The following is a 57,671-nucleotide window of genomic DNA, read 5'->3' on the forward strand; positions in this document are numbered from 1 at the left end:
GCGCAGAAGTCGGCACGCCTTTCATCGAGTGAACACCCGCTCTGACGCACCGCAGGGAGTGCTCACTCGACAAAACCTGTGTTCACTCAGCAGCAGTCGCACTCGTCACCGCTCTCGGGCACAGCCACAACCGGGCAGCACGGATCACCCTTCCACGCGTTGATGCCTTCTTTCACCGCGATGACGGCGATGACCAGTGCAGCAATCGGATCCGCCCACGACCAGCCGAGCAGCGAGTTGAGCAGCAAACCGACCAACAAGACAGCAGAGAGGTAAGTGCAGAGCAGCGTCTGCTTCGAATCCGCGACCGCCGACAGCGAACCCAACTCCCGACCGGCTCGGCGTTGCGCATAGGACAGGGCCGGCATGATCGCCAAACTCACCGCAGCCAAGAGTATTCCGACGCTCGTGTGCCAAGCTTCCCCCAGACCGAACAGCGACCGAATCGCGTCGAACGAGACGTACGCAGCGAGCCCGAAGAACGAGAATGCGATCACTCGCAGTGCCGTCTTCTCACGGCTCGTCGGATCCGGCGCCGAGAACTGCCAGGCAACAGCTGCCGCCGAGGACACTTCGATCACCGAATCGAGGCCGAAACCGAACAGTGCTGCGGACGACACTCGTGTGCCCTCCGCCATCGCGATGATCGCTTCGACGACGTTGTAGCTGATCGTGATCGCCACGAAGATGCGAATTCTTCTCGACAAGAGCGCACGCCGGTCAGTCGAGAGCCCGACACCGTCAACGGGCGCAACCATCAGCAGCACCCCTCTGATTCGCTGTCCGGGCAGTACGACGGATCCACCGCGAGTACGACCCCGAGCAGGTCGTCGAGGGCCCGACCGATATGTACATCGGCGAGTTCGTATCTGGTCCGGCGCCCTTCCGGGACGGCCACCACCAAGCCGCAACCGCGCAGGCAAGCCAGATGGTTGGACAGCTTCTGCCTGGTCACAGCCAGTGTTTCAGCGAGGTCGGACGGATACCGCGGGGCGGTCTTCAGTTCGAGCAGTATCCGTGTCCGAGTCTCGTCGGACAGTGCATGCCCGAACCTCGCAAGCACCGCCACGTTGGTCACCACATCTACGCCCTCGATATCCATACGTGCGACAGTACATCGAAAACTGGATTCAGAAAACGATGAACTCCGATGGTTCAAGATCCCACCATCGGGTAACGCAAGCGTGAAGCCACCCAACCAAGCGAACACCGGGAGCCCACATCCGATGAACCGTACAAAAGTCGACGACCACGTAGCGCTGGCCGAACTACCGACAACCGGAAGCATCTTCCAGGCCTCGTGGCCGGTGCGTACGGGTGACATCCACACCGACAAACAACTGCGCCTCGACGCGATCGCGCGCTACCTCCAAGACGCGGGCTTCGATAATCTCGTCGACCGCGGCGCCATGGATACACACCCGCTGTGGATGGTACGAAGAACGGTGATCGATGTACTCGAACCGGTCGTCTGGCCGGATCGAGTTCACCTGCAGCGCTGGTGTTCAGGCCTGTCGAACAAGTGGTGTTCGATGCGAGTTCGCATCAGATCCGATGGCGGCGGGTTGATCGAAACCGAGGCGTTCTGGATCAACATCGACCCGAAGACGGGAATGCCGGCATCCATCAGTGAGAAGTTCACCGCCGCCCTGGCATCGACGGCCGTGGACCAGCATCTTCACTGGCGTCGGTGGATCGACCCGACCCCGGACACGACGCCGTCAGCGGATACGCCGTTCCCGTTGCGCTCGAGCGATTTCGACCCCTTCGATCACGTGAACAACGCAATCTACTGGCAGCCCGTGGAAGATGCGCTGCCCGACAGATTACGAAGCGGGCCCTTTCGCGCGATCCTCGAGTACACCCAGCCCATCAAGAGAGGTGAGCAGGTGAGCGTGCGAACCGGCACGAACACGCTGCACATCGACGCAGGCGACGAGGCACGTGCGTCGGCGCGGTGGTTCGCCTTGTCTCCGAAGAGCAACGATCAGGGGTGAAGTTTTCCGAATCCCACGACGGCAGAGTCGGATTGCCAGTCCAGATCATGAACCCGCACCTTGCCGAACTCGTTGCCGCCAACCGTGACCGCAGAGTTGCCGTCCACTGCCACAACGATGTTGGTGTGCTGACCGACCCATCTCGAACTGTCGTAGATCACCACATCACCCACATTCGGGGTGTACCCGCTGCCGTTCTCGGCGTACGCGCCGATCCCTTGGTAATACTCCTGCAAGGTGTACACCCCCGGGATGCGCCAACTTCCGGAGTTCGGGTTGGACAACGGTCGACCCGCTTCCCTCATGATCCAGCTGACAAAGTCGGCGCACCACTCTTCGTCGATGCCGTCGGAATAGAAGGTGCCCGGACGGTCCTGCTCATGCTCGGATTGCAGTAGCTCGAGCACCCGACCTTGATCAGACGTGAGCGCACTCGCGTCCACCGCCGGGAACTCAGCCGTGTCCCAGGGCAGGTACCGCGATGGTGCGATCGCGACGACCACCACCCCAACCACGATCACGACGCCGAGCACCCCGGCAATCCAGAGCACGATGCGGCGTCGGCGGTTCGATTCGGCAGGACTCACCCTTACGAGTGTGCCAGCCTGCCGCGGACCGAATCGCCAACCACCCCGATGACCTGGCAATTCTCACCAAATTCACACGAATGTGCCACCAAACTATTGCGGTGGCACCAAAGTGGTGCCATAGTGATGCCATGGACTTGACACCGTACGTAGACAACCTTCGCCACGAACTCGCGGTGGCGGCCGAAGCAGGCGGAGAAGACGCAAAGGCACTCGCCGATCGTTTGACCGCACCGCTGGAATCAGCAGTGCGACTCACCCTTCTCGACGCATTGTCTGCGGCAGCCGCCGAGATCACGCGTGACCTCGCCCCGGGTTCGGTGGACCTGCGCCTGCGGGGACGCGAACCCGAATTCGTGGTGGCACCAGCCATCAGTGAACCGGTTCCAGCCCCCGTCGAAGAGGACCCGACTCCGGCACCGCGCCCCGTCACGGAGTCCGACGACGCCTCGATGACTCGAATCAACTTGCGGCTGGGGCAAGACCTCAAAGACCGGATCGAGGCGGCGGCCCGGGAAGCCGGTATCTCCGTCAACGCGTGGCTGGTTCGCTCGGCTGCAACGGCTCTGGAAGGCGGCGCGAACAGAAGCACTCCGAGACAGCGCACGTCCCAAGGTTCCGAAAGCTTCAGCGGCTGGGTGCACTGACACCGGCTTCATCTTTCGCACCACCCTCTTTCATCAACCGAGACAACCTCATCGGGAGTATCACCATGCCTACATTCAGCACACCTGACCCCATCACCTTGAACTTCGACGTGGCAGTCGCACAAATCCGGATCACGGCGAGCAGCCGCAACGACACTGTCGTGGAAGTGTTGCCCAGCAACTCGTCTCGCGAGGTCGACGTTCGAGTCGCCGAACAAACGCGCGTCGAATTCGCAGGTGGCCGGCTGCAGATCAAGACTCCGAAACAGCGCGGCCTCGGCATCTTCGGGAAGACAGGATCTGTGGACATCTCCGTTCAGCTTCCCTCCGGCTCGGAACTCGAAGGCACTGCCGCAGTTGCCAACCTCCGTAGCGAAGGCACTCTCGGACGATCACGGGTGAAGGTTTCCGCGGGCGATTGCACACTGGAAACCACCGGGCCGCTCAACGTCAGCACCGGGGCCGGCGCGATCATCGTCGAGCACGTGGCCGGTGACATCGACACGAGCACCGGGTCCGGAAGCATCCGCATCGGCCGCGTCGACGGCAACGCGGAGGTCAAGAACTCCAACGGCGACATCAACATCGGCACGATCACCGGCGCACTGAAGGCGAAGACCGCCAACGGCAGTGTCGCCGTCGAGCACGCCGAATCCGACGCGAGCGCCGCAACCGCCAACGGCGACATCCGTTTCGAGACCATCGAGAGTGGAGTCGTATCCGCCAAGACGGCCGCCGGGCGAATCCATATCGGCGTTCGATCCGGAACCGCCGCACGATTCGACGCTCATACGTCCTTCGGCCGCGTCGACAACCAGATGAATGCCACGCACGGTCCGGCTTCCACTGAACGCCGGGTAGACGTCCGGGCACAAACCAGTTACGGCGACATCGTCATTCGACGTTCGGAGCCTCGAGAAGAATCCAACAAGAAGATCTAGCGAAAGGAACGCTGATGTCCCGTAAACCAGCCATCACCGCGACGGGCCTGAAGAAGGCCTACGACGACAAGACGGTACTGGACGGAATCGACATCTCCGTCGACCGCGGAACCGTCTTTGCGCTCCTCGGCCCCAACGGCGCCGGCAAGACCACCATCGTGGAAATTCTCTCGACCCTCGTTCCGGCAGACGGCGGCAACATCCGCATCGCCGGGTACAACCCTTCCGACGATCCCGACGCGGTGCGTTCGCGCATCGGCGTCACCGGGCAGTTCTCAGCGGTCGACGACTATCTGTCCGGTGAGGAAAACCTTCTCCTCATGGCCGACCTGCACCATCTCGGCAAGGACGAACGTCGAACGCGCACTGAAGAACTCCTGAAGAAGTTCGATCTGATCGACTCCGCGGACAAGCTGGCGTCGACCTACTCGGGCGGCATGCGTCGACGGCTCGACCTGGCAATGACGTTGATCGGACGACCGGAGATCATCTTCCTGGACGAGCCCACCACCGGCCTCGACCCCCGAAGCCGACGCACCATGTGGCAGATCATCCGGGAGTTGGTCGAGGGCGGTGTCACCATCTTCCTCACGACCCAGTACCTCGAGGAAGCTGATCAACTGGCCGACCACATCGCCGTCCTCGATCAGGGACGGATCGTCGCCCAAGGTACGGCAGCGGAACTCAAACGGCACATCCCCGGCGGCCACATTCGTCTTCACTTCTTCGACCGAGATCAGCTCGATTCTGCTGCAGCTGTTTTCGACGAATCATCACGTGACGATGCCGCCTACGTCCTCCAGGTCCCCAGCGACGGGGGTGTCCGCTCGCTGCGCTCTCTTCTCGACCAACTCGACGCTCACTCGATCGACGTCAAGGAACTCTCCGTGCACACACCCGACCTGGACGACGTGTTCCTGACTCTGACCGCCACCGAAAGGACCGACGCGCGATGACCACCATGACGCTTGCCTATCAGGACTCGAAAACCATGCTGCGTCGCAGCATTCGACACATCCTTCGATATCCGTCGATGACGGTGATGCTCGTCGGAATGCCAGTCGTTTTCCTACTGCTGTTCGTCTACGTGCTCGGCGGAACGCTCGGGAACGGCCTCGGCCCCGGCGGTGGCGGCCGAGCCGAGTATGTCAATTACGTTGCACCGGCGATTATTCTGATGACCGTGGCATCAGCGGCACAAGGTACTGCCATCTCCGTCGCAACCGATATGACCGCCGGGATCATTGCACGATTCCGAACGATGGCGATCACGCGCACGTCCGTCCTGACCGGTCACGTTCTCGGCAGCCTCCTTCAGACGATCGTGAGCCTCGTTGTCGTCATCGCCGTAGCGATAGCCGTCGGCTTCCGGCCCACTGCAGGCTTCGTGGAGTGGGCCGCGACGTTTGCACTCCTCGTCTCGGTCTCCATCGCCATGATCTGGTTGTCGGTCGCCTTCGGCCTCGTCAGCAAGAGTGTCGAGACGGCCAGCAACCTTCCAATGGTGTTGATCCTCTTGCCGTTCCTGGGAAGCGGCTTTGTCCCCACCGACTCGATGCCGACCGTGTTGCGATGGTTCGCCGAGTATCAGCCGTTCACTCCGATCATCGAGACTCTTCGAGGACTTCTTCTCGGCGAAGCCATCGGAAACAACGCGATACTCGCGATCGGATGGTGCGTCGCAATCACCTTCCTCTCCTACCTCTGGGCACGGAGTTTGTTCAACCGACGCCCGGTGCGCTGACCTCGAAACACACGATCTTCGAGAACAGGTACGGTGTCGCTGTCGTCGAGTTCCGAGGCGATGGCGACGTCGTGTGGAAACCCCATGGCGATCAACTCACGTCCTGAGGCACAGTCCCGCAGGCGGTCCTCGTACGAATCCGCCACCGCCGCCCACGCATCCGCCGCCATCCGAGCCTCGGGCGATACGTGGCCGTCCCAACCAGCAGCGGTCAGCGCCGTGACAACCGCACCGGCACCCCACAGATCCTCCACCGCCGGGCGCAACTCTCCACCGGGCCACTTCTCCCCGGATGCGACTATCGCAACCCGCGATCCCGGACCATGTTCGTGCACAATCCAATCCGCGACGGCATAAGCGTTCCTCAAGGAAGCGCCGACACACACCGCAACCTCGGACGCCAACGCAAACGCGATAGTCGACCCGTTCGGAGACGGCAGCACCAGCCGACTTGGCGCCTCGGTATCGCGAATCGTCTTGGGAGACAGACTGATCTGACCCTCTCTGGCCACACTTCGCCGTACAGCCAGAACCGCATCGGCATCACGCGCGTAGTCGACCGCACTCTCGTCATTCCAGGAAAAGGGAAGTACGTCGATTCCCGCGTCGGCGGCAACGCTCAGCGTCGTCGTGAACGAGAGAACGTCTACCACCACTGCCACATCGACGCCGGCAGCAATCGCTTCGGCGCCGCGCAACCCCCAGTCGAATCGAAGTCCGTAATCGAGTTGGCGATGCTCCGGATTCATCGCACCAGCATCTCAGAAACGAATCAGCTTGTCCGGCACGCGCAAGTCATCGTGCTCGTACAGTGCTCGCACGGCAACGGGATCGTCGGCGGCGCACACCGCGGCGACATCGTCCAACAGTAGGTCGTAGTCGGCGCCTGTCTTTCCGTCGTAGGCGTCCGTCATACGACCCCACTCGTCCCACGGCAGAGTTTCGACCTTGTTCATCGCGGCAAGATCCTTCACTGCGTTGCCGCGGATCTCGGCAGGCCCCCAGTTCTCGGTGCCGTACACCCCGAACTGGGACCCGTCGATCACGCCGCGTCGATACGCCAGCCACGCCTCACCACCACTGAGGAATTCTCCCGGCTGCAGGTTATGGGCGTGAGGAAGGACGTTTTGTCCGAGGATCTCCGAATCGATGCGGATCCACCGCTTGCCGGCGTCGTCCCAGTACTCGGTGATCCAGTGGTCCACGCCCTGTCCCGGTTGAAAGTAGGTGGCAAAACCACAGCGGACGCGAGCGGCAATTCCGCGATAGCGCAGAAACGCACAACTCAAAACAGCAAAGTGCCGACAGGTTCCGACGAGCCGCTTGTCGGGTTCTCGGGCGGAGGTCACCGGTGCCGGATCGAGCGCAAGCAGGCGTTGAAGCAGAACGCTTGCCGGCCGGATCTGGTTTTCGTCGAATCGGTCGGTGGGCAGATTCAGCGACCGTGCATCGGTGGGTTGGACCACCAGGTACGGCACTACCCGGCATATTTGCATGGGGTCGGTGGGGAGCGACTCGAGGGCGAGCATGTCCACCCCGTCGATGCGGGTGAACGGTCCTGCTGATGTGTAGTCGAGAACCGCCGTCATGGGCGGAGGTTAACAAACACTGCCGACACAGCAACTCCACTATGGTTAGGGTCCCATAACCATGAAACCCGAGGTTGCCGTGAACCCTATGTTGAGCCGCCGTGCCATGCTGTCCGTCACCTTCGCAACAGCAGCCGGTTTCGCCCTTGCTGCCTGCGGCGACAGTGCGAAAGGCGAATCCACTCCCGGCACCGAAGGTGCTCACGCCGAGGTCAACGCCTTCCCGGTGACGATCGACCACAAGTTCGGCTCCACCACCATCGAGCAGGCACCCAGCCGCATCGCAGCGGTCGGTATCGGCGACGCGGACGTTTTGCTTTCCCTCGGGCTGACGCCCGTCCTGGTCCCGGTGTGGAAGGGATCGACCGACGACGGAATCGGCGTCTGGGCCGACTCCGCAGTCCAGGGCGCCGAGCCGACGCCATTGGCCAACGCCACCACCGATTTCGACATCGAAACGATCGTGGCTGCAGCGCCTGACCTGATCATCGCCGTCAACAACGCGATCGACGAGGATCTGTACAAGCAGCTCAGCGCCATCGCGCCGACGGTGCTGCACGCCGCCGATCAGACGGATTGGGTTCTGCCCTGGCAGGAAGTCACGACCCGCATCGGTACGGCTGTGGGCGTTCCCGCGCAGGCAAAGAAGGAGGTCCAGGAAGTCGAAGACCTCATCGTTCGCACCCGCGCGGAGAACCCCCAGTTCGAAGGCAAGACAGCAGCTCTCGTCATTCGCTGGAGCGACGGAAATCTGCGAGCGTTCAGCCCCGAGGCAGCGCGGGCTCAGCTGCTCACGCAATTGGGATTCACGGCGCCTGCCGCACTGAAGGATCGGTTCGCGGGCAAGCTGAACTACGAGATCTCCGCCGAGAACTACGACCTCCTCGAGTGCGACTACCTGCTCTTCGACAACTACGAGAAGGCTCGCGCCGAGATGGAGTCGCAGCCGGCGTTCACCAATCTGAACGTGGTCGAGACCGGAGGCCTGATCAGCTTGGACCCCATCGTCAGTGACGCGGTGTCCATGCCGAACCCACTCACCATTCCGTTTGTGCTGGAAGATTTCGTCGCAAAGATCAATCAGACGATCGCTGGTCGATAACTTTCGTTCGGCCTGACCACACCCACAACACCACAGCCGACACGGCCACGCAGAGCGCAACGATCACCCATGGTGACGCCGGCGCTGCGTGGCCGTTGTCGACGAGGTCGTACACGAATCCGACTCCCACGGTTCCCAGGAGCGCGAGCAGACCGCCGATCGTGTTGAGCATGCCGAAGTGCGCTCCGAGGTTGCTTTCACGACCGAGGATCGCGATGGTGTCTCGCATCGGCGGCACCATCAACATCTGTCCCAGGTGCAGCAGCCCGATCCACACCGCCAGACCGACTATCTGCGTCGACGCCGAAGCTGCGGAGTCGACGCCGGTGACCAGCGGAACCAGGAACGACACCGAAATGAGCACAAGCCCGAAGGTGATCGCGCGCCGATGCCCGATGCGGTGGGCAACCGCGACCGTCGGTCCCTGCCCGACGATCACCAACACCGCCGCGCCCACGTAGAACCATCCCAGCGCCGACTGCGAACCGATTCCGCGCTCGAGCTGTTCCGGAAGCATCAGGTACAGCTGGCTGTACGCAACCAGCTGAAAACTGCAGAGCGTCGCGAAGAGCAGAAAGTTGTTGTTGGTCAGGACGCTTCGCCAGACGTCGCGCAGCGTATAGGTCGACACCGGGCCGTCGTGGGCATCGCCCGGTCGGGGGAACCAGATGAAGAACCCGACCCACATGATCGCGAAGAGCAACGCGGCGCTCGACGCCGTCCACGAGAACGGAAACATCAGGAGAGCAGCTCCCAGCGCCGGACCGATCACTGTTCCCAGGCGGCTGCACATCTGTTCCACTGCAAACAAATCGGTACGACGCATAACTCCGGCGGACTCGAGTTCGCGTCCGTACTCCGCGTTGGCCGACTCCACTGCGGGCGCGAAGAGCGCGGCAGCAAAGCCGACCAGGAGCACGCCGACGATCACGGCGCTCATGCTTTCTGCCAGACCGAGCATCAGAAAACCGACTACACGAACGGCTATGCCCAGCAGGATGATCGGACGCTTGCCGAACCTGTCGGCGAGGCTTCCACCGATGAAGAACATGCCCTGCTGACTGAACATCCGCAATCCGAGGACGAGGCCGACAATCCAGGCCGCAAATCCGAGGTCCTCCGAAAGGTGCACCGCCAGAAAGGGGACAACCAGATAGAACCCGATGTTGAACAGCACCATCGAGAGGAGGAGCAGCTTCACCACCGGCGGCAGGACACGAACCTTTGCGAAGGTCTTGTTACCGGGGAAACGCTCACTGAGTACCACGATCAGAAGACTATTGCCCGCACGGCGTTCTGTGGAAATCTGCCATTTTACAATTGGTTAACTGTCCGTTTAGGTAGCGATGGTAATCATCTTCCGGGGGTTCGAGCACACGACAACGAGAGCCGGGATTTGATGAATGGATTGACGCGCCGCCAGATGGTCAAGGCGATGGCGGTAGCCGCGGGCACAGTCACCGCGAGCGCATTTACATTGGGTGCCAATACCTCCGTCGCGGGGGCGAGCCCCGCGCAGGAGATCAAAGTGCTCTCCCTCAACACCTGGCACGGCGGAACCAAGATCAACGGTGGCCTGCAGCTGATCGCCGACATGATCATCTCGACACAGGCGTCGATAGTACTCCTGTCGGAAGCCGGCACTGCGACAACTGCATTGGCGGACATGCTGACCAAATCAGGAACCACCTTCTACGGAGCAGCGTCCTCCGACGTGGGGATTCTCTCCAAGTTTCCGATCGAGGAAACAGCCGACCTGAACTCGATGATCAAGGCAGTCGTGACGGTCGACGGCAAACAAATCGCCGCCTACTCGGCACATCTGGCCTACACGTCCTACGCGACGTATCTACCGCGCGGATACGGCGCGGGTGTTCCCAAGCCCGGAGAGTTCTCCGAGTTCGGTTGGAACAAGATGCCGTCCGGTCCGGTCACGGACCCCGAGACGGTTCAGCGTGTGAACATCAATTCGGGACGACCCAAGGCAATTTCGACGTTCGTCGACGATGCGGCAAAAGAACGGGCCAAGGGCAGATCCGTCATCCTCGGTGGCGATTTCAACGAACCGTCGGCCCTGGATTGGACCGACAGCACGCGAAATCTGTTCGACCACAACGGTGTAGTCGTTCCTTGGGAATCCACCCGCCTGCTCGACCAAGCCGGATTCGTCGACGCTTACCGCAGTAAGTACCCGAACCCGGCCACACACCCGGGCTTCACCTGGCCGTCCGACAATCCCGACGTCGACACCTCACAGCTCACCTGGGCACCCGAGGCAGACGAACGCGATCGGATCGACTACATCTTCGCCGACCGCGCTTCCGACCTGAAGCTGGGATCCGTCGGGATCATCGGCCCGCGAAAGACGATCGTGCACAACAAAAGAGTGGAGGAGAACTCCCAGGACAACTTCATCGCTTCACCGACGCCGTGGCCGACCGATCACAAGGCCGTTCTTGCGACGTATCGTTTTGCCAGCTTCGGCGGCGGATCATCGACCGGTTCGTGGAGCGGTTCCTGACAGGGCATCTCGTAGCCACTCGATCATCATCGGCGTCAACTCGGGCAGCTTGGTCACTGCGCAGTGCCCCGCATCCGGGATGACGTGTACCTGCGTGTTCGGGCGCTCCTCGAAGAGAGTGGTGTCGGAGAGCGGGATGTGAACGTCGTCGGCCCCGTTGACCACAAGCATCGGGGTCCGGCCGTCGTCGGCGGTCATCAAGACACTGCGATCGAAAGCACGCAGACCCTGTACCAGCGCCTCTTTGGTTGCCGGTGCATCGAAACCCAGTGCGTTTCCGACGATGTCACCCATGCCGTAGACCAGGCGCTCCGCGTTCGCGGTCTCGAACGCGCCCTTGACCGGGGCGCCGATGTTGATCACCGCATCGACGGCGCCGGTCAACCCCGACCGCACGGCGAAGTTGCCACCGAAGGAGACTCCCAGGTGTGCCACCTGGCCATTGCCGAGGGCGCGAGCCGTCGCCACCAGTCCGTCGATCACCTCGTCACCGAAAGCGTCGAGAGGAACCGGTGATTCACCAGTTCCCGGCTGGTCGAAAGCAACAACAGTCACTCCGGCGTTCTTCGCGAACGCACTGACCAACGGATGCATGTCCATCTTCCAGCCGTCGACGCCGCCGCTGAGCAACAGGGCGGGTGCATCCTCGTACCTTCCGTCCACGGAGAGAATGTGTACCGGTAGCTCGATCTCGCCGGATCGGTAGGGCAGGGACAGGATTCGACGCTCGAACTCGAGCCCGAATCCCGGTGCTGCCTTGACGTATTCGTCCACCTGATTCTGCAGGGCCCGGCGCCGCGAATCGTTGGCCAGGACGGGGAACTTGGCGATTCCGTAGATCATCGCCGCGAGTGAATGATTGCCGTCGGCGGAGTACTTTGCTGCCAACGCCGACCACTCGTACGACCAACCACCCGGCGCGTCGGCCCAGGTCGAGTGGATGGACGCGCGCAGTTCCTCGAGATCCGAGACGGGGAGCCCGAAGCTCAGAAACTGTCCTGCGCGCTCTTCGAAGAGACCTCGGCGATCGACAGGAAATTCGTATGACATGGGAAAACACCCCTCAATTCATCTCTAATGCAACGATCAGTTGCATTAGCTCAGTGAACCACGTGCCTCCAGCTAACACAACACCTTGTTGCGATAAGGTTGGCTTATGACTTCGACACCACAACGGCCCGGAGGGCGTAGTGCCAGGGTGCGCGAGGCCGTCCTGGCAGCCACGGCGGCCGAATTGTCCGAACGCGGATTCGCCGCGATGACCATCGAGGACATAGCCACCCGCTCCGGAGTCCACAAGACCACGATCTACCGGCGATGGAGCACGCTGTCCCAACTGGTGGCCGACGCGGCCGTCGAGGTATCGGCAACCACCGTTCCCATCCCGGATACCGGTTCCATCGAATCCGATCTGCGCGAGATGGCCAGATCGATAGTCGCACTGGTGACCAGCGAGTCAGGCGGCGCGTTGGTGGCTGCACTGTTCTCCGATGCGGTCCGCACGCCCGAGGTCGCGAGACTCAAGCGCGAGTTCTATTCCGCACGTTACGAACTGGCAGACATCGTCGTTCGCCGAGCAGTCGAGCGCGGGGAGATCTCCGAGAAGGTCTCGGCCGCTGATCTTCTGGCGGCCGTCGCCGCACCCATCTACTATCGCCTGCTGGTCGCCGATCTACCGGTCGACCAGTCGGTTGCCGATCGTGCTGCTGCCGGCGCGCTCGCTGCGGCCCGCGCCGGGGCACTCGATCAGGCCGAATGAGCCAGTGAATTCAGCGCTTCCACGATTGCCTCGTTGAATCCGCTGCCGCCATGCCCGGCGCCGTCGAGTACCACCAACTCACTACCCGGCCAACGCCGGTGGATCGCCCAGGCAGTGTCGAGTGGCCCGGAAATGTCATACCGTCCGTGCACGAGAATCGCGGGAATCTCAGCGAGACGGTCCATTCCGTCCAATATCTGATTCGGCGCCAGGAAGCAGTCGTTACCCCAGTAATGCGTGACCAGCCTGGTCATCACCCGGCGGAAGTCCGGATTCTGGTATCGAACACTCGGAGTCCACCCCGGCATCAGCGACACGTGCACGTCTTCCCAACGGCACCACTGCAACGCGGCATTCTCGCGCACAACAGGATCCGGATCGGCAAGCAGTCGCGCGTACGCCGCGGGGAGGTTTCCGTCACGCTCGTCCACCGGCAACGGCGCCACGAACTCCTCCCATTCACGCGGAAATACCCGGCCCATGGCACGGGTGATCCACTCGATTTCGACCCTCGTCCCGCCGGTGATCGCGCCCAGGGCCATCGCTTGCACCCGCGCGGGAAACGCCTGCGCGTACACCAGACCCAAACTCACGCCCCAGGAAAGTCCCGTGACGATCCATCGCTCGATACCGAGATGCTCACGAAGACGCTCGATGTCTTCCACAATGTGCGCCGTGGTGTTCACGGTCAGATCGACGTCCGGACTGCTCGCTAGCGGAAGACTGCGCCCACAGCCTCGCTGATCGAACAGAACTGCGCGAAAGACTTCGGGATCGAAGAAACGCCTGGCGCCGACAGTGCATCCCGAACCAGGACCGCCGTGTAGGTAGAGAACCGGAATGCCCGCCGGATTGCCGACTGTCTCCCAGTAGAGACTCTGACCGTCCGCCACTTCCAACAGCCCCGACTCGTACGGCTCGACGGGCGGGTACAGGACAGCAGTCATAGGCGGTGATTCTTCCATCAAGCTGCCTACTCGAGTAGGCAGCACGCGGCCGAGCAATGGCCTAGCGTGGACAGGACACCACTGCGACGGGAGTACACCAGATGCGTGATGGGTTCAGGTTGCCGGGATACGGCGGCGCCGCAGTCTTCCTTCGCAGTCATGCGGTTCCCGCCACTGTCTTCGAATCCGACGTACCCACACTCGTTTTCGACGTCGGGCTGCTCAGCCCCGACCGCTTCAATCAGTATCTCAGCCGACATACGGACGACGGATTCGTCGAACGGCTGGCGGCGTTCTTCTTTCACGCGGCCGCAGACTTCCATCCCGAGAAATCGCTTCCGGCGTTCACCGACGAACGACTCGGGCTGATGATCTCGGTCTGTTCCAGCACCGATCGAGAGGTGGAACTCGACTTCTCACTCGCCGAAGATCCCGAATCGGAGGACACCGAACGCGACGAGATGACCTTCGAGACAAGCCGAGTCGTCCTCGCGACCTCGGCGCAGACGGTTTCTCGACTGACCGGTGGAGTAACCACCCACTTCGACGGGGAGTTGTAGAGACATGGGTTTTCTCTTCGAGGTTCTCGATTTTCCCGAAGGCAGTCGGATGACCGATCTGTGGAACAACACATGGGCTGAGCCGGCAATGGGCGAGGAAATTGCCTCCGGCCACTTCATTCATCTGGGCGACGATCAACACGTCGACGTGGAGACCGATTTTCTCAGTAGCCACCTACCGTTCAACGTGGCAGGCTTCGGTGGAGTCTTTCCCGACGGCAAACCTTGGATGTTCGTCATGCAGAAGGCGCCGGCGGACCTCGCGACCAGGCTTCGCGGCGAGGACGATCCGCACTCACTTCTGCGCGGATCACTCGACCGCGCCATGTCTTTCAACCCTGATGCACTGGTGGCCGAGGAATTGTCCTGGAGGCACGCCGATCTGGTGAAGGTGTACGAGGAAGAGGGAATCCCTGCGGTATCCGTCGCGGGTTGGTCGGTTGCGGATCTCCTGCGTGGCCTCTTGGCGCAGTGTTGCAACGTCGAACTTGCCGCCGTCGTCGCCGGATACCCAGAGTGCGCCTATCCCGAATCGGCGCATGCGTGCGAAGCGGACGTGTTCTCAGACGTGTTCGCCGGTTGGGTCAGCGGACTGCGGTGATGTGACGGAGGAGACTCCACCCTCCCGATATTTCGGAGTAGACTCATTTATGAGCGTGATCCGAAATGGAACGAGGTGAGCGGGATGACGAAGCCGGACCAAGAGCTGGGCCGTCGCGAACGCAACAAACTCGAGAAGCAGACACGCATCTTCGACGCCGCTGCCGAACTGTTCGCGGAAAAGGGCTACAGCGCAGTCACAACTCAAGAAATTGCCGACCGCGCCGATGTAGCCGGCGGCACTCTCTTTCGTTACGCCGCAAGCAAAGCCGAGTTGCTGCTCATGGTGTACAACGCGGAATACCGCAAGCAGATCGAATTGGGAGAAGAGTGTGAAGCCAAGTCGACCGGCACAGAAGATCGTGTGCTCGAGCTGGTTTCACCCCTGCTGATCGCAAGTCGCCGAAGCGACGAGAACACCGGCATCTACCAACGCGAGGTGTTGTTCGGTGAGCCCAGCGAGTGTTTCCGGGCCGAAGGCCTGGAACTCTCGCAGCGCCTGCAAACGCGGATTGCGCAAATCTTGCACGAGGCACACCCCCACCACACCACCCGAACCACCACTGCAGCGCGAACGATTTCCAACGTGCTGCACTTCGAAATAGCCCGCGCGGCATTGGACCGGATCACGGCTGACGAACTCACGAACATCGTTGCCGCACAGGTCCGATTGACGCTTGCCGGACTACCCACCGAATAGGATTGAGGATCGAAAATGACTGAACTGAAGCAGATCACCGTTCTGGGTACCGGAGTTCTCGGCTCACAGATCGCCTATCAGGCCGCCTATCACGGCTTCGACGTCGTCGCGTACGACATCAACGCCGAGGTCATCGAAAAGGCCAAGGCTCGGTTCGACTCGTTGGCCGCGGCCTACAAGGCCGAGAACGTCGAGGGTGCCAAGGAAGGCAAGGCTGACGAAGCGCTGCAACGTATTACGTACTCGTACGATCTAGGCGAAGCCGTCGCCAAGGCCGACCTGGTCATCGAGGCAATTCCCGAGGACATCGCCATCAAGCGCGACACCTACGAGAAGCTTGCCACGGTTGCTCCTGAGCACACGGTGTTCGCTACCAACTCCTCGACGCTGCTGCCGAGCGATCTCAAGGAGTTCACCGGCCGCCCCGAGAAGTTCCTCGCACTGCACTTCGCAAATCACGTGTGGGTCAACAACACTGCCGAGGTCATGGGCACCGAGTCCACCGACCCCGCCGTGTACCGCGAGGTCGTCGAGTTCGCGAAGAACATCGGCATGGTGCCGATCGAACTCAAGAAGGAGAAGGCGGGCTACGTACTCAACTCGCTCCTGGTCCCGCTCCTCAACGCGGCCTCCGACCTGCTGATCGACGGCATCGCCGATCCCGACATGGTCGACAAGACGTGGCGTATCGGCACCGGAGCCCCGTTCGGCCCCTTCCAGATCATGGACGTCGTCGGGTTGACCACCGTCTACAACATCTCCTCCCAGGGCGGCGAGAAGCAGCGCGAATTCGCCGACTACATCAAGAAGAACTACATCGACGAGGGCAAGCTCGGCGTTGCTGTCGGCGAGGGCTTCTACAACTACAAGGGCTGATCAATTGCAAGGCTGATCAACTGCAGGGCTGATCAACCAACAGGCTCACCGCGCGGTGGTTACGACGTGAATTCACGTGGTAGCCACCGCGCGGACGTCTGTTGTCAGTAAGTCCGAAACCACCCTGAGCGATTGTGACGCAAGCTTCTTCACGTGCGAACCCATCATCAGGAGAGATCCCCACATGCGTCGTTCCGCCATCTCGGCACTCACAACACTGGCACTGCTCGGCGCCGGAACATTGGTCAGCACTCCCGCTGTCGCCGCTCCCCTCGCGTGTGGCGGAATCTCCACCGGTTCGTTCTCAGGCTCCGCCGGCGGATCGGAGTACCTGTGCGCCAAGGAAGGTGATCTCCTGGACGTGCGCATCGGCGACGTTCACGCGACACAACCGTCACTCGGCTACGACGAGGTGTACTACAAGCTCGGGCGATACACGCTCGGAAAAGACACGATCAACAAGAAGTTCGACGACTGGTGTGAGGCGAACGGCCAGATCCAGGCCGCGACCGCTACTGCGGCGTCGACGCTGAAGGACCCGTCGTCCTTCACCTGCCAGATTCCAGTGGGTCAGGAAACCGCCGAGAGCATCGCGCCCATGAAGACCGTGGTCGTCGGACCCCGCGGCGATCTCTACCTGACCGACGGTCACCACACCCTCACGTCCTTCATCGAGACGGCCGACGGAGGCCCCGACCTGCACGTGCGACTGCGGGTTCTCGGCAACCTCAGTGGCCTGAGTGAAGGCGCCTTCTGGACCGAGATGGAAAAGAACAAGTGGGTCTGGTCGCGTGACGTCGACGGAAACCAGGTACCGGTCCAGGCTCTGCCGAAGAGCGTCGGCCTGGCCAACTTCGCCGACGACAAGTACCGCAGCTTGATGTACTTCTCCCGCGACATCGGATTCGCCGCAGGCACGATTCCGTTCCAGGAGTTCTACTGGGGCGCCTGGGTCCGCGACACCGCGCCCGTCGACCTCACCAACTGGAATCGCGATGATCTCTCCAGCTACCTGGGCACCGTGAAGTCGGTGACCAAAGCACAGACAGCGTTGACGGGCGATGCCGTCGTCGACAGCGGATTCACTGCCACCGATCTTGGCGTCCTGTCGGCCTGGAACGACGGCAAAGCCGAGTCCAAGGGCGAGTTCGCAAAGCTGTCCAAGCCGTACACAGACGACAAGCCGGGCAAGATCGCCTACGCACTTGCCTACAAAGCAACCCTCTGACCTGCTCAGATCCAAGTCACACCAAGCAGACTTGACTAAGGTAAGCCTCTACTCAGTAGTCTGAACCCATTCGGGTGCCGCTTCATCGAAGCAGCGACGCCCTGCCCTGACGGAATACATGCCGTCGTATCTGCCCGGTCGAACAATCTCCGGGCAACCAGGACAGGGAGAAGGTTGCTGCAGTGAGCACGTCCATCGTCGGTTTGTACGACCCCGCAGATGACAAGAGCAGTTGCGGGGTCGGGTTCATCACGCGCAAGGACGGCGTGCAGACCCACGATGTCCTGATCAGGGGCCGCGAAGCGCTCTGCTCGGTTCCGCACCGCGGCGGTATGTCCTCCGAGGGCGTCGGCGACGGCGGCGGCGTCTCGGTGGACCTCTCCCTCCGGTTCTTCCGCAAGGTAACCGGGCGCTCCGACCTTCGCGCCGGACGCTTCTGCGTCGGCAACTTCTTCCTTCCGGACGACGACGCCCAGCACGCTCGCGCTGCCGCCCTGGTCGAACGTGAACTTCTCGATCGCGGTTTCACCACTCTCGCAGTGCGCGACGTCCCGGTCGACAACTCGGCGATTCGGCCGGCCGCGATCGCGCATCAACTTCCGGTCAGGCAGTGGATTTTCGAGGTGCCCACTCCTCGCACCGAGCCTGCGGTAGTCGATCGCCTCGTGCACGAAGCTCTGCTCGCCATCGAAGCCATCGCGTACAACACCCCTGCACTGCGCGGGTTGTACCCACTCTCGCTGAGCGCGCGAACTCAGGTTCTCAAGGGTCGCTTGAACTCCGACGAAGTGATCCCGTACTTCCGCGACCTGGTCGACCCCGATCACGCCGTGCACACGATGTACTTCCATACGCGGTTCTCGACCAACACGGACCCGCATCCCACGATGGCGCAGCCGTTCCGGTTCATGGCTCACAACGGAGAACTGAACACGGACAAGAAGAATCGGCTCTCCGAAGCTGCTGTCGCCAGTGCAAAACGACGTGCGATCGTCCGTCCGCCCGGCCAGTCCGACAGTTGCCGACTCGATCAGACCCTGGAAGCACGCGTCATCGAGGACAGTGTCGACCTGGTGACGGCTGTGGTCTCGATGATGCCGCCGGCCTGGGAAAACGACACCACCCTCTCCCCCGCAGTGCGTGCGATGTTCGAGTACTTCTCGCTGTACGAGGAGAAGAACGACGGACCGGCAGCGCTGGTGTTCGGCGACGGCACCATCATCGGTGCGCGCCTGGATCGCCTCGGTCTGCGTCCACTACGCACGATCGAGACACACGACTACGTGTGCGCATTCTCCGAAGCCGGACAGATCGCGTTCGCACCCGAGACGGTGATTCACCGTGGCCGCGTCGAGGCCGGCGGAATGTTGTACTTCGATCATCGCGATCGCCATACCTACACTGCCCGCGAAGCTCTGGAAAAGATTGCCGCTCAGCGCGACTACCAGTCGTTGCTGGAGCAATCGCGAATCCTGATCGAAGACATTCCCGCCGTGCCAGCGGAGAAGGTCAGCTCCCCGACCCGCTACAACGGCACCTTCGAGGTTCATCAGCGCTACATGGCGTACTCCCTGGATCAGGAAAGTTTCAAATTCCTGATGGATCCGATGCTCACGCACGGAGCCGAAAAGGTCTCCGCCATGGGTTACGGCAACGCCATCAACGCATTCAGCGACCGCGAAGGCGGCGTGGCTCGTTACTTTTCGCAGCGATTCGCCCAGGTCACCAACCCTCCGCTCGACAGCATCCGTGAAGCGGACGGTATGACTCTCCGGGTCGCATTGGGTGCGAAGATGTCTCCCGGACAGGGCAAGCAGATCGTCATCGCCTCGCCGATCCTCGGGCACCTGGACATGCTCAAGATCCGCGAACAGAACCACACTCCGCACCGCCGCTTCGAAATGCTCTACCCCGCCGAGGGTGACGCGCAGGCAATGGTCGACGCGATGACCGCGCTCGGCGACGCTGTTGTAGCCTTCGCGGCCGAACAGGGCGGAATCGCAGTCCTGACCGACCGCCACGTATCTCACGAGCGCGCAACACTTCCCGCGATCATGGTCGTCGGAGCATTGAACCAACGCCTCATCGACGCGGGCCTGCGATTGCGCGTCTCTCTCATCGTGGAGAGCGGCCAGATCGAGTCCTCCCACCACGTTGCGGCCGCACTCGGTTTCGGCGCTTCCGCCGTCTACCCGCTGTCCGTTCAGTTGCGAGCCGAGGAGAAGTTCGCCGCTGACCCGGATGCCGCGTTCCGACGCTTCGCGAAGGCCGCCGAGAAGTCCCTGATGAAGACGATGGGACGCGTCGGTCTGTGCACCGTCGAAAGCTACATCGGCGGAGAATTTTTCGAACCCAACTTCCTCGATACGTCCGACCCTGTTCTGCGCCAGTGGCTCCCCAACATGAAGTCACCGGTGGGTGGCGTCGGTTTCGAGACCGTCGCGGTGACCTCGAAGCAGTGGCACGAGCGTGCGAGCGCAGTCGGGGGCGAGAAGGATCTGCCACTGCTCGGCCTGTTCAAGGAGCGTGCAGACGGCGCAGGGCATTCGTTCGGTACCACCGCGGTCCGTAAGTACGTCGAACTCACCGAGGAGAAGATCGCGTTCGACAGTCCCTCCGGAACAGAACAATTCGAGGCTCTACGTCTACTGCCGCTCGGACGGCTCGACGACGCCTTCCGCCTCGACGCCGGGGCATACCGGGCGACGAGCTTCGACCGGTTGACCACCGAGCAGATCGACGACTTCGACATCACCGCCGGGTACCGGGACTTTTCCACTGTCATGGCTGCGGAACGATCGCGTCGTCCCGCCGCGTTGCGCGATGTCATCTCCGTGCCCGGTGATGTCACATTTGCGGTGACGACAGCCGAGTTCACCGACCAGATCAGCCGATTCTCGGTGCGCGGCAATAAGACGATCGTGATGCGTGGAATCCGGTGTGAATCTGCCGCGGACGGCCGGTACACACTTAGCCTGGGCGGTCCACTGGCCGACGACACCGCTCGGGTGGTAGCACTCGGCGATGCTCTTTCCGTCGCCTTTGCCGACGACGTCACCATCGAGGCCACCGACCCGGATCTGGTGCTGAATGCAACCGGTATTGCGGCAGAGTTCCTGTCCAAGCTGAGGGTCGCACCGGCAGGTGTACCTCTCTCCGAGGTACAGAGTGCAAGCGACATCACCCCGAAGTTGGCGTCGGGTGCCATGAGCCATGGCGCACTGAACGCTCCGGCGCACGAAGCCGTCGCGCACGGCACGAACATGGTCGGTGCGATGTCCAACAGCGGCGAAGGCGGCGAACACCTTTCGCGCTACAACACGATTCGTGCATCGCGCATCAAGCAGTTTGCATCCGGACGCTTCGGAATCTGGGCGGGCTACCTCGCCGATCCGATGCTCGAAGAGATCGAGATCAAACTCGGCCAAGGCGCAAAACCCGGTGAGGGCGGGCAGCTTCCGGCCGCCAAGGTCACCGTCGACATCGCTGCCGCCCGCGGCGGAACGCCCGGCGTCGAACTGGTTTCGCCGCCGCCTCACCACGACACGTACTCCATCGAGGACCTCGCTCAGCTCATCCACGACTGCAAGGCAGCTCGCATTCGGGTGATCGTGAAGTTGGTGTCCTCGGAAGGAATCGGCACCATCGCCGTCGGTGTCGCCAAGGCCGGCGCCGACGTCATCAACGTCGCCGGAAATACCGGTGGCACCGGCGCAGCTTCGGTGACCAGCCTCAAATACGCGGGTCGTGCGGCCGAGGTCGGTATCGCGGAGGTCCATCAAGCTCTGTGTGCCAACGGACTTCGCCAGAAAGTCGTTCTGCGATGCTCGGGCGCGCATCAGACCGGCAGCGACATCATCACTTCCGCCCTACTCGGCGCAGACAGCTTCGAGTTCGGTACGTCGGCGCTGATGATGATGGGCTGCGTCATGGCCAAGAACTGCAACATCAAGTGCCCCGCCGGTCTGACCACCAACCCGGAACTGTTCGACGGCGATCCCCGCGCGATGGCGCAGTACCTTCTCAACATCGCTCACGAAACTCGGGAACTGCTCGCGAATCTGGGAATGCGGTCCCTTCAGGAAGCGCGGGGTCGAACGGATCTCCTGCATCTGCTCGATCACCCGTCTATTGTCGGCAATCTGAAGCTGGACGCGATGTTCGAGTCCGCCCCGGACATCACCATCGACAATCCTGTGTACCTCGAACGTGAGTACGCGCTCGACGAGAAGATCATGGACGAGGTTCGTACGGTGTTCTTCAACCGTGGCGAGGCCTCGGTCGCCGTGTCCGGACCTGAATTCGCCGAAGGTGCACTGCACCTGGGTAACCGGAACAAGAGCGTCGGTGGTCAGTTGGCGATCGACCTCGAACGCGAACTCAACTACGGAGCGGCCGGCCTTCTCGCTCCGGGAGTACTGACCGACGAGCGTGGGCGACGCTACCTGGCGCCGGGCAGCGTGCGCGTCCTGACGACCGGATCTGCGGGCCTGTCGTTCGGCGCATTCTGCAACGACGGCATGCACCTGGAACACACCGGGACATGTAACGACGGCGTAGGAAAGAGCATGAGCGGCGGCGTGATTGCCGTGCGCAGCCCAGGCGGCGGCTCCAGTGACGCCGGTGGAAACGTGTTGATCGGCAACTTCGCGCTCTTCGGCGCCACCGGTGGACGAGTGTTCGTCGAAGGTGAAGCAGGCGATCGCTTCGCAGTTCGCAACTCCGGCGCCAGTGCTGTCGTCGAAGGTGTCGGAGACTTCGCCGGCGAGTACATGACTAACGGTGCTGTCGTGAATCTCGGCGAGTTCGGCAAGGGTGTCGGCAACGGCATGAGTGGTGGCTTCTTCTACCAGTACGACCCTCGTGGCGAATTGGCACTGCGAGCAAGTACCGATTCCGTACTGCTGGGTTCGATCACCGCTGCGACCGACCCTCTTGCCGCCGTCCACAACCACGCAGTACAACTCCTGCTCGAACTGCATGTGGAGGCAACGGGATCCGCGCTCGGCACCCGACTGCTCGAGAACTGGGAAGTCGAACAGCACTCGTTCGTCTACGCGATGCCCAAGGCACTGATGCTCTACCAGGACAGTGATGCAATCCTGGCTGCGAAGTCGCACAAAGAGCTCCTCGAAGAATTGGCGTCCGCCATCGCAGCACGTCAGGTCCGCACCTTCAAACTCGCAGTGCGCGACGGGCGCCCCGCACTGAACGGAGCAGTCCCTGCCTACGGCGAGACCGATACGGCGACGATGTATGCGCTGCTCAGTGAGTACACCGTGCTTCACTTCGCGCAACAACTCGCCACCGCCCGCACGCCGGGTGCGTCCGGACCCGACGATCCAGCAGTGCAGAAAGCGGCCCGAAACCTGGTGCTGACCGAGGACTTCGCCCTCGTCCAGCACTTGGTCAAGTACTCGAAAGAGATTCTGGCCGACTACGACGACGAACAGTTGGCTGCGCTGATTGCAGCCAAGCGGGTCGACGACTACAAGCAGGCGCTGAGCCTACGCAACGTGTTGGCCATGGACAGCCCGGCGACGTACGGGTGGATTCTGTTTCAAGACAACAAGAATCGGGACAAGCTCGGATCACTGCCGAACTTCGACGAACTGTTCGCTTCGCGCACGATCCCCGACCTGGTGTCCTGACCTCCTCCCCCGAAAGTAGGTGAGCTTCAAATCATGGAAATCCCGTACATCCCCGAATACGCACCGTTCACCGGCGACCAGCGCGCGTGGCTTTCCGGATTCCTGGCCGGTCTACACTCGCGAACTGTCATGTCCGGTCAAACCGGTACTGCAACAGCGACAGTGGAGAGAGCTGCCGGCGCAGCCGTGCACATCCTTTACGGAAGTCAGACCGGCAACGCGGAGTCCGTGGCTGAAGACGTAGCCGCAGCTGCTCGTGCCCACGGTCTCGAACCACTTGTCGCGAGTCTGGACACCGTGGATATCAATGCACTTTCCGCCATGCGCCGGGTGCTCGTCATCACCTCCACCTACGGCGAGGGCGAGATGCCCGACAACGCGCAGCTGTTCTGGGATGCAGTCGAATCCGAGAGTGCGCCCCGGCTGGAGGGTCTCTACTTCGGAGTACTCGCACTCGGTGACACCAGCTACGACGGGTACTGCCAGTCGGGAAAGAACATCGACGCCCGCTTCGAAGCGCTCGGCGGGACCCGGGTTGTCGACCGCACCGATTGCGACGTCGACTACGAGGATCCGGCGGCCGAGTGGATCGTTCGGGCCGTCGCTGCGGTGGCCGGTGTCGACGGTGATGCGGGGGCCGCTGCCTCGCCGGTTGCGCCCGCTCAGACGAAGACCAAGTCCCAGTGGACTCGCAAGAACCCCTATCCTGCAACCGTCCTCGCCAACCGGCTGTTGTCCGGCGAGGACTCAGCCAAGGAAGTCCGCCACTTCACCTTTGCGCTCGGCGAGGACGGTCTGGACTACGAGGCCGGAGATGGATTGGGCATCCGCCCGATCAACGACCCCGCCCTCGTCGAGGCGATCATCCATCAGCTCGGTGTCAGCGGCGATTACGTGGTTACCGCGAAAGACGGCTCGTCCGCACCGTTGGACCAGGTGTTGACCAGCGACTACGAGATCTCCATTCCCTCGCGCGATTTGATCGAAGACATCGCCCGACGCAGCGGCGACGCCGAACTGCAGCATATTCTCGACACGGAAGATCGGGAAGCGCTCGATGCGTGGCTGTGGGGCAAGGACGTTCTCGATCTCCTCCAGTTGGACAACAGCATTCGCCTGAATCCCGAGGATCTGCTTACACTTCTTCGCCCGCTGCAACATCGGGTCTATTCGATCTCCTCCAGCCCGCTGGCCCACGACGGCACCGTCCATCTGACGGTAGCGAGTGTGCGCTACCGCTCGGGCGAGCGGGACCGCGGCGGCGTCTGCTCGACGTACCTGGCGGACCGCGTCGGCGAGGGAGATCGGGTCGGAGTTTTTGTCTCCAAGAACAATTCGTTCCGCCTACCTGCCGATGACACTACTCCCGTCGTGATGATCGGACCCGGCACCGGTATCGCACCCTTCCGCGCTTTCGTGCACGAGCGTCGCGCGCGCAACGCGTCGGGGCAGAATTGGCTCTTCTTCGGCGATCAGCATCAGTCGAGCGACTTCATCTACGAGGACGAGTTGAACGGGCTGACCCGTGACGGTGTCCTGACTCGCCTCGATCTGGCCTTCTCGCGCGATCAGTCCGAGAAGATCTACGTCCAGACTCGTATGCGCGAGCAGGGCCGAGACTTGTTCGACTGGCTCGAAAACGGTGCGCACGTGTACGTCTGCGGCGACGCCACTCGGATGGCAAAGGACGTCGACGACGCATTGCACGAGGTCGTCGCCGAGCACGGCGGATTGGATGCGGACGCCGCCGAGGATTACGTCAACAACCTCAAACGATCGAAGCGGTACCTAAGGGATGTCTACTGAGATGTGCCCGCACCGTGGCGAATGTCGTTGCGCAGCTTTGGCACGCATGTCGGACCTGGACGCACTGCTTGCGCGTCCGGGGTTCCGTGGTGGACTGATCGACACCGCACCTGACGTAGTCGGCGAAATGTTGCCGCTCTTGGACGACACCGTAGCAATCACCGTCGCAGGCCCGGTGGCTGTCAACGACTCGGGCAAGTACTCCGTTCCGACAGTTCCCGGAGATCCGTTGGTCTGCACGCCCGGGCTCGTCTCTCTGCGTTTGAACGTTGCCTCCCTCGGCTCGGTGGTGACCACGGAAGCAGAGCAGCACATACCGCCGACGCTCCGCATGTTCGACATCCACGGATCAAGTTCACACACCACGTATTTGACCCCGGCCTCGGATCGTCTCGCCTTCGAAGCGATGCGAACTGCGCCGAGCACTGCGAGGGAAACAAGCCCTCCCATCCAGACGTCGAATACGCCCGCATTCTGGGCCGAAGCCGATCAGCTGACACAGCTCGACTTCATCCTCGCGGACGGCGGCAGCGAACGTCGTAGCGGCCTGGTCGCTCTGGGCGCCCTCGGTTACCGGCGAGTCGATCCTCACCTCGTGGCTGCCGGGATGGAGCACCTGTCCTACCACCAACTTCCCGTCACGACCGTCGTCGCCGGGAACGGATGCCTGCAGATCCACCGTGGTGACCTCGACGCCGCAGCCATGTTCGGGGGGACGCTGACTTTGGCGTCCGACACCTGCCGGACGATGATCGACCTGAATGGTGTCTCGGAGTGCTGGCTGACTCGCACCCACGGCGTTCACGGCCTGACCAGCTCGATCGAGATGTACGACTTCCGCCGCAAATGCGTGGCAGTCTTCACCCAAACGGGTCCAACCGAACCCGCAGTCATGGGCGTGTGGGAAGACGTCATGAGTTCCATCTCGGCCGCATCCTGACACCGACAGATGCTGTGCGAGTGTAAGAAATCGGCGTACGGCGATAACCATATGGAGCCATCGACCCCTAACCTTAGGTCTCGGTCATTTGTCGTGCCTGCACCCTGGCGCTGATTCAAGGAGTTATCCATGCCCCGCCCTCTCGTCGAACCGTCGCTGGTCCCGGCCTTGCGCCCGGCGCTGCCTGCATTGGCTGCCGGGGTCGTCGCGGCCGCAGCGTCGGGGGTCGCGATGCTCGGGGCGCTCTGGTGCGTCGTGCAACTCATCGGTGAACCGTCGATGAGCTGGGCCGGGTGGGCATGTGCGCTATGGCTCGTGGGCGTCGCGCTCGCTGCCACATCGTCGTGGCTCTCGCACCACGCGGAATCGCTTTTCGAGGCAAGGGCTCGCCGCCAACTCGCAGCCCACCTCGTTCGCCTACCGGCAAGCACGCTGTCCCGCTACAGCGGAGACGCACTGCGGAGGCTCGTTTCGGACGACATCTCGGCGCTGCACCATATGACTGCGCACCTACCGGCAGAGTTCGCCACACTCATCGTGGTCCCCGCGGTCACGATCGCGGCGTTGGTTGCCTCAGCCGGCCCCGTGGCGCTTCTCGCTCTGGCTCCCGGCATCGTGGCAGCTCTGTTCTACCTGGTCGTGATCCCCCGAATGGCCGCTCGGCACAGCGCTGAAAGCGCGGATGTCATGGGCGACATCGTGACTGCCGTGGACGACTATGCCCGCGGCATCCGCGTCTGCCGGATCTACGGTGCGCAGACCGGCGCTGCCGCCGACTATGCAGAATCGACAGCACGGTTCACCCGGGGAATGCAGGAGCGCGTTCGACTCGTGGCTACCCCTGCGGCCGTCGCCGTTGCCCTCATGCAGGCGACGGCGACGTTCGCGATCGCCTATGCCGTCGGATTTCACTGGGATGCAACGACGTTGGCCGCCACCATTCTCTTCAGCCTCGCAATCGTGACACCGGCCCTGCGGCTCGGGCACGGCCTCGACTACGTCGCTGCTGGACGCTCTGCTGCGGGCCGGCTCGCCGCTGCCCTGGACGAACCCACCCTCCCTGCCGGTGAAGCGCCAACCGTTCCGGCCTCGAGTCCCTCCGATCGACTGGAGATCGTCAACCTGACTGTCACGATCGCGGACCGCAGAGTCGTCGACGACGTCACGCATGCATTCCGCCCAGCCACGATCACTGCGATCACGGGACCGAGTGGAGCAGGCAAGACGACGCTCCTGAAAACATTGGCCGGCTTCGAGATCCCGGAACTGGGTACCGTCCGCTACGCAGGTCGTAGCATCACCGCGATCGACGAGAACCTGCGGCCACAGTCCGTTCTGCTCACACCCCAGGGCGCAGACGTGTTACCTGCCACGGTGCGCGAGAACATCGCGCTGGCCGCCCCCGATGCAACGGACGCGGAATACACCGCCGCACTACGCCGGGCACAGATCGACGTCAGCCTCGACGCCCACGCCACTTCACTCTCCGGAGGAGAACGTCAGCGCGTCGGGCTTGCTCGGGTGTTCCTCTCGCCCGCAGCAGTACTGCTGCTCGACGAGCCGACCAGTGCACTCGACGATCGCACGGCCGCCGAACTGCTGAAGGAATTGCGACACCTCGCACATGACGAAGGAAAGACGATTGTGATCGTCACCCACGACCCCGCTCTTGCAGACGATGCCGACGATCGACTCGACCTCGGCGGTCGAAACGTGAACGACGCTGCCTCGCACAGTGCAGCCCTGACTGGAGCCGAATAATGAACAGCGCCAATGTAGCCCGACGACGCTTGATCACCATCGGACTCGGTTGGGTGTCCGTCGCTGTCCTCGAGGCGATCGCGTACACCACCCTCGCGCTCTCGATCGCTGATCACCGGTCGCCGGTTCTCGTCCTGGCCACGGCCACCATCGCTCTATTCGTGACCGTCCTGGTCTCGCGGGGCGGTTACTTCACCGGGGCTCGACTCGTCGGCGATCTCTACGACGCTCTCGGCGATGCCTTCGCCCGTGCGAAACTGTCCTGGTTCACCGACGACAACCGGGCACTGCTCGCCACCGTCGCCGGGCGCGGAATCCCGTCGCTGATGAGTGTTCCCGCGCACCAACTTCAGACCTTCCTGGTTGCACCGCTGATCCCGCTGCTCCTGCTTCCTGGGATCGCGGTCGTCGCGGGGCCAGGTGTCATGCTGCTCGTCGGTGGACTGCTCGCCGTGTCGCTCGTCGCTCAGACGCTGGCCCAACGTGCGCTCAGCCGAGCGGACGAGCGCCGACACGAAGCCGAGCTCGCAGCAACTCAGTCGACACTCGAGCTCACCGACCACCTCGAATTACTGCGTACGGCAGCCGGTCCCACACGTTCCGTCGAACGAATCGAGCGAAGCTGGCGGAATCAGGAAGCCGCGCTTGCACGGACCAATCTCGCCGCGGCACCAGCGACATTCATCTCGGCGATCGCCACCATTGTGCCGCTGGCAGGCGCAGTGATCTTCCTCGCCGCCACCGGATTCGACGATCCCGCAGCCGCTCTCGCCCTCGTCGTCCTCACCGCTCGCGCCGCTGCGCCGCTCGACGAACTCGCCCTGGCCGGAATCGGAGTCAACGAACTGCGCGCAACGGTTCGCGACTACCGCGCCGCGACTTCGGCTCCCGCACTGCCTGAGCCCGCACCCCAGGACGCCGCGCGCCCTGTTGGAACTGACATCGAGGTCGCCGGGGTAGACCACGCTCCGGTTCTGCGCGGCATCACCGCGAAGATCCCCGCGGGTGAGCGAGTTCTCGTCGCAGGACGCTCGGGTACGGGGAAAAGCACACTTCTCGGGCTGCTCATGCGCTTCGACGATCCTGACCAAGGCAGCGTCACTCTGGGCGGAGTTTCATTGCGCGACTTGCCCTACGACGCTCTGGCGGCACATATCGGCTACGTGCCGCAGGACCCACTCGTGTTCTCGGGCACCCTCGGGGAGAACATCGGACTTGGAAGACCGGGCGCTACCGAAACCGAGATCGAGGACGCCGCAAGGCGCGCTGCCCTCGGCGCCGTTCTCGACCGCTCGACGCTCGGCATTCATCAGGACATCGGACACCAGGGTGCCGCTCTCTCCGGTGGCGAACGTCAGCGGGTGGCGATCGCTCGCGCCTTCCTCAAAGACGCTCCCGTCCTGGTTCTCGACGAAGCCACCTCGGCCCTCGACGAGGCCACCGAGCGCCGTATCGCCGGCGCCGTGCGGGAATTGGCGGCCACCGTCTTCGTCGTCACCCACCGCGACCCCGCCATCTGGGAGCCCACCCGCACGATCACCCTCTGACATCGCATGCCCTAGTGCTCGCGTTGCAGTCCCTCAACTTCGGCAGGTGTCCGACGGATAACCCTTGCCGGCGATCCAGCAGCAACGACGTGATCAGGAATGTCATGCAAGACCACACTTCCCGCGCCGATCACGGCGTTGTGACCGATCGAAACTCCTGCACCGACAGTGACTGAGGCGCCGAGCCACGTGTTCTCACCGATGACGATCGGAGCAGCCCGCTCCCATCCCTCGCGGCGCCGTCGATGATCATCGACAGGGTGCAACGCTGTCATCAGCTGGGCTCCAGGCCCGATCCTCACGTCCGCGCCGATCGTGATCAGCGCATCATCCATGAAGAACCCGTTCGCGTTGACGAATGCGTTGGCTCCGAGCCGAATGTTGTGTCCGTAGCTGCATTGGAACCGCGGCACCACCAAAGCTCCGTCACCTACCTCACCAAAAAGGCTGGCGAGAGCCCGTGAGCGGACAGCGTCGTCGTCCGCCGCAGCCCCATTGAACGAGTCGAGTCGACGCCAACACTCAAGCCGCCGTTCCCGCAGCTCGTCATCATCGAGATACCACTCACCACGAGCAAGACGATCCGCCTGTTCTCCCACACTCGGATCGTCGCACACCGCGCCACGGCACCCCTGTTGGGCGCGTTGCACCCGACAAAGCGCTACAACAGAAGGTCTTCCATGCCGCCCAATTTCGCGAGCTCAGCTCAGCCGCTCGATGATGGTGACGTTCGCGGTCCCACCACCCTCACACATGGTTTGGAGTCCGTACCGTCCATCAATGCGGTCCAACTCGTGCAACATCGTGGCGAACAACTTGGTGCCAGTGGCCCCAAGAGGGTGGCCCAATGCGATTCCACCACCGTTGGGATTGACCCGGGAGGGATCTGCACCCGTCTCGATCAACCAGCTCAGAACTACCGAAGCGAATGCCTCGTTCATTTCTACGGTATCCATCTGGCCGATCGCCATGCCGGATTTCGCCAGTGCATACTTCGTCGCGGGTATCGGCGCCGAGAGCTGCAGCATCGGATCGTCGCCGCGCACGCTCATATGATGAATGCGCGCACGTGGCTTCAATCCATGAACCTCGAGCGCCTTCTCGGAGACAATCAGGGCCGCTGATGCGCCGTCACAGATCTGCGAAGCCACAGCAGCCGTCAGCAACGAGCCATCCCTCAATGCGGGCAGTGCAGCCATCTGCTCCATGGATGTCTCTCGTGGGCATTCGTCAACGACGCATTGGCCCAATGACACTGTCTCACGCTCGAATCGGCCGTCTGTGATGGCAGCACGGGCACGCTGATGCGATTGCAGTGCCCACTCCTCCATGTCTTCACGGCTGATACCCCATTTCTTGGCAATCAGGTCGGCGCCGACGAACTGTGAGATTTCGGCCTCACCGAATCGTGCTGCCCACCCCCGGGACTTACTGAAGGGCGTGTCGAATCCGTACTCGTTGCCGGCACGCATCGCCGCCGCCGAGATAGGAATCGCGGACATGTTCTGCACACCGCCGACAAGCACCACATCTTGGGTCCCGCTCATGACCGCTTGCGCTGCGAAGTGGACGGCTTGCTGTGAAGATCCGCATTGTCTGTCGACTGTCGTTCCTGGGATGTCCAAGGGTAGGCCTGCTGAAAGCCAGGCGGTGCGGGCAATGTTGCCCGATTGCGGCCCGATAGCGTCGACACAACCGAAGATCACATCGTCGACGGCTATCGGGTCCAGTCGAGTGCGGTCGAGAATCGATGTGATCACGTGGGCCCCCATGTCCGCTGGGTGCTCTCCTGCGAGCGAGCCGTGCCGTTTACCCACCGGAGTGCGGAGCGCATCGACGACATAAGCCTGAGGTGCAACCATACGAACTCCTTCGAAATCGAGCTTTGTCGGGCTTTCGATGTCGCACACACTTTAGCGATCAAGCATTTGTTTGGTAGATGAAACGTGATTTCGAGACCCGCAGCCACCACCACAGGATTGGTCTCCGCACTTCTATCCAACGAAATCCACTGCTGTCGCAATCATTCGACAGTTCGAGGCTCGACCCCCCAAACGCGACTTGGCTGCCCACGCCGCAGACCCCTCACGCCAGCGTGAAACGGCGAAAGATGCGAGAATAGCTGCGGGAGTGCATCTTCGAGCGGAACGAGCGCATCATCCATATCCATTGCCTTCCCTGAGAAATCGTTCAGCCCGCCTTGCGAACAACACCAGCTTTGTCGAGCTACACCGCAAGCCGGCTGGCCGATGGCTGGAAAGTTAGTACTTTCGGTGGAGCCCAGCATGATTGGGCTATTCACCGCCCAATACAGGCTTCGTATACCGATACGCGTTGCAGGACAACGATTCTACAAACGGTCACGCACTCAGCGATTCACGAACCGCCGCTGGCTCGAAAACTGGATCCCCTTGCGGTAATTGCGCTCCGGGTAGAGCATGGGCACCACACCGTCTTCGATTACCGGAGGTTACCGTGACGAATCTCGTACGCCGACTATCTGCCTGCGTATCCATAGTGGCCGTTTCGGTTCTCGCGCCCGCAGCCGTTGCCTCCGCTGCGGTCACCGTTCCGTTCCAGATCAACCCGGCGCCGTTCGGGAACCCAAACGGCAGCTTCGACGCACCCCCTGTCCACTGTGTGGCGGTAGTCGGCGAACAACCTGGCACGGTGACGATCACCGGCGCCAAAGACGAGCGGTGGGGTTGCATGCTTTCGACGGAAGTGCGCTGGATGAACCTCTCGACAGGAGCCTCCGGCACCGGTCGGCTTTCTGGCGACAACCAAGGAACCCCGGGAGAGGCAACCCTGCAGACTGGAGCCGGGCAAGTTGCCGTCGCCATATTGCCTGCCGCCGGACCTGTCACCCCGGGTTTCGCAACCTTCTTCGTCCCATAGGCAACCCTCAAACCCGGGACACCTACTGTACGAACGACCCGTCGCCACACAATCGTGTGGCGACGGGTGAGGGCTTTCCGTTCTCCAGTTGTACGCCTACAGCTTCGCGCTGATGAGCGGCACGATATGTTCAGCCGCCCACATCGTTCCGATCGGGCCACCGCTCGTGATTGCCCACAGAACGTCGCCACCGTCGGCGGTGCGAGGAGGCAGAGCGACCCAACGACCGGAGGACACCGCTCCCAGCGCTTGGAAGAGCTTCCCGCCGGTCAGCTTGTCGAAATCCTCCTCGCTGCCGGCGGCACTGCGGCCGATCAGCAGGAAGTCCGCATCGATGTTCTCGAGAAGTTCCTCGCCGACAGTGCTTTGGGTGACGAACTCCTGTGCACGCGGGTTCTCGGCAAAACCGAGCTCGCCCAAGAAAGTTGCCGGAGCCGAATCGGGCGCTGAAAGGTACTGCAGCCCATTGCCGGTTCCGTAGAAGATCGCCCAGGTTGCGGTCAGGCCAGTGAGTTCAGGGTTCTCCTGACGCACCTTCGCAAAATACCGATCATGGTCCGCCACGATCTTTTCGGCTGCCTTCGAGAGGTCGAGTGTCTCGCCGAGTACGCGGATCGATTCCTTCCACGGCACGAGCATCCGCGACTTCGTGTCGGGGCTCGTCACCACCGGTGCGATGGAGGACAAACGTTCGTAGTAATCGCCCATCGACAAACCACCCAGGCCGTCGGCCCAGCCGACGGCGACGATGAGGTCAGGTTCGCTCGCGGCGATCGCTTCGACGGGAAGTGTGCCGCCCATCGCGAACTCGAAGGTGTCGAGATCCTCTGCGCCGTAAGGCAGCAAGTACGACTGGGAAGCCGACTCCTTGACCATCGACGAGGAGAGAACGGGTTTGACGCCGAGCGCGAGGAGCATTTCCGTGTCGACGGCATTGGGGACGATTGCGGCAACCCGCTCCGGGCGCTTCTCGAGAATACTTGTACCATATGGCGATTCCAGGGTCAGCGGGTAAGTAGTCGTTCCTTCCGCAGCGGGAAGGGCGTTCCCCTCCGAACCGGGAGTGGACGCCGTTTTCGAGTTTTCGGCCGAGGCCGAGCACCCGGACACAAGGAGCGCTGCGGCGAGCGCGGCCCCGATCAGTCCGATGATCCGTGATCGTCTGGTGCGCAGGACTGTCATTTCTGCCTTTCGGTGTTATCGAGCGCTTCGGTCTTACCGAGCGATGGAGCCGGGTCAGGAATCTGTGCGCACTGTGTCGCTGCGTTTCCAGTAGCCGGTGAAATCGATGTCGGTCTTCGCAATTCCTCGATCACGAATCAAATGACGCCGAAGCGAGCGAATCGTCGCCTGTTCGCCTGCAAGCCAAGCGAATACGCGTCCGTCAGGCCATTCGACTGCACTGACCGCGTCGAGCAACAAAGAATTAGTGCCGGGCTCCGCCCCCTCGCGTGGCAACCACGTGACACTCACCCCGGGCAACTCGCGCACCGATTGAATGTGAGCCGAGTCCGCAATTTCGACGAACACATGCCCCCTGGCATCGGCAGGCAATTCCTCGAGCAGACGTGCGATCGCAGGTAGCGCCGTCTCGTCACCGACGACGAGCAGATACTCGCAATCTTCCGGGAGTCCCTGCGATACAGAGGGACCCGCGATGTGCATTCGGTCGCCCGGGCCGGCGTCGCGCGCCCAGGTGGTAGCAACTCCACCGCCGTGAACGACGAAATCGACGTCGAGTTCACTTGTTCGCGGATCGTAACGGCGCACGGTGTACGCGCGGGCAAGTGGACGGCGTCCCGCTGCGAAAGTCACAGTGCCGTCGACTATCACCGGCAAGACCGGATCGGTTTCGCCAGGATAGGCGAACAACAATCGGAGGTCGTCGTCGAAGCCGGTGCTGACGAAGGCGGGCTCGGCAAAGCCGTCGGCGTTTGTGAAGGTGTCGAGCTGCGCTCCGGTGAGCGTCACTCTCCGCATGCCCGGCGTCACGTCTGTCACCCGACGTACCTCGAGTTCACGCAAGGTGACTGAGTACGCCGTTGTCGGACGGGTGTTTCGGGGCACGGAAAGACTCCTCGGAAGCGCACAGACGGGGGGTTCGACCCACGCTCGATCACGGCGGGAGGGCCATTGAATAAAGCTAGCCTGCCCTAATCGGTTACGGTTATCCGTGCGTGCCGACTTCTTACACTCATCGGTGGCTGCGTGAGAAAGCATCTGAATCGGGAGGGCATACGTGGGACCACGGTTGGTGTTCTCCGCGGGCGAAGTCCCCGAGATCCCCGCGTCCCGACTCTCCTTGATCGCGAATGCACGTGAGCCACTGCTCTTCTGGGTACACACCGGACACGCGGAACTACAGATTGGCGACCGCACCCGCAGCGTGACCGCTGGGGCGGCAACCTGGGTGCCCGCGGGAATCGCCTACAGCATCCGAGTCGACCCGGGAGCGGTCGCGTTTCCCATTCCGATGCCCGCTGCCGACCTGCCGCCCACGTTGAACCGGATCATCGATTTCGAGATCCCGGCAGCCTGGCAGGACTGGCTCGTCCACCAGTTCGCGCACAACTTGGGATTTCTGCGCGGTGGGGCGACTGTGGGGGCCGGACTACTCGAGCTTGTCGCGGGGGCCCATTCCAACGACGCCGACGCTTCGGTGTCGTACGCCCCACCGAATTTGCCACGCTCGGCCGAGACCCTCGAGATCGCTCGCACGCTTCTACGGACGCCAGCCGACGACACGGAGCTTCCCCAGTTCGCCCGGCAACTCAAGATCGGCGTCCGCACCCTGCAGCGCCGATTCACGGAGGAGACGGGGTTGCCTTTCGCGCGTTGGCGCACCTCGGCCCGGATCGCGGCAGCAATCGCATACCTGAACTCCGGCCGCGAAATCGGATGGACGGGTGGGCAGGTCGGATTCGCGACGCCCGCGGGATTCACCCGTGCCTTCCGTGAACACACCGGTGTGACACCCAGTGACTACACACGTGCAAACCAAGGCTCAGCGCCGATCCATGAGAACGAGACCTTGGCACAGAGCGTCGCACTCTTGTCCAAGGAAGGCGCCCACTCAGGCTCGGCGCCGATACCGCCGACGATTCCCGCAAGCGGAACGTGGGCCAGGGTCAACAACTTTCACGTCGTCGTCTGGATCTACCGAGGCTCCGCCCGGGTCACTTTCGGCGACCGAACCTGGAATCTGAGGCGGGGCGACGCGATGTGGCTTCCCGCGGGAGTACGCAACAGCGTCGAGATCGCGGAGGGTTCGCTTCTACTTCCGCTCGGATCCCAGCCTGGCGACTCTCCCGTCACTGCACCGCCGCCACGAGTGCTGCACTTCGCGCGCGAAGCGGAGGCGTATCTGTTGCACACGGTCGTTGCGAATTACACCCTTCTGCGCCCCGAGATCCATGACCCAGCGAGGATCTCGAGGCTGATCCGAAACAGCGCGGCGACGCGGACACCCGGCGGCCGAACCGATCCTGTCGAAACGATCCTTACCGCACTCCGCGCGGACCCCACCGATTCGCGCACGCTGCCGGAGTGGAGCGCTCGACTCGGCGTCGACGAGGGCCTGCTCCACAAACGCTTCGTAGCGGCCACCGGCCAGAGCTTCCCGCGCTGGCGCGGTCAGTTGCGGATGACCCTCGCCCGCGCTTATCTCGAGGAGGGCTTCTCGGCCGGAGAGACCGCCCGTCGACTCGGCTACGCGCACGCGTCCGGATTCACCAAGGTCTTCATCGGTGCCCACGGCATGTCGCCCCGGGACTACCAGCGCCGCGGATGGCGGGGAACGGTCGAAGGACTCATCGACTCGTGACCTTCCGACGGATGAGTCCTTCGATCCGTCGTGTCGCCCGCCGAAACGGTCTCGAACTGGCACTACTTCCTTGACTAAATTTTCAGTCAAGGTTTACGCTCCATGCAAGCAGGACGCGGACCGGGCGCGCACGCACACAGCACAAGGAGTCACCGCAATGCAAAGACGTCGGTTCATTCAGGCAGGCGCCGCTGCGCTCAGTGGCCTCTTTTTGGCAGGTTGCGGCGATTCCGACTCAGCCTCGCGCGGGAGCGATGGCAGCAACGATCTTCGCGAGTGGGTGATGCCGGAAGAGGGGGATCCGCACAAGCGCACCTGGATGGCGTTCGGTGCCAGCGAAGCGATCTGGGGAGCAGCCCTCCTGCCCGAGGTCCAGCGCAACCTCGCGACGATCGCGCAGACCATCGCGCAGTTCGAGCCCGTCTCGATGCTTGTTCGTTCCGAGGAACTGGACTTGGCTCGCTCCCTCGTCGGCCCATCGGTCGAACTGATCGCCGCGCCTCTCGACGACCTCTGGATGCGCGATACCGGCCCCGTATTCGTGAAAGGCAACGGGACCAAAGCGGGTATCGATTTCAACTTCAACGGTTGGGGCGAGAAGCAGGATTTTGATCAGGACGGCCAGGTCGCAGCTTTCGTTGCCGCCCGCGCGGGAGTCGAATCATTGCCTACCGACCTGATCCTCGAAGGCGGCGGCATCGAGGTCGACGGCGAAGGCACAGCCATCATCACCGAAAGCTGTGTACTCAACAACAACCGCAACCCGGGATGGTCGAAGTCGGACGTCGAAGCCGAACTCGGCCCCCTGCTCGGTCTCGACAAGATCATCTGGCTACCGGGAATCGCCGGCAAGGACATCACGGACGGCCACACGGACTTCTACGCCCGTTTCGCACGCCCAGGTGTCGTGGTCGCAGGCCTCGACACAGACCCGGAGTCGTTCGACCACGACGTGACCGCACGTCACCTCGAGATTCTCCAGAACGCGACCGACGCACAGGGACGGAAGCTGGAAGTGGTGGTCCTCGAGGCGCCGGTCGCGATCAGGCCCGACTTCGAATCGGACGATTTCGCAGCCGGATATATCAACTTCTACGTATGCAATGGGGCGGTCATCGCACCCGAGTTCGGTGACCCCGAGGCCGACCAGGCCGCCAGAAGTGAATTGGAGCGCCTCTTCCCCGACCGCCGTGTCGTGCAGATCAACATCGACGCCATCGCCGCGGGTGGTGGCGGCATTCACTGCACCACCCAGCAGGAACCCGCGGACTAGAAACCTGTCCCGACCACCCTCGTAGAATTCGGACTCGTGTCGAACCGCCAAACGCAAATCTTGGAAGCAGCAGTCCGCGTCATTGCCCAACACGGCGTACGCGGGCTGAGGGTGGAGACGCTCGCTGCCGAGGCCGGAGTGTCGACGGCACTCATCTACTACCACTTCCAAAACCGCGCAGGTGTGCTGCGCCGGGCCCTCGATCACATCAACGATCGCGCCGCGCTGTACACCGAAAGTGCCTTCACGGAGACAGACCCTCGTGCGCAGCTCGAGCAGATGCTCCTGCTGGAGTTTCAGAATTCCCCGAAGATTCGGGAGAACAGCATCGCCTGGGGTGAACTCCGAGCAAGCGCAGTCTTCGCCGACGAGCTGCGCGAACCGCTACGCACCACGACGCAAGAGTGGGCAGACGACGTCGAATCCTTGATCCGCCAAGCGCAGGATGCCGGGCTCGCTGATCCGAAGGCAAGCCCGGCCGACGCCGCCGAACGACTCACCGCCCTGGTCGAGGGTCTGAGCGAACGCTGGCTGAGCGGCTCGATCCCCATCGAACGAGCCAGAGAACTGCTCACCGGCGCGATCAGTGTGGAGATCGATCCGAGCTAGCCTCTACCGCTCGCCGACGCCCTTCGATTCCGGAGACAGAGCCGGGAACCAGATGTCGGTCAGAACTTCGGCGGCCTGAATCCGCGTCACATCGATTGTCCCCTGCACGGCCCAGCGTGTGAAAAATCGCTCCAACTGACTCACGAGCAGTTCGACGCGCAACCGTGCCTCGTCGTGCTGTTCCGCCGGCCAACGGCCCAGGTACTTGGGCATGGCATTCGGTAGTTGGGTCATACCGTCTCGCGCTGTCTCGCGGAACTCCGGTTCGAGTGCCACGGCCTCGTCCCAGGCCGGCAGCAGGCGTTTGTTCTCGTCGAACCAGTCGAAGGCACGCTCCAACCAAGCCGTGAATTCCACGCGAGAGTTCGTGTCGAGAACCCGATCGAGATCGATGTAGAAAGCGAACGCACTCGCCGCCATCCCGGCCGCGCCGATCGTTTTGAGCATCTCCACCTTGCTGGCGAAATGCACGTAGAACGTGGCTCGACTGCATCCGACGACCGAGGCGATGTCGTCGACCGTGACAGCCGCGTATCCCCGTTCCTCGAACAGAGTGCGTGCGGCGTCCACGAGTTTGGCCCGCGTCGCTCGTTTCTGCTCGTCGCGAAGTGTTCCCCGCCTGTTCTTCGGGCCGTCCGTAGTCGTGCTCACGTCGCCCACCTTGCTCGCATTTCAACCTCCTGGCAAATCACCGACTCGCCGTCACCAAAAAACATTGCGTCATTCATTGACACAACGTCAGCGAATGGCGCACTATGACTCAAGTCACTTCTCGGGCTTCGATTCTTCTTCTCGCACGCCCGAGACAGAACAGAAAGCGATGGCGAATGAGCCCCTCCCCCTTGCCGAGCGTGTGCATCATCGGCGCCGGGCCTACCGGAATCACGACGGCCAAGCGAATGAAGGAATTCGGAATACCCTTCGACTGCTACGAAGCGTCCGACGAGGTCGGCGGAAACTGGTACTACAAGAATCCCAACGGGATGTCGGCCTGCTACCAGAGCCTGCATATCGACACGTCGAAGTGGCGCTTGGCATTCGAGGACTTCCCGGTCTCCGCTGACCTTCCCGACTTCCCGCACCACTCCGAACTCTTCCAGTACTTCAAGGACTACGTCGAGCACTTCGGACTGCGTGAGTCGATCATCTTCAACACCAGTGTTGTTGCAGCAGAACGTGATACAGACGGGCTGTGGACCATCACGCGCTCGGACGGCGAAGTTCGCACCTACGACGTCCTGATGGTCTGCAACGGACATCATTGGGATCCCAACATCCCGGACTACCCAGGTGAGTTCGACGGGGTCCTCATGCACAGCCACAGCTACAACGACCCGTTCGACCCGGTCGACATGCGCGGCAAAAAGGTAGTCGTGGTCGGAATGGGCAACTCCGGCTTGGATATTGCCTCCGAACTGGGCCAGAGATACCTCGCCGACAAGCTCATCGTGTCGGCTCGCCGTGGAGTCTGGGTACTGCCGAAATATCTCGGCGGTGTACCCGGCGACAAACTGATCACCCCGCCCTGGATGCCGCGTGGTCTACGACTGTTCCTGAGTCGTCGATTCCTCGGCAAGAATCTGGGAACGATGGAAGGCTACGGTCTGCCGAAGCCGGACCACCGCCCCTTCGAGGCCCACCCGTCGGCCAGCGGCGAGTTCCTCGGACGCGCCGGGTCAGGCGACATAACCTTCAAGCCTGCCATCACCAAACTCGACGGAAAGCAGGTTCACTTCGCGGACGGCACCGCCGAGGACGTCGACGTGGTCATCTGCGCCACCGGCTACAACATCAGCTTCCCCTTCTTCAGTGATCCGAATCTGCTGCCGGACAAAGACAACCGATTCCCACTGTTCAAACGAATGATGAAGCCCGGCATCGACAACCTCTTCTTCATGGGACTGGCGCAGCCCATGCCGACACTCGTCAACTTCGCCGAGCAGCAGAGCAAACTCGTCGCGGCCTACCTGACCGGCAAATACCAACTGCCGTCTGCGAACGAGATGCAGGAGATCACCAAAGCCGACGAGGCGTACTTCCTCGCCCCCTATTACAAGTCGCCGCGGCACACCATCCAGCTCGAGTTCGATCCCTACGTCCGCAACATGAACAAGGAAATCGCCAAGGGCACCAAGCGTGCTGCGGCCTCCGGAAACAAGCTACCTGTTGCCGCGCGTGCAGCAGCACACGAACTCGAGAAGGCGGATCGCGCATGAGTCTGGTGAACGGTCACTGCGACAACGAGTTCGACGCCGTCCGAGCGGCTTTCGAGGCTCAACTCGAATCCGGTGAAGAACTCGGCGGCTCCGTTGCCATCACCGTCGACGGAGAATCCGTGGTCGATCTCTGGGGCGGGTACGCCGACGAATCCCGTACCACTCCTTGGGGCAGCGACACCATCGTCAACACGTTCTCCATCACCAAGACCATGACGGCCCTGTGTGCGCTCCTGCTGGTCGAACGCGGCCAATTGGACGTGTACCAGAAAGTTGCTCACTACTGGCCCGAATTTGCGGCAAACGGTAAGGAAGACATCGAAGTTCGCCACCTCCTGTCGCATACGTCTGGCGTCTCCGGTTGGGAGCGCCCGATCGAACTGACGGACATCTACGACCTCGAGGCGTCCACCGCTCGCCTCGCTACCCAGAAGCCTTGGTGGACCCCGGGTACGGCGTCGGGCTATCACGCGATCAACTACGGCCATCTCGTCGGTGAGGTCATTCGTCGCATCGACGGGCGAACTCTCGGCAGGTTCTTTGCCGAAGAGCTTTCCGGTCCACTGGGAGCCGACTTCCATATCGGCACGTCCGCAGAGCATTTCGGTCGAATCGCCACCATGGTTCCGCCGCCCGCGTTGGAGTTCGACCTGTCCACGCTCGACCAGGACAGCATCTTCATCAAGACCCTGACCTGCCCACTGCTCGACTACCCCGAGGTCAACACCGCACCCTGGCGGGAAGCCGAGATCGGCGCAGTCAACGGCCACGGCAACGCACGTTCTATCGCTCGGGTCCAATCCCTGATCTCGAACGGTGGTGTGCTCGACGGCCGGAAGCTGCTCTCGCAGAGCACCATCGACCTGATCTTCGAGATCCAAGCCGACGGTATCGATCTCGGGATCATGACACCACTCAAGTTCGGCATCGGCTACGGACTGCCACATCCGGTTACCGCGCCACTGATTCCGGACGGACGCACCTGCTGGTGGGCAGGTATCGGCGGCTCGATGCTGGTCAACGATCTGGACCGACGGATGACCTTCGCCTACGTCATGAACAAGATGGCACCGGGCCTGATCGGATCCGACCGCAGCAACGCGTACCTGAGCGCCGCATACAACTCCGAGGTCAGCGAGGTCAGCTCATGAAGGCAGCCCAGCTCATGGGGCCCGGGCTCCTGGAAATCAACGACGTGCCGGTCCCGGAGATCGGCCCGTCGGAACTACTGATTCGGGTGGGCGCAGCTGGAATCTGCCACTCCGATCTCCATCTCCTGCACTTTCCGTACAAGATGCGCGAAGAACCGCTGACTATCGGCCACGAAATTGCCGGAACGATCGAAGCCGTCGGGAGTGGCGTCGACGGCCGTTCCGTCGGAGAGCGTGGCGTCGTCTACCTCTGTTGGTCATGTGGACAGTGCCGAGAATGCATGAGCGGCAACGAGAATATGTGCCTCGCCGCTGGACGCACCGCGATGCCGCCCTGCCCCGGGCTTGGTCCCGAAGGCGGGATGGCCGAGTACGTCAAGATCCCGGCTCGCTCATTCGTACCCATCGGAGACCTCGACTTCCTGCAGGCCGCACCTCTCGCCGATGCGGCACTGACGAGCTACCACGCCATTCGCGGTGCCCGCGAACATCTCCAGCCCGGTGCCACCGCCGTCGTGATCGGCGTCGGCGGACTCGGTCACGTTGCAGTACAGATACTTCGCGCAATCAGTGCCGTGCGCATCATCGCCGTCGATGTCGGACAGGATCAACTCGATCTCGCCAAACGTTGCGGCGCCGACATCACGCTCGAATCGGGACCGGACACCGCGCAGCACATCCTCGACCTCACATCGGCCAGAGGCGCAGAAGTCATCTTCGACTTCGTCGGTATCGACGCAACTGCACAGATGTCCGTTCAAGCGGTTGCGCCGAACGGCGCGTATCGCATGGTAGGTCTCGGAGGCGGAAACCCCGGAATCACTGCCGAAGCTGCCGGCGGACCAGGCTGGCCGTGGGGCGCATCGATCCGGAAGTCGTACGGCGGCACCAGAAACGACCTCGCCGATTCCATCGCCCTGGCACAGGCCGGTCTGGTAACGGTAGAAGTAGCCCGCTTCGACCTCGCTGATGCCCGCGACGCACTCGACCGTCTCGAACACGGCAAGGTCACCGGACGCGCAGTGCTCGTACCCTAATCTTCGAAAGGCACTTCACGTGACTACTTCCGCTGATACACAAGCATTCATCGCGTCCGTCATGGCCGGGCTGACCGGCCCCGGTGGTCCTTTCGAGATGCAAGTCGAGGATGTACTGGGCAGTTCGATGCCCGTCATGAAGAACCGTGACAAGGCACTCGGCGACGTGCTCGCTGCATCCTTCGACTACGGATCACGCGACTATCTGGTGACCAAGGACCGACGCTTCAGCTACCTCGAGCACGGCGAGGCCGTAGCAGCATTGGCGACGGCGCTGCGCGAGCGGTACGGCGTCCGCAAGGGTGATCGGGTCGGCATACTTGCTGCCAATACGCCGGAATGGGTGATGACCTTCTGGGCGGCTCAGTCCCTCGGTGCCATCGCCGTCGGATTCAACTCGTGGTGGGTGGCCCGCGAGGTGGCGTACGGCATCGATCACACCACCCCCACAGTGGTGATCGCCGACGCCAAACGCGCGCAGATTCTTTCCGAACTGAACACCGATGTTCCCGTGCTCACGATGGAAGAAGATCTACCTACCTTGTTGGAGAAGTATTCGGGTTCTGCACTGCCCCGCACGTCCGTCGACGAGGACGATCCGGCCGTCATCCTGTACACGAGCGGAACCAGCGGCCGCCCCAAGGGGGCTGTTCACAGTCACCGAAACGTGTTGGCCGTCATCGACTACCACCGCTACAGCGATCGCCTCGCTGCGGCGTTCACCGGCAAACCCAGCGACGGCCGACCGAGTGACTTGCGGTATCTGCTGACCGCGCCGCTGTTTCACATTGCAAGCCTGCATAACCTGGCGATCCCACGACTCGCGACGGGCGGAGCGGTGGTCATCCATCAGGGCGCCTTCGACGTCGACGAAGTCCTTTCCCTCGTCGAACGCGAGAAGGTCACAAACTGGGCGGTGGTCCCCACCATGGCAACCCGTCTCCTCGAGTACGGCGGTCTCGAGAAGTACGACCTGACCTCACTGAGCGCCTTTGCGCTCGCGTCTGCGCCGTCATCTCCGGCCTTGCAGGACCGACTGCGCGCACGACTGCCTTTTGCGCAGCACACCTTGGTCGACAGCTACGGGCTCACCGAATCCTCCACCGGCATTTCAGTTGCCACACCACCGGAACTTGCCGCGTTCCCCGGAACTCTCGGCCGGCCGATCATCGGGGTGAGCGTGGAGGTGCGCGACCCCTTCGGTGTTGCAGTCCCCGACGGCGAGGAAGGTGAGATCTGTGCGCGCAGCGCCTATGTGATGTTGGGGTACTGGAACGACGAGACCGCGACTGCAGCCGCTATCGGTCCTGATCGATGGCTCCGAACCGGCGACTTCGGAATATTCGAGGACGGCCGACTCCGCCTGACGGGTCGCCGATCCGACCTGATCCTGCGCGGCGGCGAGAACGTCTACCCTCTCGAAATCGAGCAGACCATCGACGAGCATCCCGCCGTACTCGAATGCGCTGTGATCGGCATTGATTCGGCAGACCTCGGCCAAGAAGTTGCAGCCGTCGTCGTTTTGCGGAGTGAGGGAGCCGCCGGCGAAGAAGAACTACGCGACTATGTCGCCGAACGACTGGCTTACTTCAAGGTGCCGGTGAAGTGGAAACTGAGCACAACTCCTCTGCCCCGCAATGCAACCGGAAAAACGATACGTGCAAAGGTGGTTCTCTCATGACCTACGACGCCGTGATCAACAACGGTCTGTGGTTCGACGGCACCGGGGCCAAACCAGCTGTCCGCAATCTGGGTATCCGCGATGGGTTGGTTACTGCCATCTCCCTCGATCCACTCGACGAAACCGACTGTCCCCGTGTAATCGACGCGAGGCGCAAGTGGGTGATCCCGGGCATCGTGGACATCCATACTCACTACGACGTCGAGATCCTCGAAGGCCCGGCGCTGAGCGAATCTCTCAGACACGGGGTCACGTCGATCTTTGTCGGATCGTGTTCCCTGTCCACCATTCACGCCAGCCCCTCCGACGCGGGTGATCTCTTCGGCAGAGTAGAGGCAATTCCGCGTAAGCACGTCGTCGACGCACTCAACCGTGCCAAGACCTGGAACTCTGCGAGCGAGTATGTTGCTGCACTAGAGGCGCTTCCGCTAGGTCCCAACGTTGCAGCCTTCATCGGACACTCCGATATGCGGGCCGCCGAGATGGGACTGGATCGTGCTACCAGGAAGGACGTCCATCCCACAGACGCCGAACTCGCGTCGATGGAAGCACAGTTGACCGAAGCTCTCGACGCAGGATTCGTCGGGATGTCCAGTCAGCAATTGTTGTTCGACAAACTCGACGGCGAGACCTGCCGCTCACGCACGCTGCCGTCGACGTATGCAACCACGAAAGAACGACGCCGACTCAATGCGATCCTGCGCCGTCGGGGACGGGTATTTCAGGCCGGACCTGACCTCTCCAACCCGATGAGTACCGGAGCGATGGCGTTCTCCAGCGCGGGTATCTGGCGTAAGCGACTCAAGACGAGCATGCTTTCGGCGGCCGACATCAAGTCCAACAAGTTGGCCGTGGTGATACTCGGCCCACTGGCACACTTGGTCAATCGACTCGGCGGCGACCTGCGCTGGCAGCACCTGCCAGTTCCCTTCGAGGTATATGCCGACGGCATCGACCTGGTTGTCTTCGAGGAGTTCGGATCCGGCGCTGCAGCACTGCATCTGACCGACGAGATGGAACGCAACGTCCTCATGCAGAGCGAGGATTACCGTCGACAATTCCGCAAGGACTACGACCAGAAGTTCGGTGTCAAAGTTTGGCATCGCGATTTCTTCGACGCCGAGATCGTGTCCTGCCCCGACGAATCCCTGGTCGGCAAGAGCTTCGGGCAGGTCGGCGTCGAACGTGGCGGCCTCCACCCTGTCGATGCATTCCTGGATCTGGTCCTCGAACACGGCACGAAAGTGCGTTGGCGCACAACCATCTCGAACCACCGGCCGGAGGTTCTGGACAAGTTCGCCCAGGACAATGGTGTCCAACTCGGGTTCTCCGACGCCGGAGCGCATTTGCGCAACATGGCGTTCTACAACTTCGGCTTACGCCTACTACGACGTGTCTACGATGCCCAAAAGGTCGGCCGTCCGTTCATGACCGTCGAGGCAGCGGTGCATCGTCTCACCGGTGAACTCGCCGAGTGGTACGACGTCGATGCCGGGCACCTTCGATTAGGTGATCGCGCCGACCTGGTTGTGATCGATCCCGCTCATCTCGACGATTCGCTCGACACTTATGCGGAAAGCCCGGTTGTGGAGTACGACAACCTCTCCCGCATGGTCAATCGCAACGACCAGACCGTCACCGCAGTGTTCGTCGGCGGCGAGTACGTCTTCGGCGACGGAGAAGCAGCACCCGTTCTCGGCAACCGCCGAACCGGAAAGTTCTTGAAAGCAGGTGCCCATTAACACGTCCAGATTTGCCGGGAAAACAGCAGTCGTCACTGGAGCAGCATCAGGTATCGGTGCAGCCATCGCACTAAGGCTTATCGACGAAGGCGCACAGGTAGCTGGAATCGACATCGCTGCAGAGGGTTTGAAAGAGATAGCCTCCCAGCAGGGCGGGGCTTTCCTCGCCGTTCCCACTGACGTCACCAAGGAATCCGATGTTGCCGAGGCCCTTGCCGCGGCGGCGGCGGAATTCGGCGGTATCGATCTGGCTTTCAACGTTGCCGGTGCGTCGAGGGTGGGGCAGATCGTCGACCTCGAGGAGGCCGACTGGGATTTCACGATCGACCTGGTTCAGAAGGGCGTCTTCCTCTGCACCAAACATGAAGCGCGGCATATCCGAGAGCACGGTCGCGGTGGTGCGATAGTCAACGTGTCCTCATTGAACGCGCACGTGCCGAGCCCCTACGGGAGTGCATACGCGACAGGCAAAGCCGGAGTCGAGATGTTCAGCAAGAATGCCGCGATCGAACTGGCTGCGTCGGGAATCCGGGTCAACGCAGTTCTGCCCGGCCTGGTCGACACGCCACTGGTCGCGCCGGTCATGAACTACGAACCCGCCCGCGACATGTTTCTCAGCCGAATCCCCATGTCCCGAGCGGCAACTCCCGACGAGATCGCGGGCCCCTGCCTCTATCTCGCCAGTGACGACGCCTCGTACATCACCGGAACCAGTCTGGTCGTCGACGGCGGCTGGGAGGTCTCGAACTACCCGGATCTGACGACGCTGGGCAACTAGTTCAGTTGCCGGGCAACACACATTGAGTATCGAGGCCGAGGACGTGGTTGAGCCGGCCGAAGGCCAACCACGATCCGAGGCACATGCTCAACTCGACGATTTCTCGCTGGGAGTAGTGAGCGGTCATACGTTCCCAGAACTCGTCGTCGAGCCCGTGGTGGTCGAGGGCGTATCTCTCGGCGTATTCGGCAGCGAGGCGCGTCCTGTCGTCGAAGGCATCGGTGGTGCGCCAGTCGGTGACAGACTGATCGAACGTCGACTCCACAGTCTCGCCGTCACGCTCGGTGCGCCAGTCCTGACAGAAGATGCACCCGTTGATCTGAGCGATCCGAAGCCTGGCCGCCTCGAACTCGCGGAGTCCGAGAGTGCCGTCCGTGTAGACCTTTTGGGAGAACCCGGCGGCCGCGGGTCCGATGCCGGGGACCATCTCTCCCCACACGTAGCCGATCGGATTCTTGCCTTCGGGTATGTCGATATTCATGTGAGTACCTCCGAGTTTCGGGCACCGAGCTTGCCGACGCCGGGTGTGAGCGGAACGTCCAGCGCGTCGTAAAGACCGGGTTCAGCCTGACGTAGCCAGGGAATTGCGTTGACGAGACGTCCTACGGCCGTGGCATTTCCACCGGCCGCGCGGTTTCCACCTTCATCGGTGGCTTCGACGTTGATCTCGATTCGTGGTCGTCCTTCGACGATCACCTTGTGCGCGCCGTCGCCGCCGTCGGGCGGGAGCGGCCAGTCGCGGGCACAGGACGGATGAATACGCGTGACGTGTTCGATCACGATCAGGGGTTCCCCGCCGACGATTCCCTGAACCTCGAATCGCAGTGCGCCTTGGGTGCCGACCGCGAACTCCCCCATATGTTCGGTCGACACGGTTTCCTCGAGCGGGCGGCGCAGCAAGGTCTCGCGGATCTCGTCGAGTTCCACCCCGAGTGCCCGCGCGATGAGCCGAATCTGCCCGCCCCAGACCATGGTGGGTACGGTCGGTGCGACCATGGGAGGTTCGTAGTCCATCGGCTGACCCATCCCGATCAGGTAGCGGACAGAATCCGGCTGTTCGTAGGTCGTGTAGTCGAAGATTTCCTGACACCGGATCTGGTCGATTGTCCCCGCGAGCCCGCTGACGAGAATCGGCAGGATGTCGTTGCCCCAGCCTGGGTCGATACCGGAGACGAACAGAGCGCCGCCGCCCGCCTTGGCAGCAGCTTCGACGGGATCACGAAGTTCGGGAGGCGCAGATTTCGGGTCGTACAGCGCATATACGGACGGCGTGACCACCACAGCTCCGGCGGCCAGTGCCCGCGTGATGTCGGCAACCGCGTCGTCGGGCCGAATGTCGCCGGACGCCGCGTAGACCACCGCGCCGGGAGACGCTGCGAGCACGGCATCGGCGTCGTCGGTAGCCGCGACGCCCAGGTGCACTCCCAGATCGGCGAGGTCACCGGCGTCTCGCCCGACCTTCTCGGGGTTCGCAACGATGACGCCGACAAGTTCGAGGGCCGGATTGGCTGTCACAGCGCGAATCGATGCACGCCCGACGTTGCCGGTACCCCACACGACAGTCGGAATCTTGGACTCGGCTTCATTCGAAACTGCACCCATCAATCGGACATTACCCAGCTCAGCGCGTCAGGTCAGCAGAACTGCAAGAATTCGTTTCACTTCATCCGGTCAAAAATGCCATTGCCTGCGCAGTCAGTGCGCCGTCACCCCGCCTCCGGTACGTCTCGGCGGGTCGGCCGTTACCTGGTCTGCTCATCTCGCCGGTACTTTCGAGCGCGTCGAACACCTGCCGGCGGAAGCTGTCCTTCTGGAACGGACGATCGAAGATCACCTCGTAGAGTCCCCGAAGTTCGGCGACGGTGAACGTCCCGCCCGACAATCCGTCCGGATCCACGTACGACGCATACCTCGTGCGTAGGTCCGTGACCGCGAGTCGCACCATGTCGGCGTGATCGAATGCGAGTCCGCTCACTGCCTCGTCGTCGTACACATCGACGAGAAGCGCCGAATCGGGCAGTGCCGATTCCGGTAGGCAAGCCGTGTGTGCGACCGACAAAACCCATCCACGGTCGTCGCGGTCCGGTCGGTCGAAGATCGCCAACTGGTGGAAGCTCGTCTGGGCCAACTCTGCCTTGACCGACAGGGCACGATCGGCTGCGGCCGTGAGCAATTCGCGTTCGTGCAGAAATGTTCCCGGTAGCGCCAGCGCACCGAGACGGTGCCGAACCACCAGAACTTTCAGAGATCCACCGCTGTACGTCAGCACCGCGACGTCCACTGCCACAGACGGACGCGGATAGTCCGTCAATCCCTTGCCGCTCGTGTCTGTCCATTTATTCACCCTTGCATGTTATCTCAAACATGATCTATGGTTAGCGCAAAGTTGATCAAACGATCATCGCGAACCGAAGAGGTGGCTATGAAACTCACCGCACAGCAGTCCGATCGAGCGGCCGGCGTTCTGCTCGGCACCGCAGCAGGAGACGCGCTCGGCGCCGGCTACGAATTCACCTACCCGAAGGCCGAGGTCACGATCGACATGATCGGTGGCGGCCCGTTCGACTGGGCGCCGGGAGAATGGACCGACGACGCCTCGATGGCAGTTGCGATCGCCGAGGTGGCCGCTACCGGAATCGACATCGGAAGCGCTGACGGTCTCGATGCCATTGCAGCACAGTTCATCCGGTGGTACGACTCGAAGCCCGCGGACATCGGCAACCAGACGCGAGCAGTGTTGTCCGTCCGCTCCGAAAGCGCAGCGGCGATGGCGGATCGTGCGCGGGCGATCAGCGGCCGCAAAGCCGGCAACGGCTCGCTCATGCGGACTGCTCCCGTCGCCCTCTCCTACTTGGACGATGCAGAAGGTGCCAGGTCGGCAGCGCACCGGATCAGTTCACTCACGCACGACGACCCGCGTGCCGGACAGGCGTGCGAGTTGTGGACCCATGCCATCCGCCATGCCGTTGTCTCCGGCAACTTCGACGGTGTTCGCGGCTTCCTCTCCGTTGCCGATCAGGACGTCGCCGAATACTGGGGCCCGCTGCTCGATCAGGCCGAAACCGGGAACCCGCAGGACTTCTCCAAGAACGGTTGGGTGGTGCATGCACTTCAGACTGCTTGGTGGGCAATCACTTCCACGGACAATGGCGATGCTCGCCACCTCCAGTACGCATTGGAAGCAGCAGTAAGAGCCGGCGGGGACACCGACACGACGGCGGCCATCGCGGGTGGCCTCCTCGGCGCCCGTTGGGGAGCGTCGGCGGTTCCCGCCCGGTGGCGCCGGATCATGCACGGCTGGCCGGGATACCGTTCCTCCGATCTGGTTCGCCTGGCGATCAAGACTGCTCGCAGCGGCACCGACGACAAGAACGGTTGGCCGTCGACGGCAGAACTCGATTACTCGCGGTTCCGCGGAACCCACCACCTGACCACGCACCCGCACGACGACGGCGTCCTGCTCGGCGGCGTCGATGCGGTGTCCACTGCGGACTACGACGCTGTGGTCAGCCTGTGCCGCATGGGAACACGGCAGGTCTGCTCCGATCACGTCGAGTTCTGGTTGGTCGACGACGGTCCCGATTCCAACGCCAACCTCGAGTTCGTCCTCGACGACGCAGCGCGCACCGTCCAGGCGTTGCGGGCTGAAGGCAAGCGCGTACTCCTTCATTGCGTTCAGGCACACAGTCGCACACCGTCGGTTGCGGCGCGATACTCGATGTTGATCGGACGTGACCCCTACGACGTACGCTCGGCTATGCCGTGGGCTCGCCCCAAGCGTGAACTCTGGAACACGGCCCTCGGAAACACGGCCGTTGGAAACACAGCCGTTGGAAACACAGGAGGATCCATGCCCGCTATTACCGTCGTCGAAGGCGACATCACGACGCTGACCGTCGACGCCATCGTCAACGCGGCCAACTCCAGGCTCCTCGGCGGCGGCGGTGTCGACGGCGCGATCCACCGCGCCGGCGGACCGGAGATTCTGAAGGCTTGCGAGGTATTGCGCAACACCAGCCTCCCCGACGGCCTGCCGGTGGGTGCGGCCGTAGCCACCACCGCGGGAAAGCTCCACGCCAAGGCCGTGATTCACACCGTCGGCCCGAGGTATTCACGATCCGAGGACCGATCCGGATTGCTTCGGGCGGCGTACACGCGCAGTCTCGCCGTTGCAGACTCGATCGGCGCACGAACCGTCGCCTTTCCGTTGATCTCGGCAGGGGTCTACGGCTGGCCGAAGGAAGATGCGGTCCGACAGGCCGTTTCAGCGATTCGCGCGGCGAAGACCGAAGTCGAGACGGTCACACTGGTCGCATTCAACAAGGAGACGGCAGACCTGATGCGCCGCGCGATCGCTTGAACACCAGCGGCGCAGTCAGCCGTGCACCAGACGTGATACCAACTCGGTACGTGAATGCACGCTCGACTTTCGATATACGTGCTGGAGATGGCTCTTCACGGTCGGGACGCTGATGAACAGCGCACGGGAGATGTCGAGATTGCTCGCACCCTGTGCCAGGAGTTCGACGACATCACGCTCCCGAACAGAAAGCTTCCAATGTTCGGGTACTGCAGAAGAATCCGGTGCACTGGGGAATTGGCGCAGCATGCAGTAGGACTGTTCAACGAATCCATGGGACTTCTGCAGAAATTGGACCTCTTCCCTCGAGAAGTCACCGTCACGAGAACTTCGGAGCAAGGACACCCCGGCCACGATACGTCCGGCATGCCGTAGATACAGCTCAGCCTCGTATCGATACCCCATCGGGCGAAAGAAGCCTGCGTAGTAGTCGGTCTTGTCGAACCGCTGGCCGATGTCGTTCGACGTTGCGAGGTCGGCACCCGACTCGGCGAACCTACGCGGATGAAAAGGGTCCAACTCGTGGAAGTGACCGGTGTATCGGCCATTCTCTTCAGGGCAAACCCGATCGAACACGTGGGTGTCGGCATTCATGCCGCGATCAACGGAGTAGAAGACCATCCCGGACACGCGGACAAACCTGGCAAGAAACTCCATCGCGTTGCGTTTGAATTCGGTGTTGCGTGCGAAATCGTTGTTGCACCTGATCGGTTGGGGATTCGGTTCAACGAATTCCGACTGAACCACCGACATATCGCACTCCTCCACAACGAACCGGTACGACGCTACCTCTGGCCATAATCACTGGTCAAGACCAATCGGAGTTCATCCTTTCGGATGATTCTCGCCCAGGTGGGCCACTCATAGAGTGCTACTACCTGGCGAGCCACACGCGGTGGACTCGTCGAGATGTACGGAGGTAGGTCCACGTGAGCAAAACACTCATCCGATCGTCGAAGGTCCTGACATTCGACGATGCGAACCCTGTCGTGGAAGCGGTACTCGTGGACAATGGCGTGATCCTCGACTTGGGCAGATTCTCCGACCTGGTCGAGTCCGCCGGCCCGAACACCCAGATCATGGAAGCCGGCGAAGCGGTCGTCATGCCAGGACTCATCGACACGCACCCACACGTCATGCACTTCGGCGCACTACGAGGCGGCCTTGTCGATCTGAGCGATGCCGTCGATCATGCCGATATCGTCGAACGAATCCGTGCTCGCGCAGTGGTCACAGCGCCCGGTGAGTGGATCATCTGCACGCCCGTCGGTGAAGCTCACTACTTCATCCGCAGATCGTGGCGCGACCTTGCCGAGCGACGGTTGCCCGACCGTCACGCCCTCGACCAGGCAACAACCGACCACCCGGTGCTCATCCAGGCGTGGGCACCACGTACCCCGAATATCGTGGCGTTCAACAGCGCCGGCCTACGTACTGTCGGTCTGTCGGACTTCATTCCCGATCGCGTGTGTGATGTGGAGATCGACAAGGACGAAGCAGGACGTTTGACGGGAATACTTCGCGGGCCGGTGAACAACTACTACACCTACGACCCGTTCTGGGGGCAGATCCTTCTCAAGCTCCCACCACTCGATCCCGATCACGCAGTCCCCGGAGTACTCGACGAAATGGCTCGCTTCTCCGCTCGCGGCGTCACCACTTTGTACGAGGGACACGCTATGGAACCAATCCACATACAGATGTATCAACATCTCCGTGCGGCTGACTTGCTCACCATCCGGGTCCAGGCGACTCACGATGTGGAGTCGGTCATCTTCTACCCCTTCGAACCGTTGTCGTCGCACGAGTTCGACGATCGATTGAAATCGCTTGCGCCACAGTCATCCGATACTGCCGACGACATGTTTCGAATCGACGGTATGACCATCAGCCCTGGGGGGCCCTGTTTTGCAGGGCATTTCGCCATGCACGAAAGCTATACCGACCCTTTCGGCAGACCCACCAAGGGGAATCGCTTCGTCTCACTGGAGAAAGAAGAATCGTACGTCCGATTCTGCGCGGAGAACGGCATCCGGGCAAACATCTGTATCGGTTCCTACCGTGAGCATGACGACTTTCTCGAAATCGCCGAGCGTGTCGTCACCGAACACGATTTTCGAGACAAGGCGTGGATTCTGCAGCATGCGATCACTATCAGCCCGGACCACGTTCGCCGTTACAAAGCACTCGGGTTCCAGATCACCACTTCTGTCGGGTTCGCATGGGGCAAGGGTGCTGTGTACGAAGAGCGAATCGGCCGACACGTCTGGCGTGACATGGTCCCCTTGAGACGCCTACTCGACGCAGGCCTCGACGTCTCCGGCGGGTCTGACTGGGGACCGAAGAATCCCTGGGAACAGATTGCACTTGCGCAGACGCACGAGATTGCCGGCACCGATCTGAGAAACGACGGTCCAGACCAGGTCATCAGTCGCCAGGAATCTCTCGCCATGTGGACAACAAGCGCTGCGAAGATCCTCGGATGGGACGGAATCGGATCCATCAGCCCCGGCAATCACGCGGACCTCATCTTCGTCGACCGCGACCCGTCGACCTGCGATCTCGATGACTTGAAGAACACCCGAGTACATCGAACCATGCTGGGCGGAAACATAGTTCACGACGACGCCGTCCTCCCTGCTGCCGAGAGGGTTCTTCGATGAAGCCGAACGAGTACATCGAACATGACGCTACGGGCCTCGCCGAACTGATTCGCGACAAGCGGGTATCCGTCGACGAAGTTCACGAGGCAGCACGCACCGCGGTCGAAGCCGTCAATCCGACGCTGAACGCCGTGGTCGACGGCCCGTGGGATCGCGCTCTCGATTACAACGAACAGGGACTGTTTGCGGGGGTTCCCTTTGCACTCAAGGATTTTGCCGTACACGCGGCTGGAGTCCCGACCCGGTTCGGAAGTCGGCTTGCGGGCGAAGGGGCAATCTTTCCCCACGACACCGAACTCATGACACGATTCCGGGCCGCAGGATTGGCTGCTGTGGCAGTGACCGCCACACCGGAATTCGCATTCAACGGAAACACCGAACCTGTTGCTCAAGGCTCGACGCGCAATCCGTGGGACACCGAACGCAGTGCCGGTGGATCGAGTGGCGGATCAGCGGCATTGGTCGCAGCGCGAGCCCTTCCCATCGCTCACGCTACTGACGGTGGAGGGTCGATCCGAATTCCGGCGTCCGCCAACGGGTTGGTGGGTCTGAAACCGAGCCGGGGGCGTGTACCAGTGGGCCCTGACTCGAGCGAACCACTCTCAGGGCTGGGGGCCGAGTTGGGGCTCGCCCGGTCGGTGCGTGACTGCGCAGCGTTACTCGATGCCGTGAGCGGGCCGGCCCCGGGCGACAAGTACGTGATCCGTGATCCCTCGCGACCATACTCCGACGAGATCAACCGCTCCCCGGGGCGTTTACGCATTGCGATCCACACTCAGTCGTGGTCCGGAGATCCGGTGAACATCGAGGTCGCGAATGCCGTGTCCTCTGTCGGCACGGTTCTCGAGGGGCTCGGGCATCACGTCGTTCCCGACACGCCGGTCTTCGACTGGGATCAGTTCGTCGAGGCCAACCTTCCGGTGTGGAGTGTCTCTCTTGCCGAAGGCGTCGATGCACTTGCCGGAGCTTTCGGTGTGACCCCGGGACCCGAGAACCTCGAGGCGACAACCTTGGCCTGCGTGGAGTACGGACGCCGAGTCACGGCCATTCAACTCGCTCGAGCGCTCGCCGTCTTCAACCAGGTATCCCGCTCAGTCGGAACATTTTTCACGAATTACGATCTATTGCTCACCCCGACGCTCGGTGAGCCACCCCAACTGTTGGGCGAACTCGATTCCAATGACGCATCACTCTCCCCTAGCGAATGGACTCGCAAGTTGTTCGGCATCTGTTCGTTCACTCCACTTTTCAATGCGACGGGCGGACCGGCAATCAGCCTGCCGCTGGGTTCCACGCGCTCGGGGTTGCCTATCGGCGTTCAACTGGCCGCGCCCATGTGTGAGGAGGGCACCCTGATAGCGGTTGCATCCCAATTGGAGAAGGTCGTGCCGTGGGCGCATCGCATACCGAAAGTAAATGCCGGTGAATGCTGACTCGTCCGCCACTCCCATCGCCCCCCTACACGGCGATTGGTCTGTCGACGGTGGTGCGCAACATCGAACACCGATCGCAGATCAAGGCAAACCTCGACACCATCGAGGAAGCGATTCACGCTGCGGTGTCGACAGTTTCGATCAACATGCCTGTCAAACTGATTGCGTTGGCAGAAGGCGCGTTGACCGGGTTCGGGGACGAAGCCTTCGACATACCTCACGTGAAGGCAGCACGGGAGATGTTCATCGACATCCCCGGCCCCGAGACAGATCGACTCGGCGGACTTGCCAAGCAGTACGGGGTCTACATCATCGCTCAAAGCAAGGCGCGGTGGCCCGAGGTCATGGCTGATCGATTCTTCAACTCCATGGTGGTGATCTCCCCGGCAGGCGAGGTGATACATCGCGCCACGAAGAATCACGTCTGGTGTCGAGAACGTTCCTGCACGCCTCACGATGTCTATGACCGCTGGACCGAACTGTTCGGCGACAGCATCGACGCATTTTATCCCGTTCTGCACACTTCGGACATCGGTTCGATCGGCACAATCTGCTGCAGCGACGGAGAGTATCCGGAAGCAGTACGCGCCTTGGCTTTTCAAGGAGCCGAGGTCGTGTACCGCCCGAGCGAGGCGGTTCCGATGACGCACGCAGGACCGGACCCAGGGGGAACATGGCTCCTCCAGAACCGTGCGCATGCGCATTTCAACAGTCTGTACATGATCTGCCCGAACACCGGACCGGTCTATCCGACTCAGTCGGCGTTACAGTCATTCGACATCGCCGGCGGAAATTCACACGTCGTGGACTACCACGGAGCGGTACTCGGCCACACCGTCTCCGGACACAATTCATTCGTGTCGGGCGTGATCGACATCGAAGCATTGCGCCAGTTCCGCGTCATGAACTTGAACTCCAATTGGCTCAAAGACCTCCGTACCGAACTCTTCCGTCGTATGTACGACGAACCGATTCATCCTGCAAACCTGTGGCTCGAGAGTAATCCCGTTCTCCATGCCGACGCCGACAAGATATACCGGGCCAACATCGCCCGATTGCTCGCCCGCGGGGCGTACCGGGAACCTGCATACGACTTCCGCGGCGCTAACATCACACCACGTTAAAGCAGTGCAGAGCGGTCGGAGAAGTGGAGAAATTTCACCGGTTGGACGTTTGTCCAACAATTTGTCCGAATCGCATATTCTGCGGCTCGCTCTGTGTTCTACTCCTCTCCAGGGTTTGAGCTGGTGGTGAGCAAACGACGAGACGTATTCGATTCTCTGTCAGCTCGAGGCCGGTTCCCGGACCCGGCTTCAAGCCGAGAGCTCGATCTTGTCGAGCGCTACTCAAGGAGAATGTGAATGGTGTCGACGTTGATGCGCCGAGGAGTGGGGGTGGCCGCGTCGTTGACCGGATGCGTTGCCCTCGTGATCGGCGGAGCCGGAGTCTCGTCCGCCGCTGATGTGGACCTTCCGTTCACGGCATCGTGCCACGGGTGGCAGTTCCCCGGACCGATCACGCACAACGAGACGCGTGATTCCGGCGTCACGATCAGTGCGCCGGCCGTGGTCCCGCCGAACTCCACCTTCACATACCGCCTCGCGCCCAAGCCGATGACGGTCCCCAAGGACGGTTACGACCTCAGGTCCGTCGTGAACTGGACGCGTCTCAAGTTCGATTTCGACATCCCCGCAGGCACGTCCTACGTGGGGGCGCAGATCGTGGCCGGCACCAGCTCGAATCTGGGTGGGGTCGCCCCGACGATCACGCGGGTGAACGATGCCGGTTCACCCGATCCGAATGGGACGCATCTTCGTATCTCCGGCAACAACATCACGGCGGGCAACGGACCCAACACCGACGACAACGGCGGCGGCGGAATCGAGGTCGGTGGAGGAAAGACGTTCCAGCTCCCGGCAGTCGACGTCACCGTCACGTCAGGGGCTGTCGGCACCCAGATCAAGCCCATGCTGCGCGTGTCCGACTCCAACTCGGGTTCCTACGACAGTGCCGCCAACTACCTGACCTTCCTGCAGCAGGAGACCCTGCTCGGCGGCGTCAAATACTGGCTGACCACCAATTGCTCACCACGCGACAATCGTTCGGCCGGATTGAACGCCGGCGGCCGGCCGCTCGCCGTGATCAACGTCGACTCCAGCCTCGCTCAGACACAGACGCGAATCGACGCACCCGGTAAGGCCGTCGTCGGTGACTCCGTGGAACTGACGGCAACGGTCACTCCGTGGCCGTCGGGAGGAACAGTGCAGTTCCGTGACGGAGGGGTCGACCTCGGCGCTCCGGTGGCCGTCGTCAACGGCGTCGCGAAGGCCGACCGCACGATGACAACAGCGGGCGACCACAACATCACGGCGTACTACACGGGATCGGCCGGTTTCATGGAGTCGATGTCGGGCGCCGTGACGATCAACGTCGTCGAACCGTCCGAGCCCGAGCCTGGCACCGGTAGCCTCGGCAGCCTTGGTACCCCCGGATTCGGGTCGTGA

General features: G+C 62.1%; 51 protein-coding genes (1 of these 51 cut by a window edge). 34 read left to right on the plus strand and 17 right to left on the minus strand.

Annotated features, from left to right (window positions below):
- Positions 1-32, plus strand: the 3' portion of a protein-coding gene (locus KTR60_RS27095) for an SRPBCC family protein (protein ID WP_054780767.1). The gene continues 442 nt to the left of window position 1, outside the view; the window shows 32 of its 474 coding nt (coding positions 443-474); the start codon falls outside the window, past its left edge; the stop codon is at positions 30-32.
- Between the two features lie 54 nt (positions 33-86).
- On the opposite strand, the gene KTR60_RS27100 is transcribed toward KTR60_RS27095, so the two are convergent.
- Together KTR60_RS27100 and KTR60_RS27105 are read right to left on the minus strand one after the other, a co-directional pair.
- On the minus strand, positions 87-758 hold the full coding sequence (locus KTR60_RS27100) for a cation transporter (RefSeq protein WP_228401454.1): 672 nt from the start codon (positions 756-758) through the stop codon (positions 87-89).
- Entirely contained in the window at positions 758-1,102 is a 345-nt protein-coding gene (locus KTR60_RS27105) for an ArsR/SmtB family transcription factor (RefSeq protein WP_007730375.1), read from the minus strand. Before KTR60_RS27105 ends, KTR60_RS27100 begins: the two co-directional genes overlap by 1 nt.
- A gap of 124 nt (positions 1,103-1,226) precedes the next feature.
- On the opposite strand from KTR60_RS27105, the gene KTR60_RS27110 reads away from it, so the two are divergent.
- A complete protein-coding gene (locus tag KTR60_RS27110; RefSeq protein WP_007730372.1) occupies positions 1,227-1,997 on the plus strand; it encodes an acyl-[acyl-carrier-protein] thioesterase in 771 nt (256 codons plus the stop codon).
- On the opposite strand, the gene KTR60_RS27115 is transcribed toward KTR60_RS27110, so the two are convergent.
- Positions 1,988-2,584 (minus strand): CHAP domain-containing protein, encoded by a 597-nt coding sequence (locus KTR60_RS27115; RefSeq protein ID WP_039973153.1) that lies wholly within the window; start codon positions 2,582-2,584, stop codon positions 1,988-1,990. The two genes, KTR60_RS27110 and KTR60_RS27115, sit on opposite strands and share 10 nt — an antisense overlap.
- Before the next feature lie 131 nt (positions 2,585-2,715).
- Here KTR60_RS27115 and KTR60_RS27120 point away from each other — a divergent pair, with 131 nt between their 5' ends.
- The 4 genes from KTR60_RS27120 to KTR60_RS27135 all read left to right on the plus strand — a co-directional run bounded on the left by KTR60_RS27120 (position 2,716) and on the right by KTR60_RS27135 (position 5,916).
- Positions 2,716-3,231: a toxin-antitoxin system HicB family antitoxin gene (locus KTR60_RS27120; RefSeq protein WP_007730367.1), complete on the plus strand. Its 516-nt coding sequence runs from the start codon at positions 2,716-2,718 to the stop codon at positions 3,229-3,231.
- Between the two features lie 65 nt (positions 3,232-3,296).
- Entirely contained in the window at positions 3,297-4,172 is an 876-nt protein-coding gene (locus KTR60_RS27125; protein WP_007730364.1) for a DUF4097 family beta strand repeat-containing protein, read from the plus strand.
- A 14-nt stretch (positions 4,173-4,186) separates the two neighbouring features.
- Positions 4,187-5,128 (plus strand): daunorubicin resistance protein DrrA family ABC transporter ATP-binding protein, encoded by a 942-nt coding sequence (locus KTR60_RS27130; protein ID WP_007730361.1) that lies wholly within the window; start codon positions 4,187-4,189, stop codon positions 5,126-5,128.
- Positions 5,125-5,916 carry an ABC transporter permease gene (locus tag KTR60_RS27135; RefSeq protein WP_007730359.1) on the plus strand — a complete coding sequence of 264 codons (792 nt, stop codon included), beginning with the start codon at positions 5,125-5,127 and terminating at the stop codon, positions 5,914-5,916. Before KTR60_RS27130 ends, KTR60_RS27135 begins: the two co-directional genes overlap by 4 nt.
- Here the strand turns inward: KTR60_RS27135 and KTR60_RS27140 are convergent.
- Together KTR60_RS27140 and KTR60_RS27145 are read right to left on the minus strand one after the other, a co-directional pair.
- Positions 5,871-6,665: a 2-phosphosulfolactate phosphatase gene (locus tag KTR60_RS27140; RefSeq protein ID WP_228401455.1), complete on the minus strand. Its 795-nt coding sequence runs from the start codon at positions 6,663-6,665 to the stop codon at positions 5,871-5,873. The genes KTR60_RS27135 and KTR60_RS27140 overlap by 46 nt on opposite strands.
- Positions 6,666-6,677: 12 nt before the next feature.
- Complete coding sequence (locus tag KTR60_RS27145) at positions 6,678-7,505, minus strand: transglutaminase domain-containing protein (protein WP_030536164.1); 828 nt, start codon at positions 7,503-7,505, stop codon at positions 6,678-6,680.
- An 88-nt stretch (positions 7,506-7,593) separates the two neighbouring features.
- Here KTR60_RS27145 and KTR60_RS27150 point away from each other — a divergent pair, with 88 nt between their 5' ends.
- On the plus strand, positions 7,594-8,607 hold the full coding sequence (locus tag KTR60_RS27150) for an ABC transporter substrate-binding protein (protein WP_228401456.1): 1,014 nt from the start codon (positions 7,594-7,596) through the stop codon (positions 8,605-8,607).
- On the opposite strand, the gene KTR60_RS27155 is transcribed toward KTR60_RS27150, so the two are convergent.
- Positions 8,582-9,874 carry an MFS transporter gene (locus KTR60_RS27155; RefSeq protein ID WP_007730351.1) on the minus strand — a complete coding sequence of 431 codons (1,293 nt, stop codon included), beginning with the start codon at positions 9,872-9,874 and terminating at the stop codon, positions 8,582-8,584. The two genes, KTR60_RS27150 and KTR60_RS27155, sit on opposite strands and share 26 nt — an antisense overlap.
- A gap of 132 nt (positions 9,875-10,006) precedes the next feature.
- Here KTR60_RS27155 and KTR60_RS27160 point away from each other — a divergent pair, with 132 nt between their 5' ends.
- On the plus strand, positions 10,007-11,128 hold the full coding sequence (locus tag KTR60_RS27160; RefSeq protein ID WP_007730349.1) for an endonuclease/exonuclease/phosphatase family protein: 1,122 nt from the start codon (positions 10,007-10,009) through the stop codon (positions 11,126-11,128).
- On the opposite strand, the gene KTR60_RS27165 is transcribed toward KTR60_RS27160, so the two are convergent.
- On the minus strand, positions 11,099-12,178 hold the full coding sequence (locus KTR60_RS27165; RefSeq protein WP_007730347.1) for an alpha/beta fold hydrolase: 1,080 nt from the start codon (positions 12,176-12,178) through the stop codon (positions 11,099-11,101). The genes KTR60_RS27160 and KTR60_RS27165 overlap by 30 nt on opposite strands.
- 106 nt (positions 12,179-12,284) lie before the next feature.
- Between KTR60_RS27165 and KTR60_RS27170 the strand changes: the two genes are divergently transcribed.
- The gene (locus tag KTR60_RS27170) at positions 12,285-12,887 is read left to right on the plus strand and encodes a TetR/AcrR family transcriptional regulator (RefSeq protein WP_050655008.1); all 603 of its coding nucleotides are present in this window, start codon (positions 12,285-12,287) and stop codon (positions 12,885-12,887) included.
- On the opposite strand, the gene pip is transcribed toward KTR60_RS27170, so the two are convergent.
- Entirely contained in the window at positions 12,875-13,834 is a 960-nt protein-coding gene (gene pip / locus KTR60_RS27175; protein ID WP_007730337.1) for a prolyl aminopeptidase, read from the minus strand. The two genes, KTR60_RS27170 and pip, sit on opposite strands and share 13 nt — an antisense overlap.
- Positions 13,835-13,935: 101 nt before the next feature.
- Between pip and KTR60_RS27180 the strand changes: the two genes are divergently transcribed.
- From KTR60_RS27180 to KTR60_RS27225, 10 genes are all read left to right on the plus strand, one after another.
- On the plus strand, positions 13,936-14,394 hold the full coding sequence (locus tag KTR60_RS27180) for a hypothetical protein (RefSeq protein WP_003942982.1): 459 nt from the start codon (positions 13,936-13,938) through the stop codon (positions 14,392-14,394).
- Positions 14,395-14,398: 4 nt separating this feature from the next.
- On the plus strand, positions 14,399-14,995 hold the full coding sequence (locus tag KTR60_RS27185) for a hypothetical protein (RefSeq protein ID WP_007730333.1): 597 nt from the start codon (positions 14,399-14,401) through the stop codon (positions 14,993-14,995).
- Between the two features lie 84 nt (positions 14,996-15,079).
- Positions 15,080-15,694 carry a TetR/AcrR family transcriptional regulator gene (locus tag KTR60_RS27190; protein WP_007730330.1) on the plus strand — a complete coding sequence of 205 codons (615 nt, stop codon included), beginning with the start codon at positions 15,080-15,082 and terminating at the stop codon, positions 15,692-15,694.
- 15 nt (positions 15,695-15,709) lie between these two features.
- Positions 15,710-16,570 (plus strand): 3-hydroxyacyl-CoA dehydrogenase, encoded by an 861-nt coding sequence (locus tag KTR60_RS27195; protein ID WP_007730327.1) that lies wholly within the window; start codon positions 15,710-15,712, stop codon positions 16,568-16,570.
- A gap of 184 nt (positions 16,571-16,754) precedes the next feature.
- A complete protein-coding gene (locus tag KTR60_RS27200) occupies positions 16,755-17,798 on the plus strand; it encodes a ParB/Srx family N-terminal domain-containing protein (RefSeq protein WP_007730324.1) in 1,044 nt (347 codons plus the stop codon).
- A gap of 182 nt (positions 17,799-17,980) precedes the next feature.
- A complete protein-coding gene (locus tag KTR60_RS27205) occupies positions 17,981-23,449 on the plus strand; it encodes a glutamate synthase-related protein (protein WP_228401457.1) in 5,469 nt (1,822 codons plus the stop codon).
- 33 nt (positions 23,450-23,482) lie between these two features.
- Positions 23,483-25,255, plus strand: a complete 1,773-nt coding sequence (locus KTR60_RS27210; protein WP_228401458.1) for a sulfite reductase subunit alpha — start codon at positions 23,483-23,485, stop codon at positions 25,253-25,255.
- A gap of 46 nt (positions 25,256-25,301) precedes the next feature.
- Entirely contained in the window at positions 25,302-26,195 is an 894-nt protein-coding gene (locus tag KTR60_RS27215; RefSeq protein WP_042451690.1) for a hypothetical protein, read from the plus strand.
- A 129-nt stretch (positions 26,196-26,324) separates the two neighbouring features.
- Positions 26,325-27,956, plus strand: a complete 1,632-nt coding sequence (locus tag KTR60_RS27220) for an ATP-binding cassette domain-containing protein (RefSeq protein WP_042451615.1) — start codon at positions 26,325-26,327, stop codon at positions 27,954-27,956.
- Positions 27,956-29,503: an ABC transporter ATP-binding protein gene (locus KTR60_RS27225; RefSeq protein ID WP_042451617.1), complete on the plus strand. Its 1,548-nt coding sequence runs from the start codon at positions 27,956-27,958 to the stop codon at positions 29,501-29,503. Before KTR60_RS27220 ends, KTR60_RS27225 begins: the two co-directional genes overlap by 1 nt.
- An 11-nt stretch (positions 29,504-29,514) precedes the next feature.
- Here the strand turns inward: KTR60_RS27225 and KTR60_RS27230 are convergent, their stop codons facing one another.
- Positions 29,515-30,102 carry a sugar O-acetyltransferase gene (locus KTR60_RS27230; RefSeq protein ID WP_042451691.1) on the minus strand — a complete coding sequence of 196 codons (588 nt, stop codon included), beginning with the start codon at positions 30,100-30,102 and terminating at the stop codon, positions 29,515-29,517.
- 102 nt (positions 30,103-30,204) lie between these two features.
- Positions 30,205-31,365, minus strand: coding sequence for an acetyl-CoA C-acetyltransferase (locus tag KTR60_RS27235; RefSeq protein WP_228401459.1), 1,161 nt, complete (start codon positions 31,363-31,365; stop codon positions 30,205-30,207).
- Positions 31,366-32,020: 655 nt separating this feature from the next.
- Between KTR60_RS27235 and KTR60_RS27240 the strand changes: the two genes are divergently transcribed.
- A complete protein-coding gene (locus KTR60_RS27240; protein WP_003943006.1) occupies positions 32,021-32,401 on the plus strand; it encodes a hypothetical protein in 381 nt (126 codons plus the stop codon).
- A 96-nt stretch (positions 32,402-32,497) separates the two neighbouring features.
- Here the strand turns inward: KTR60_RS27240 and KTR60_RS27245 are convergent, their stop codons facing one another.
- Both KTR60_RS27245 and KTR60_RS27250 read right to left on the minus strand, forming a co-directional pair.
- On the minus strand, positions 32,498-33,583 hold the full coding sequence (locus KTR60_RS27245) for an ABC transporter substrate-binding protein (RefSeq protein WP_030536179.1): 1,086 nt from the start codon (positions 33,581-33,583) through the stop codon (positions 32,498-32,500).
- A 54-nt stretch (positions 33,584-33,637) separates the two neighbouring features.
- A complete protein-coding gene (locus KTR60_RS27250) occupies positions 33,638-34,468 on the minus strand; it encodes a siderophore-interacting protein (RefSeq protein WP_042451620.1) in 831 nt (276 codons plus the stop codon).
- 172 nt (positions 34,469-34,640) lie between these two features.
- Between KTR60_RS27250 and KTR60_RS27255 the strand changes: the two genes are divergently transcribed.
- From KTR60_RS27255 to KTR60_RS27265, 3 genes are all read left to right on the plus strand, one after another.
- Positions 34,641-36,224, plus strand: a complete 1,584-nt coding sequence (locus KTR60_RS27255) for a helix-turn-helix transcriptional regulator (protein ID WP_042451622.1) — start codon at positions 34,641-34,643, stop codon at positions 36,222-36,224.
- Between the two features lie 157 nt (positions 36,225-36,381).
- The gene (locus KTR60_RS27260) at positions 36,382-37,497 is read left to right on the plus strand and encodes an agmatine deiminase family protein (RefSeq protein WP_042451624.1); all 1,116 of its coding nucleotides are present in this window, start codon (positions 36,382-36,384) and stop codon (positions 37,495-37,497) included.
- Between the two features lie 36 nt (positions 37,498-37,533).
- Entirely contained in the window at positions 37,534-38,106 is a 573-nt protein-coding gene (locus tag KTR60_RS27265) for a TetR/AcrR family transcriptional regulator (protein WP_003943039.1), read from the plus strand.
- Positions 38,107-38,109: 3 nt separating this feature from the next.
- Here the strand turns inward: KTR60_RS27265 and KTR60_RS27270 are convergent, their stop codons facing one another.
- Positions 38,110-38,766, minus strand: coding sequence for a TetR/AcrR family transcriptional regulator (locus KTR60_RS27270; RefSeq protein WP_003943145.1), 657 nt, complete (start codon positions 38,764-38,766; stop codon positions 38,110-38,112).
- Positions 38,767-38,933: 167 nt separating this feature from the next.
- Here KTR60_RS27270 and KTR60_RS27275 point away from each other — a divergent pair, with 167 nt between their 5' ends.
- Genes KTR60_RS27275 through KTR60_RS27300 form a run of 6 tightly spaced genes read left to right on the plus strand, consistent with a single transcriptional unit; the run spans position 38,934 to position 46,711 of the window.
- Positions 38,934-40,322 carry a flavin-containing monooxygenase gene (locus KTR60_RS27275; RefSeq protein WP_007730290.1) on the plus strand — a complete coding sequence of 463 codons (1,389 nt, stop codon included), beginning with the start codon at positions 38,934-38,936 and terminating at the stop codon, positions 40,320-40,322.
- A complete protein-coding gene (locus KTR60_RS27280; protein ID WP_007730288.1) occupies positions 40,319-41,473 on the plus strand; it encodes a serine hydrolase domain-containing protein in 1,155 nt (384 codons plus the stop codon). The genes KTR60_RS27275 and KTR60_RS27280 overlap by 4 nt, the downstream gene beginning before the upstream one ends.
- Positions 41,470-42,510, plus strand: coding sequence for an NAD(P)-dependent alcohol dehydrogenase (locus KTR60_RS27285; protein WP_165638454.1), 1,041 nt, complete (start codon positions 41,470-41,472; stop codon positions 42,508-42,510). Before KTR60_RS27280 ends, KTR60_RS27285 begins: the two co-directional genes overlap by 4 nt.
- A 19-nt stretch (positions 42,511-42,529) precedes the next feature.
- Positions 42,530-44,191 (plus strand): class I adenylate-forming enzyme family protein, encoded by a 1,662-nt coding sequence (locus tag KTR60_RS27290; protein ID WP_228401460.1) that lies wholly within the window; start codon positions 42,530-42,532, stop codon positions 44,189-44,191.
- Positions 44,188-45,933, plus strand: coding sequence for an N-acyl-D-amino-acid deacylase family protein (locus tag KTR60_RS27295; RefSeq protein WP_054826743.1), 1,746 nt, complete (start codon positions 44,188-44,190; stop codon positions 45,931-45,933). Before KTR60_RS27290 ends, KTR60_RS27295 begins: the two co-directional genes overlap by 4 nt.
- The gene (locus KTR60_RS27300) at positions 45,923-46,711 is read left to right on the plus strand and encodes an SDR family NAD(P)-dependent oxidoreductase (RefSeq protein ID WP_228401461.1); all 789 of its coding nucleotides are present in this window, start codon (positions 45,923-45,925) and stop codon (positions 46,709-46,711) included. Before KTR60_RS27295 ends, KTR60_RS27300 begins: the two co-directional genes overlap by 11 nt.
- A gap of 1 nt (position 46,712) precedes the next feature.
- Here the strand turns inward: KTR60_RS27300 and KTR60_RS27305 are convergent, their stop codons facing one another.
- The 3 genes from KTR60_RS27305 to KTR60_RS27315 all read right to left on the minus strand — a co-directional run bounded on the left by KTR60_RS27305 (position 46,713) and on the right by KTR60_RS27315 (position 49,055).
- Positions 46,713-47,192 (minus strand): carboxymuconolactone decarboxylase family protein, encoded by a 480-nt coding sequence (locus KTR60_RS27305; protein WP_003943220.1) that lies wholly within the window; start codon positions 47,190-47,192, stop codon positions 46,713-46,715.
- Positions 47,189-48,313: a dihydrodipicolinate reductase gene (locus KTR60_RS27310; RefSeq protein WP_007730283.1), complete on the minus strand. Its 1,125-nt coding sequence runs from the start codon at positions 48,311-48,313 to the stop codon at positions 47,189-47,191. Before KTR60_RS27310 ends, KTR60_RS27305 begins: the two co-directional genes overlap by 4 nt.
- 61 nt (positions 48,314-48,374) lie before the next feature.
- Positions 48,375-49,055: an NUDIX hydrolase gene (locus tag KTR60_RS27315; protein WP_003943269.1), complete on the minus strand. Its 681-nt coding sequence runs from the start codon at positions 49,053-49,055 to the stop codon at positions 48,375-48,377.
- A gap of 78 nt (positions 49,056-49,133) precedes the next feature.
- Between KTR60_RS27315 and KTR60_RS27320 the strand changes: the two genes are divergently transcribed.
- On the plus strand, positions 49,134-51,071 hold the full coding sequence (locus tag KTR60_RS27320; protein WP_228401462.1) for an O-acetyl-ADP-ribose deacetylase: 1,938 nt from the start codon (positions 49,134-49,136) through the stop codon (positions 51,069-51,071).
- A gap of 15 nt (positions 51,072-51,086) precedes the next feature.
- Here KTR60_RS27320 and KTR60_RS27325 read toward each other — a convergent pair whose 3' ends face one another.
- Positions 51,087-51,824: a helix-turn-helix transcriptional regulator gene (locus tag KTR60_RS27325; RefSeq protein ID WP_209910367.1), complete on the minus strand. Its 738-nt coding sequence runs from the start codon at positions 51,822-51,824 to the stop codon at positions 51,087-51,089.
- A gap of 176 nt (positions 51,825-52,000) precedes the next feature.
- Between KTR60_RS27325 and KTR60_RS27330 the strand changes: the two genes are divergently transcribed.
- The 4 genes from KTR60_RS27330 to KTR60_RS27345 all read left to right on the plus strand — a co-directional run bounded on the left by KTR60_RS27330 (position 52,001) and on the right by KTR60_RS27345 (position 57,671).
- A complete protein-coding gene (locus KTR60_RS27330) occupies positions 52,001-53,734 on the plus strand; it encodes an amidohydrolase (protein WP_209910370.1) in 1,734 nt (577 codons plus the stop codon).
- Positions 53,731-55,167: an amidase gene (locus KTR60_RS27335; RefSeq protein ID WP_228401463.1), complete on the plus strand. Its 1,437-nt coding sequence runs from the start codon at positions 53,731-53,733 to the stop codon at positions 55,165-55,167. The genes KTR60_RS27330 and KTR60_RS27335 overlap by 4 nt, the downstream gene beginning before the upstream one ends.
- Before the next feature lie 50 nt (positions 55,168-55,217).
- Entirely contained in the window at positions 55,218-56,291 is a 1,074-nt protein-coding gene (locus KTR60_RS27340; protein WP_228401464.1) for a nitrilase-related carbon-nitrogen hydrolase, read from the plus strand.
- Between the two features lie 237 nt (positions 56,292-56,528).
- Positions 56,529-57,671, plus strand: a complete 1,143-nt coding sequence (locus KTR60_RS27345) for an Ig-like domain-containing protein (protein ID WP_214925827.1) — start codon at positions 56,529-56,531, stop codon at positions 57,669-57,671.

The organism is Rhodococcus sp. C1, assembly GCF_020809065.1.
Lineage (GTDB): Bacteria > Actinomycetota > Actinomycetes > Mycobacteriales > Mycobacteriaceae > Rhodococcus_F > Rhodococcus_F qingshengii.

Excerpts from the sequence above, each read along its gene's own strand:
- KTR60_RS27100 (WP_228401454.1), bottom strand. The coding sequence starts at position 758 with ATGGTTGCGCCCGTTGACGGTGTCGGGCTCTCGACTGACCGGCGTGCG.
- KTR60_RS27105 (WP_007730375.1), bottom strand. The coding sequence starts at position 1,102 with ATGGATATCGAGGGCGTAGATGTGGTGACCAACGTGGCGGTGCTTGCG.
- KTR60_RS27110 (WP_007730372.1), top strand. The coding sequence starts at position 1,227 with ATGAACCGTACAAAAGTCGACGACCACGTAGCGCTGGCCGAACTACCG.
- KTR60_RS27120 (WP_007730367.1), top strand. The coding sequence starts at position 2,716 with ATGGACTTGACACCGTACGTAGACAACCTTCGCCACGAACTCGCGGTG.
- KTR60_RS27125 (WP_007730364.1), top strand. The coding sequence starts at position 3,297 with ATGCCTACATTCAGCACACCTGACCCCATCACCTTGAACTTCGACGTG.
- KTR60_RS27130 (WP_007730361.1), top strand. The coding sequence starts at position 4,187 with ATGTCCCGTAAACCAGCCATCACCGCGACGGGCCTGAAGAAGGCCTAC.
- KTR60_RS27135 (WP_007730359.1), top strand. The coding sequence starts at position 5,125 with ATGACCACCATGACGCTTGCCTATCAGGACTCGAAAACCATGCTGCGT.
- KTR60_RS27140 (WP_228401455.1), bottom strand. The coding sequence starts at position 6,665 with ATGAATCCGGAGCATCGCCAACTCGATTACGGACTTCGATTCGACTGG.
- KTR60_RS27145 (WP_030536164.1), bottom strand. The coding sequence starts at position 7,505 with ATGACGGCGGTTCTCGACTACACATCAGCAGGACCGTTCACCCGCATC.
- KTR60_RS27150 (WP_228401456.1), top strand. The coding sequence starts at position 7,594 with ATGTTGAGCCGCCGTGCCATGCTGTCCGTCACCTTCGCAACAGCAGCC.
- KTR60_RS27160 (WP_007730349.1), top strand. The coding sequence starts at position 10,007 with ATGAATGGATTGACGCGCCGCCAGATGGTCAAGGCGATGGCGGTAGCC.
- KTR60_RS27165 (WP_007730347.1), bottom strand. The coding sequence starts at position 12,178 with ATGTCATACGAATTTCCTGTCGATCGCCGAGGTCTCTTCGAAGAGCGC.
- KTR60_RS27170 (WP_050655008.1), top strand. The coding sequence starts at position 12,285 with ATGACTTCGACACCACAACGGCCCGGAGGGCGTAGTGCCAGGGTGCGC.
- pip (WP_007730337.1), bottom strand. The coding sequence starts at position 13,834 with ATGACTGCTGTCCTGTACCCGCCCGTCGAGCCGTACGAGTCGGGGCTG.
- KTR60_RS27180 (WP_003942982.1), top strand. The coding sequence starts at position 13,936 with ATGCGTGATGGGTTCAGGTTGCCGGGATACGGCGGCGCCGCAGTCTTC.
- KTR60_RS27185 (WP_007730333.1), top strand. The coding sequence starts at position 14,399 with ATGGGTTTTCTCTTCGAGGTTCTCGATTTTCCCGAAGGCAGTCGGATG.
- KTR60_RS27190 (WP_007730330.1), top strand. The coding sequence starts at position 15,080 with ATGACGAAGCCGGACCAAGAGCTGGGCCGTCGCGAACGCAACAAACTC.
- KTR60_RS27195 (WP_007730327.1), top strand. The coding sequence starts at position 15,710 with ATGACTGAACTGAAGCAGATCACCGTTCTGGGTACCGGAGTTCTCGGC.
- KTR60_RS27200 (WP_007730324.1), top strand. The coding sequence starts at position 16,755 with ATGCGTCGTTCCGCCATCTCGGCACTCACAACACTGGCACTGCTCGGC.
- KTR60_RS27210 (WP_228401458.1), top strand. The coding sequence starts at position 23,483 with ATGGAAATCCCGTACATCCCCGAATACGCACCGTTCACCGGCGACCAG.
- KTR60_RS27215 (WP_042451690.1), top strand. The coding sequence starts at position 25,302 with ATGTCGGACCTGGACGCACTGCTTGCGCGTCCGGGGTTCCGTGGTGGA.
- KTR60_RS27220 (WP_042451615.1), top strand. The coding sequence starts at position 26,325 with ATGCCCCGCCCTCTCGTCGAACCGTCGCTGGTCCCGGCCTTGCGCCCG.
- KTR60_RS27225 (WP_042451617.1), top strand. The coding sequence starts at position 27,956 with ATGAACAGCGCCAATGTAGCCCGACGACGCTTGATCACCATCGGACTC.
- KTR60_RS27235 (WP_228401459.1), bottom strand. The coding sequence starts at position 31,365 with ATGGTTGCACCTCAGGCTTATGTCGTCGATGCGCTCCGCACTCCGGTG.
- KTR60_RS27245 (WP_030536179.1), bottom strand. The coding sequence starts at position 33,583 with ATGACAGTCCTGCGCACCAGACGATCACGGATCATCGGACTGATCGGG.
- KTR60_RS27260 (WP_042451624.1), top strand. The coding sequence starts at position 36,382 with ATGCAAAGACGTCGGTTCATTCAGGCAGGCGCCGCTGCGCTCAGTGGC.
- KTR60_RS27275 (WP_007730290.1), top strand. The coding sequence starts at position 38,934 with ATGAGCCCCTCCCCCTTGCCGAGCGTGTGCATCATCGGCGCCGGGCCT.
- KTR60_RS27280 (WP_007730288.1), top strand. The coding sequence starts at position 40,319 with ATGAGTCTGGTGAACGGTCACTGCGACAACGAGTTCGACGCCGTCCGA.
- KTR60_RS27285 (WP_165638454.1), top strand. The coding sequence starts at position 41,470 with ATGAAGGCAGCCCAGCTCATGGGGCCCGGGCTCCTGGAAATCAACGAC.
- KTR60_RS27295 (WP_054826743.1), top strand. The coding sequence starts at position 44,188 with ATGACCTACGACGCCGTGATCAACAACGGTCTGTGGTTCGACGGCACC.
- KTR60_RS27305 (WP_003943220.1), bottom strand. The coding sequence starts at position 47,192 with ATGAATATCGACATACCCGAAGGCAAGAATCCGATCGGCTACGTGTGG.
- KTR60_RS27310 (WP_007730283.1), bottom strand. The coding sequence starts at position 48,313 with ATGGGTGCAGTTTCGAATGAAGCCGAGTCCAAGATTCCGACTGTCGTG.
- KTR60_RS27320 (WP_228401462.1), top strand. The coding sequence starts at position 49,134 with ATGAAACTCACCGCACAGCAGTCCGATCGAGCGGCCGGCGTTCTGCTC.
- KTR60_RS27325 (WP_209910367.1), bottom strand. The coding sequence starts at position 51,824 with ATGTCGGTGGTTCAGTCGGAATTCGTTGAACCGAATCCCCAACCGATC.
- KTR60_RS27335 (WP_228401463.1), top strand. The coding sequence starts at position 53,731 with ATGAAGCCGAACGAGTACATCGAACATGACGCTACGGGCCTCGCCGAA.
- KTR60_RS27345 (WP_214925827.1), top strand. The coding sequence starts at position 56,529 with ATGGTGTCGACGTTGATGCGCCGAGGAGTGGGGGTGGCCGCGTCGTTG.